General features: G+C 62.3%; 55 protein-coding genes and 3 pseudogenes (1 of these 58 only partly in view). 32 read left to right on the forward strand and 26 right to left on the reverse strand.

Annotated features, from left to right (window positions below):
• Positions 1–370, forward strand: a pseudogene (locus GIW02_RS08140) (hypothetical protein); the annotation flags it as partial.
• 7 nt (positions 371–377) lie between these two features.
• On the opposite strand, the gene GIW02_RS08145 reads toward GIW02_RS08140, so the two are convergent.
• Together GIW02_RS08145 and GIW02_RS08150 are read right to left on the reverse strand one after the other, a co-directional pair.
• Positions 378–965 (reverse strand): NUDIX domain-containing protein, encoded by a 588-nt coding sequence (locus GIW02_RS08145; protein ID WP_236419439.1) that lies wholly within the window; start codon positions 963–965, stop codon positions 378–380.
• Between the two features lie 32 nt (positions 966–997).
• Positions 998–1,843 (reverse strand): SDR family oxidoreductase, encoded by an 846-nt coding sequence (locus GIW02_RS08150; RefSeq protein ID WP_236419437.1) that lies wholly within the window; start codon positions 1,841–1,843, stop codon positions 998–1,000.
• A gap of 162 nt (positions 1,844–2,005) precedes the next feature.
• On the opposite strand from GIW02_RS08150, the gene GIW02_RS08155 reads away from it, so the two are divergent.
• Positions 2,006–2,932: an alpha/beta hydrolase gene (locus tag GIW02_RS08155; protein WP_236419435.1), complete on the forward strand. Its 927-nt coding sequence runs from the start codon at positions 2,006–2,008 to the stop codon at positions 2,930–2,932.
• 190 nt (positions 2,933–3,122) lie between these two features.
• On the opposite strand, the gene GIW02_RS08160 is transcribed toward GIW02_RS08155, so the two are convergent.
• Positions 3,123–4,283, reverse strand: a complete 1,161-nt coding sequence (locus GIW02_RS08160) for an alpha-hydroxy acid oxidase (protein ID WP_236419434.1) — start codon at positions 4,281–4,283, stop codon at positions 3,123–3,125.
• A 121-nt stretch (positions 4,284–4,404) separates the two neighbouring features.
• Between GIW02_RS08160 and GIW02_RS08165 the strand changes: the two genes are divergently transcribed.
• Positions 4,405–5,190: a DeoR/GlpR family DNA-binding transcription regulator gene (locus GIW02_RS08165; protein WP_236419432.1), complete on the forward strand. Its 786-nt coding sequence runs from the start codon at positions 4,405–4,407 to the stop codon at positions 5,188–5,190.
• Between the two features lie 194 nt (positions 5,191–5,384).
• Here GIW02_RS08165 and GIW02_RS08170 read toward each other — a convergent pair whose 3' ends face one another.
• Both GIW02_RS08170 and GIW02_RS08175 read right to left on the reverse strand, forming a co-directional pair.
• Positions 5,385–5,819: a DNA methylase gene (locus GIW02_RS08170; protein ID WP_236413297.1), complete on the reverse strand. Its 435-nt coding sequence runs from the start codon at positions 5,817–5,819 to the stop codon at positions 5,385–5,387.
• A gap of 2 nt (positions 5,820–5,821) precedes the next feature.
• Positions 5,822–6,046, reverse strand: coding sequence for a hypothetical protein (locus GIW02_RS08175; protein ID WP_236413295.1), 225 nt, complete (start codon positions 6,044–6,046; stop codon positions 5,822–5,824).
• Between the two features lie 214 nt (positions 6,047–6,260).
• Here GIW02_RS08175 and GIW02_RS08180 point away from each other — a divergent pair, with 214 nt between their 5' ends.
• On the forward strand, positions 6,261–6,821 hold the full coding sequence (locus GIW02_RS08180; RefSeq protein ID WP_236413293.1) for a type 1 glutamine amidotransferase domain-containing protein: 561 nt from the start codon (positions 6,261–6,263) through the stop codon (positions 6,819–6,821).
• A gap of 58 nt (positions 6,822–6,879) precedes the next feature.
• Here the strand turns inward: GIW02_RS08180 and GIW02_RS08185 are convergent, their stop codons facing one another.
• Entirely contained in the window at positions 6,880–7,086 is a 207-nt protein-coding gene (locus tag GIW02_RS08185; protein ID WP_236413291.1) for a PLD nuclease N-terminal domain-containing protein, read from the reverse strand.
• Positions 7,087–7,220: 134 nt separating this feature from the next.
• Between GIW02_RS08185 and GIW02_RS08190 the strand changes: the two genes are divergently transcribed.
• The 4 genes and pseudogenes from GIW02_RS08190 (at position 7,221) to GIW02_RS08205 (ending at position 9,079) form a co-directional block, all read left to right on the forward strand.
• Entirely contained in the window at positions 7,221–7,778 is a 558-nt protein-coding gene (locus GIW02_RS08190; protein WP_236413289.1) for an ATP-dependent Clp protease proteolytic subunit, read from the forward strand.
• Positions 7,779–7,967: 189 nt separating this feature from the next.
• Positions 7,968–8,444, forward strand: coding sequence for a hemerythrin domain-containing protein (locus GIW02_RS08195; protein WP_236413287.1), 477 nt, complete (start codon positions 7,968–7,970; stop codon positions 8,442–8,444).
• 171 nt (positions 8,445–8,615) lie between these two features.
• Positions 8,616–8,729, forward strand: a pseudogene (locus GIW02_RS08200) (KGG domain-containing protein); the annotation flags it as partial.
• Positions 8,730–8,794: 65 nt separating this feature from the next.
• Entirely contained in the window at positions 8,795–9,079 is a 285-nt protein-coding gene (locus tag GIW02_RS08205; protein ID WP_236413285.1) for a hypothetical protein, read from the forward strand.
• Between the two features lie 83 nt (positions 9,080–9,162).
• Here the strand turns inward: GIW02_RS08205 and GIW02_RS08210 are convergent, their stop codons facing one another.
• The 3 genes from GIW02_RS08210 to GIW02_RS08220 form a co-directional block, all read right to left on the reverse strand.
• Positions 9,163–10,782: a methyl-accepting chemotaxis protein gene (locus GIW02_RS08210; RefSeq protein WP_236413283.1), complete on the reverse strand. Its 1,620-nt coding sequence runs from the start codon at positions 10,780–10,782 to the stop codon at positions 9,163–9,165.
• A gap of 231 nt (positions 10,783–11,013) precedes the next feature.
• Entirely contained in the window at positions 11,014–11,559 is a 546-nt protein-coding gene (locus GIW02_RS08215) for a putative natural product biosynthesis protein (protein ID WP_236413281.1), read from the reverse strand.
• 62 nt (positions 11,560–11,621) lie between these two features.
• Positions 11,622–12,005, reverse strand: coding sequence for a DUF2946 domain-containing protein (locus GIW02_RS08220; RefSeq protein ID WP_236421823.1), 384 nt, complete (start codon positions 12,003–12,005; stop codon positions 11,622–11,624).
• A 194-nt stretch (positions 12,006–12,199) separates the two neighbouring features.
• Here GIW02_RS08220 and GIW02_RS08225 point away from each other — a divergent pair, with 194 nt between their 5' ends.
• Positions 12,200–12,805: an SCO family protein gene (locus tag GIW02_RS08225; protein WP_236413277.1), complete on the forward strand. Its 606-nt coding sequence runs from the start codon at positions 12,200–12,202 to the stop codon at positions 12,803–12,805.
• Positions 12,805–13,272 (forward strand): copper chaperone PCu(A)C, encoded by a 468-nt coding sequence (locus GIW02_RS08230; protein ID WP_236413275.1) that lies wholly within the window; start codon positions 12,805–12,807, stop codon positions 13,270–13,272. Before GIW02_RS08225 ends, GIW02_RS08230 begins: the two co-directional genes overlap by 1 nt.
• 302 nt (positions 13,273–13,574) lie before the next feature.
• On the opposite strand, the gene GIW02_RS08235 is transcribed toward GIW02_RS08230, so the two are convergent.
• Positions 13,575–13,904: a DHCW motif cupin fold protein gene (locus GIW02_RS08235; protein WP_236413273.1), complete on the reverse strand. Its 330-nt coding sequence runs from the start codon at positions 13,902–13,904 to the stop codon at positions 13,575–13,577.
• A gap of 227 nt (positions 13,905–14,131) precedes the next feature.
• Positions 14,132–16,051, reverse strand: a complete 1,920-nt coding sequence (locus tag GIW02_RS08240; RefSeq protein WP_236413271.1) for a sigma 54-interacting transcriptional regulator — start codon at positions 16,049–16,051, stop codon at positions 14,132–14,134.
• 183 nt (positions 16,052–16,234) lie between these two features.
• Here GIW02_RS08240 and GIW02_RS08245 point away from each other — a divergent pair, with 183 nt between their 5' ends.
• The 4 genes from GIW02_RS08245 (at position 16,235) to GIW02_RS08260 (ending at position 20,207) form a co-directional block, all read left to right on the forward strand.
• Positions 16,235–17,101: a DUF1932 domain-containing protein gene (locus tag GIW02_RS08245; RefSeq protein WP_236413261.1), complete on the forward strand. Its 867-nt coding sequence runs from the start codon at positions 16,235–16,237 to the stop codon at positions 17,099–17,101.
• Between the two features lie 8 nt (positions 17,102–17,109).
• Positions 17,110–17,814, forward strand: coding sequence for an RraA family protein (locus tag GIW02_RS08250; protein WP_236413259.1), 705 nt, complete (start codon positions 17,110–17,112; stop codon positions 17,812–17,814).
• A 79-nt stretch (positions 17,815–17,893) separates the two neighbouring features.
• Entirely contained in the window at positions 17,894–19,255 is a 1,362-nt protein-coding gene (locus tag GIW02_RS08255) for a citrate:proton symporter (RefSeq protein WP_236413257.1), read from the forward strand.
• A 127-nt stretch (positions 19,256–19,382) separates the two neighbouring features.
• On the forward strand, positions 19,383–20,207 hold the full coding sequence (locus GIW02_RS08260; protein ID WP_236413255.1) for a hypothetical protein: 825 nt from the start codon (positions 19,383–19,385) through the stop codon (positions 20,205–20,207).
• Here the strand turns inward: GIW02_RS08260 and GIW02_RS08265 are convergent.
• The 4 genes from GIW02_RS08265 to GIW02_RS08280 all read right to left on the reverse strand — a co-directional run bounded on the left by GIW02_RS08265 (position 20,164) and on the right by GIW02_RS08280 (position 22,388).
• Positions 20,164–20,640 carry a DUF488 domain-containing protein gene (locus GIW02_RS08265; RefSeq protein WP_236413253.1) on the reverse strand — a complete coding sequence of 159 codons (477 nt, stop codon included), beginning with the start codon at positions 20,638–20,640 and terminating at the stop codon, positions 20,164–20,166. The genes GIW02_RS08260 and GIW02_RS08265 overlap by 44 nt on opposite strands.
• A gap of 324 nt (positions 20,641–20,964) precedes the next feature.
• The gene (locus GIW02_RS08270; protein WP_236413251.1) at positions 20,965–21,432 is read right to left on the reverse strand and encodes a GNAT family N-acetyltransferase; all 468 of its coding nucleotides are present in this window, start codon (positions 21,430–21,432) and stop codon (positions 20,965–20,967) included.
• Positions 21,433–21,444: 12 nt separating this feature from the next.
• Entirely contained in the window at positions 21,445–21,879 is a 435-nt protein-coding gene (locus GIW02_RS08275) for a GNAT family N-acetyltransferase (RefSeq protein WP_236413249.1), read from the reverse strand.
• Positions 21,880–21,986: 107 nt separating this feature from the next.
• Complete coding sequence (locus GIW02_RS08280) at positions 21,987–22,388, reverse strand: winged helix-turn-helix transcriptional regulator (RefSeq protein WP_456361614.1); 402 nt, start codon at positions 22,386–22,388, stop codon at positions 21,987–21,989.
• A 93-nt stretch (positions 22,389–22,481) separates the two neighbouring features.
• Here GIW02_RS08280 and GIW02_RS08285 point away from each other — a divergent pair, with 93 nt between their 5' ends.
• From GIW02_RS08285 to GIW02_RS08295, 3 genes are all read left to right on the forward strand, one after another.
• Complete coding sequence (locus GIW02_RS08285; protein WP_236413246.1) at positions 22,482–23,336, forward strand: SDR family oxidoreductase; 855 nt, start codon at positions 22,482–22,484, stop codon at positions 23,334–23,336.
• Positions 23,337–23,569: 233 nt separating this feature from the next.
• Entirely contained in the window at positions 23,570–24,061 is a 492-nt protein-coding gene (locus GIW02_RS08290) for a GNAT family N-acetyltransferase (RefSeq protein WP_236413244.1), read from the forward strand.
• A gap of 122 nt (positions 24,062–24,183) precedes the next feature.
• Entirely contained in the window at positions 24,184–24,609 is a 426-nt protein-coding gene (locus GIW02_RS08295; RefSeq protein WP_236413242.1) for a GNAT family N-acetyltransferase, read from the forward strand.
• Here GIW02_RS08295 and GIW02_RS08300 read toward each other — a convergent pair.
• A complete protein-coding gene (locus tag GIW02_RS08300; RefSeq protein ID WP_236413239.1) occupies positions 24,596–25,129 on the reverse strand; it encodes a GNAT family N-acetyltransferase in 534 nt (177 codons plus the stop codon). The genes GIW02_RS08295 and GIW02_RS08300 overlap by 14 nt on opposite strands.
• A gap of 107 nt (positions 25,130–25,236) precedes the next feature.
• The gene (locus GIW02_RS08305) at positions 25,237–26,442 is read right to left on the reverse strand and encodes a TPM domain-containing protein (protein WP_236413230.1); all 1,206 of its coding nucleotides are present in this window, start codon (positions 26,440–26,442) and stop codon (positions 25,237–25,239) included.
• A gap of 128 nt (positions 26,443–26,570) precedes the next feature.
• On the opposite strand from GIW02_RS08305, the gene GIW02_RS08310 reads away from it, so the two are divergent.
• From GIW02_RS08310 to GIW02_RS08330, 5 genes are all read left to right on the forward strand, one after another.
• Complete coding sequence (locus GIW02_RS08310) at positions 26,571–27,386, forward strand: alpha/beta fold hydrolase (protein WP_236413228.1); 816 nt, start codon at positions 26,571–26,573, stop codon at positions 27,384–27,386.
• Positions 27,376–28,518: a PAS domain-containing sensor histidine kinase gene (locus GIW02_RS08315; RefSeq protein WP_236413226.1), complete on the forward strand. Its 1,143-nt coding sequence runs from the start codon at positions 27,376–27,378 to the stop codon at positions 28,516–28,518. The genes GIW02_RS08310 and GIW02_RS08315 overlap by 11 nt, the downstream gene beginning before the upstream one ends.
• Before the next feature lie 68 nt (positions 28,519–28,586).
• Positions 28,587–29,105 carry a sigma-70 family RNA polymerase sigma factor gene (locus GIW02_RS08320; RefSeq protein ID WP_456361613.1) on the forward strand — a complete coding sequence of 173 codons (519 nt, stop codon included), beginning with the start codon at positions 28,587–28,589 and terminating at the stop codon, positions 29,103–29,105.
• On the forward strand, positions 29,102–30,043 hold the full coding sequence (locus GIW02_RS08325; protein ID WP_236413224.1) for a FecR domain-containing protein: 942 nt from the start codon (positions 29,102–29,104) through the stop codon (positions 30,041–30,043). The genes GIW02_RS08320 and GIW02_RS08325 overlap by 4 nt, the downstream gene beginning before the upstream one ends.
• A 101-nt stretch (positions 30,044–30,144) precedes the next feature.
• A complete protein-coding gene (locus GIW02_RS08330) occupies positions 30,145–32,508 on the forward strand; it encodes a TonB-dependent siderophore receptor (RefSeq protein ID WP_236413222.1) in 2,364 nt (787 codons plus the stop codon).
• Between the two features lie 26 nt (positions 32,509–32,534).
• Here GIW02_RS08330 and dapF read toward each other — a convergent pair whose 3' ends face one another.
• A complete protein-coding gene (gene dapF / locus GIW02_RS08335) occupies positions 32,535–33,341 on the reverse strand; it encodes a diaminopimelate epimerase (protein ID WP_236413220.1) in 807 nt (268 codons plus the stop codon).
• Positions 33,342–33,414: 73 nt separating this feature from the next.
• Here dapF and GIW02_RS08340 point away from each other — a divergent pair, with 73 nt between their 5' ends.
• From GIW02_RS08340 to GIW02_RS08365, 6 genes and pseudogenes are all read left to right on the forward strand, one after another.
• Complete coding sequence (locus GIW02_RS08340; RefSeq protein WP_236413217.1) at positions 33,415–33,915, forward strand: AAA family ATPase; 501 nt, start codon at positions 33,415–33,417, stop codon at positions 33,913–33,915.
• 122 nt (positions 33,916–34,037) lie between these two features.
• Positions 34,038–34,541 carry a sigma-70 family RNA polymerase sigma factor gene (locus tag GIW02_RS08345; protein WP_236413207.1) on the forward strand — a complete coding sequence of 168 codons (504 nt, stop codon included), beginning with the start codon at positions 34,038–34,040 and terminating at the stop codon, positions 34,539–34,541.
• A 109-nt stretch (positions 34,542–34,650) separates the two neighbouring features.
• Positions 34,651–35,610, forward strand: coding sequence for a FecR domain-containing protein (locus GIW02_RS08350; protein ID WP_236421824.1), 960 nt, complete (start codon positions 34,651–34,653; stop codon positions 35,608–35,610).
• 138 nt (positions 35,611–35,748) lie between these two features.
• Entirely contained in the window at positions 35,749–38,571 is a 2,823-nt protein-coding gene (locus GIW02_RS08355) for a TonB-dependent receptor (protein WP_236411015.1), read from the forward strand.
• Between the two features lie 45 nt (positions 38,572–38,616).
• Entirely contained in the window at positions 38,617–41,373 is a 2,757-nt protein-coding gene (locus GIW02_RS08360) for a M16 family metallopeptidase (RefSeq protein ID WP_236421825.1), read from the forward strand.
• Positions 41,370–42,875 (forward strand): annotated as a pseudogene (locus tag GIW02_RS08365) (ABC transporter ATP-binding protein/permease); the annotation flags it as partial. The gene GIW02_RS08360 and the pseudogene GIW02_RS08365, both read left to right, overlap by 4 nt.
• Positions 42,876–43,014: 139 nt before the next feature.
• Here GIW02_RS08365 and GIW02_RS08370 read toward each other — a convergent pair.
• Positions 43,015–44,619, reverse strand: a complete 1,605-nt coding sequence (locus GIW02_RS08370) for a L,D-transpeptidase scaffold domain-containing protein (protein WP_236411013.1) — start codon at positions 44,617–44,619, stop codon at positions 43,015–43,017.
• Between the two features lie 39 nt (positions 44,620–44,658).
• On the opposite strand from GIW02_RS08370, the gene GIW02_RS08375 reads away from it, so the two are divergent.
• Both GIW02_RS08375 and GIW02_RS08380 read left to right on the forward strand, forming a co-directional pair.
• Positions 44,659–45,372: a murein L,D-transpeptidase catalytic domain family protein gene (locus GIW02_RS08375; protein WP_236411012.1), complete on the forward strand. Its 714-nt coding sequence runs from the start codon at positions 44,659–44,661 to the stop codon at positions 45,370–45,372.
• A gap of 30 nt (positions 45,373–45,402) precedes the next feature.
• Positions 45,403–46,149 carry a creatininase family protein gene (locus GIW02_RS08380; RefSeq protein WP_236411011.1) on the forward strand — a complete coding sequence of 249 codons (747 nt, stop codon included), beginning with the start codon at positions 45,403–45,405 and terminating at the stop codon, positions 46,147–46,149.
• A gap of 120 nt (positions 46,150–46,269) precedes the next feature.
• Here the strand turns inward: GIW02_RS08380 and GIW02_RS08385 are convergent, their stop codons facing one another.
• Positions 46,270–46,611, reverse strand: coding sequence for a hypothetical protein (locus GIW02_RS08385; RefSeq protein WP_236411010.1), 342 nt, complete (start codon positions 46,609–46,611; stop codon positions 46,270–46,272).
• Between the two features lie 34 nt (positions 46,612–46,645).
• Positions 46,646–47,290 carry an ATPase gene (locus GIW02_RS08390; protein ID WP_236411009.1) on the reverse strand — a complete coding sequence of 215 codons (645 nt, stop codon included), beginning with the start codon at positions 47,288–47,290 and terminating at the stop codon, positions 46,646–46,648.
• A 132-nt stretch (positions 47,291–47,422) separates the two neighbouring features.
• Between GIW02_RS08390 and GIW02_RS08395 the strand changes: the two genes are divergently transcribed.
• Positions 47,423–47,695: a hypothetical protein gene (locus GIW02_RS08395; RefSeq protein WP_236411008.1), complete on the forward strand. Its 273-nt coding sequence runs from the start codon at positions 47,423–47,425 to the stop codon at positions 47,693–47,695.
• Here the strand turns inward: GIW02_RS08395 and yfcF are convergent.
• The 4 genes from yfcF to GIW02_RS08415 all read right to left on the reverse strand — a co-directional run bounded on the left by yfcF (position 47,670) and on the right by GIW02_RS08415 (position 52,419).
• Positions 47,670–48,296, reverse strand: a complete 627-nt coding sequence (yfcF, locus tag GIW02_RS08400; protein WP_236411007.1) for a glutathione transferase — start codon at positions 48,294–48,296, stop codon at positions 47,670–47,672. The two genes, GIW02_RS08395 and yfcF, sit on opposite strands and share 26 nt — an antisense overlap.
• A 154-nt stretch (positions 48,297–48,450) precedes the next feature.
• Positions 48,451–50,880, reverse strand: coding sequence for a TonB-dependent receptor (locus GIW02_RS08405; protein WP_236411006.1), 2,430 nt, complete (start codon positions 50,878–50,880; stop codon positions 48,451–48,453).
• Between the two features lie 91 nt (positions 50,881–50,971).
• Positions 50,972–51,925 carry a FecR domain-containing protein gene (locus tag GIW02_RS08410; protein WP_236411005.1) on the reverse strand — a complete coding sequence of 318 codons (954 nt, stop codon included), beginning with the start codon at positions 51,923–51,925 and terminating at the stop codon, positions 50,972–50,974.
• The gene (locus GIW02_RS08415; protein WP_236411004.1) at positions 51,922–52,419 is read right to left on the reverse strand and encodes a sigma-70 family RNA polymerase sigma factor; all 498 of its coding nucleotides are present in this window, start codon (positions 52,417–52,419) and stop codon (positions 51,922–51,924) included. Before GIW02_RS08415 ends, GIW02_RS08410 begins: the two co-directional genes overlap by 4 nt.
• 135 nt (positions 52,420–52,554) lie before the next feature.
• Here GIW02_RS08415 and GIW02_RS08420 point away from each other — a divergent pair, with 135 nt between their 5' ends.
• Positions 52,555–53,709, forward strand: a complete 1,155-nt coding sequence (locus tag GIW02_RS08420) for a DUF1624 domain-containing protein (protein ID WP_236411003.1) — start codon at positions 52,555–52,557, stop codon at positions 53,707–53,709.
• Between the two features lie 118 nt (positions 53,710–53,827).
• On the opposite strand, the gene metE is transcribed toward GIW02_RS08420, so the two are convergent.
• Positions 53,828–55,680, reverse strand: partial view of a 5-methyltetrahydropteroyltriglutamate--homocysteine S-methyltransferase gene (gene metE, locus GIW02_RS08425; protein WP_236411002.1) — the 3' portion only. It continues 436 nt past the right edge of the window; only the last 1,853 of its 2,289 coding nucleotides appear in the window; the start codon falls outside the window, past its right edge; the stop codon is at positions 53,828–53,830.

Here is a 55,680-nt window from a genome sequence, read left to right on the forward strand (position 1 = left end):
CTTCAAGCGCTGCCTCAATAGCTACGAAACCTGGGCGGAGAGTTTTTTCAGCTTTTCGGCGCTGGATATCGAGCAGGTATTCAAGGTCGGTGACGAGGTTGAGCTTGTAGCGCCGATCAACCGCTCGCTGTTTCCCAGCAGCACCACCGCGCAGTGCAAAGCTGACGGAACGTTGACCCTGGTGCATATGTTCCAGAGTTCGCGGTTTGTGCCTATCGGCAATACGCCTGTGATGCTGCAATGCATCGACCCGAGCGGCGGCCCGCTGGGTGAGCCGATCCATAAAACCATCGGGCCCAGCGGCATTCTGGAAATCACCGAGTGTGATCGCAACCAGAAGTACCGGGTCAGCTTCTACCCCAATGCAAGCTGACGCTTCACCACCCCTCTTTCAACATCCGCAACTCCAAATGCTGCACCAGCATGATGGTCTTGCCATCCACAATTTCTCCGCTTTGCACCATCGCCACTACCTGCTCAAAGCCCAGTTCAAGCACCTCGATGTCCTCGCCCTCTGACTCCAGGCCGCCGCCGTTGCCCACGCGGTCCCCCGCTTGGTATTCGCCGATAAAGAAGTGGATCCGCTCAGTCACCGAGCCTGGGCTCATGAACGCCGCATAGATTTTCTCTACGTGCCCTACGCGATAGCCGGTTTCTTCCTCGGCCTCCAGGCGAATGCGCTCCTCGGGGCTGGCATTGTCCAGCAACCCGGCCGCTGCTTCGATCAGGTAGCCGGGGTAGTCGTTGACGAAGGTGGGCATGCGGAACTGGCGAATCAGCAACACCGTGCGCTGCTCACGGTTGTACAGCAGGATGGTCGCGCCGTTGCCGCGGTCGTACACCTCACGGGTCTGGGCTTGCCAACTGCCGTCGCGGCGGCGCAGGTCGAAGCTGTATTTTTTCAGCAGATACCAGTTGTCCGAGAGGGTTTGCTCGGCGGTGATGCGAACGGGGCTGTTGTCCATGGTCGGTCGTGTGCTCAAAGGAATGATCGGGTTCACGCTTGTTTGATGCGCGGCCACTGCGCTGCGACCTCTTGCGCGTTGCGTGCCTTGATTCGTGCCAGATTGCGCGGGTAATCCACACCGGGGTTTTCGGTGAAGCGCGTTGCGGTAAATTGGCCGTTGCTGGCGCGCAGGATGTAGCCCGTGTCCTCGCACTGCGAACTGGCGAGGAACATCACTCCCGGCGTCACCCACTCCGGCTTGAGTTCGTCCGGTTCGTCGGTCACGCCCCACATGCGCGTCTTGGCCACTGGCGAAATGGCATTGACCCGGACTCCGGCCTGCGCGCCCTCATGGCTCAGCGCGTTCATGATCCCCAGTTGCGCCATCTTGCCGGCGCTATAGGCCACCAGCCCGGTTTGCTCGTACTGCGCGTACAGGGCCCGGTCGGAGGTGGTGAGGATGATGCGCGGCGCGGCTGAGCGCAGCAGGTGCGGCCAGGCGTGCTTGCACAGCCACAGCGGCGCGTACAGGTTGATGTCCATGGCGCGCTGCAGGAACGCGGCATCAAGGTCTTCAATGTTCTGGTAGCCGACCCAACCGGCATTGTGAATCAGGATATCGAGCTGCCCGAACGCCTCGATGGCATACGCGATCAGTTGCCGGCAGCCTTCATCCGTGGACAGGTCACCGCTGTGCCCGAGCACTGCCAGTCCATCGGCCTGCAACGCCTTGGCCGCCGTCTCAACCACCGAGGCGTCATTGCCGGCCCCGGCGCTGTCGGCGCCGATATCGCTGATCACCACTCGGGCGCCCGCCACGGCCAGTGCCCGTGCATAGCTGAGCCCCAAGCCACGCGCACCACCGGTGACAATCGCGGTTTTACCTGTGAAATCCATGTGCTTGCTCTCCTGTCTGGCTGCCCACCCTAACAACCGGAGCACGGGTTGTTCAATGCTGTAACACTTTGCAAGCAATCGCCGTGGGTGGCCGTCGAATTAATTCCTGTCTGCGCGGGCCATCTGGTAAAACCCCTGCTTCACCTTTGACCTGGAACCTTCATGCCTTCACGTTTTCTGTCTCGCCTGAGCCTGCGCTGGTTTCCCATGTTGTGCATGGCGCTCCTGATCGTCGGCCTGCCGGTGGGTTGCGCCGTACTGCAGCACAAAGAGCGCGAGCTGGTGTTCCGTATCGAGCCCGGCACCGCCAGCTGGTACAGCGGCTTGCCCAAAGCCGTGCAGGAATTCGAACTCAAGCCGGCCAGTTTCAAATCGGGGCAGAACATTCATGGTTGGTGGTACCCGGCAGACAAAAAGGACGCGCCGGCGATTCTCTACCTGCATGGCGTGCGCTGGAACCTCACCGGGCAGCTGTTTCGCATCGAGCAATTGCACGCGCTGGGCTACTCGGTGCTGGCCATCGACTACCGTGGTTTCGGCCAAAGCCACGGCGATCTGCCGTCGGAAACCACCGTGTACGAAGACGCGCGTATTGCCTGGGAACGCTTTCAGATCCTGCAACCCGACCCGAGCAAGCGCCTGATCTATGGGCACTCGCTCGGTGGCGCGGTGGCCATTGACCTGGCGGCCGAGCTGGGCAAGCAGACACCGCTGCCGGTGCGCGGGCTGGTGATCGAGTCCACCTTCACGTCCCTGGCGGATGTGGCCACGGCGGTGGCCAATACTTCGTTGCCGGTGCGTTGGTTGCTGTCACAGAAATTCGATTCCATCGACAAGATTGCCGACGTGCATATGCCGTTACTGGTGGTTCACGGGCTTGCCGACCAGTACGTGCCACCGCGTTTCAGCCAGCAGCTGTTCGAAGCCGCACGGGAGCCCAAACGGTTACTGCTGGTGCCCGGCGCGACCCATAACAACAGCATGAGCCTGGCAGGTCGCAATTATGGCCAGGCGCTGGACAACCTGATGCGAGTACAGATGCCGGCACGGGTTGTGACGCACTCCACAGGCCGCAACGGCGACTCATAAATTGCTTTTCGGCACTGGGTTCGCGCTTGCCTGTCAAGCGCAAACCCTGCCCATGCTGGCCCTCGCCGCCGATTGATCAAATATTAACCTTGGCTCAAATCGCCATACCCGCCGGGGTCCTGCAAAGTTATCCACAGAGATACCCACGGTTTCCGTGGACAACTCTTTTTATTTTTTTACGATTTTTTTCTCAGTAAAGGTTTTCGGGAAATGTACCGGGCAACAAAATTTCGCGATTTACATCGCGTATATCGTTATAGCCACACAGCGCCATCGACACGTCCAACTCTCTGGCGATGATCTCGAGCGCCTTGGTCACTCCGGGTTCACCCATTGCACCCAGACCATACAAATGCGGCCGGCCGATCATGGTGCCTTTTGCCCCTAGTGCCATTGCCTTGAGCACGTCCTGGCCGGAACGAATGCCGCCGTCCAGCCACACTTCAATGCGTTCGCCCACCGCCTGCACAATCGCCGGCAACTGGCTAATGCTAGACGGTGCACCATCCAGCTGACGACCGCCGTGGTTACTCACCACCAATGCATCGGCACCGGCATTCGCCGCCAGGCGTGCGTCCTCCACATCGAGGATGCCCTTGATGATCAGCTTGCCGCCCCAGCACTTTTTGATCCACTCCACATCGTCCCAGCTCAGGCGCGGATCGAACTGCTGGGCGGTCCATGACGACAGCGAACTCATGTCTGCCACGCCCTTCACATGCCCGACGATGTTGCCGAAGCCATGGCGTTTGGTGCCGAGCATGCCCATCACCCAGCGCGGCTTGGTGGCCATGTTGAGAATATTCGGCAGGGTCAGCCGCGGCGGCGCTGACAGGCCGTTGATCAGGTCCTTGTGCCGCTGCCCAAGAATCTGCAGGTCCAGGGTCAACACCAGGGCATCCACGCCGGCAGCCTTGGCGCGCTCGATCAATTGCTCGATGAAGGTGCGGTCGCGCATCACATACAGCTGGAACCAGAACGGTTGGCCGACGTGTTCAGCGATGTCTTCCAGGGAGCAGATGCTCATGGTCGACAAGGTATAGCGCAGGCCGAATTTTGCTGCGGCACGCGCAGTGAGAATCTCGCCATCCGCATGCTGCATACCCGCCAGGCCGGTGGGAGCCAGGGCGACGGGCATGGCCATGTCTTGGCCGATCATGCTCGCGCGAATCGAGCGCTCGTCGATATTGCGCGCCACCCGCTGGCGGAATTTGATGTGCGCGAAATCGCTTTCGTTGGCGCGGTAAGTGCTCTCAGTCCAGGAGCCGGAATCGGCGTAATCGTAGAACATCCGTGGGACACGTTTTTGCGCCAGCTTGCGTAAATCTTCGATGGTTGTAATCAACGACATCTAGGTCACCTCTCCCTGAACTGAGCACAGAGAGTAACCGCCCATCGGCTGCGCAACCAGCCATTGCGTTTACATCAACGGAAGGCTAACCTCGCACAAACCCGCAAATAAACGCACAAACATGCATACCACTCATCACGCTATCGACCTGCCTTCGCTGCGCAAACAGAAGATTTTGCTGCTGCTGGAACGCGATGGCAAAGTCACTGCCGCAGAACTGGTGGAACACTTTGCGGTGTCCCAGGACACCATCCGCCGCGACCTCGGCGAACTTGCCGCAGCCGGACTTTTACAGCGCGTGCACGGCGGTGCCCTGCCCCGGCCCAAGGACACCGGCAAAGACTTTTTCACCCGCGTCGGCGAAACCAGTGACGCCAAGCGCCGCCTTGCGCAACTGGCGGCCGAGCGAGTGGAGGATGGCCAGATTGTGCTGTTCGATTCCGGCTCCACCACGCTGCAGATTGCCCAGTCACTGTCGCGCTCGATCCGCCTCACGGTGGTCACGCCCTCCCCAATGATTGCCATCGCCCTGGCCGATCACCCCGACGTCAAAGTGATCCTCGCCGGCGGCCAGCTCAACCCCGCGACACTCTCCACCAGCGGCCACGACGCCGTGCGCCTGATCCAGAGCATCAAGGCCGACCTGTTGTTCACCGGCGTGTGCGCATTGCATCCGCAGGTAGGCATGAGCTCGCTGCATTTTGATGAGGTGGCGGTCAAGCAAGCCTTGCTCGACAGCGCGTCCCACGTGGTAGCAGTAACCATGGCGGACAAGCTTGGCGCGGTGGAGCCGTTTGTGGTGGCGCCGTGCAACCGCATTCACACACTGATCACCGAGTGGCATGCACCCAGCGTCGAAGCCTATGAACGACTAGGGCTGGAAGTCCTACAGGTAGAGGTGGAGTAAGCGCAACTCGGGCCTTTGTGGCGAGGTGGCAAGGTGGCGAGCGGGCTTGCCCGCGTTGGGGTGCGTAGCGCCCCCCTCTGCCACCGCAGCACACCGAGCTAAACCGCGATGGCCAGTTTTGGGGCCGCTTCGCAGCCCAACGCGGGCAAGCCCGCTCGCCACATTTAAGGCAGATTGCCGATTCATGAAGGCGCCTATAGCGACAGCACCTTCGCCGCATCGCGCATGAAAATCTCAATGGTCTTGGGCCCTATGCCGTCGAATTCCGCCAGGCGTTTTTCGAACGCCTGACGGTCTTCGCTGGCACCGCGCATCTGAGTGATCTTGCCGCCGTACTCAGCGTTGAGCTTGGCGCTGAGGTCGAGCAGGCGTTGTGCAGTGGACTCGTCGTAGCGCACGTAATGCGCGCGCCCGAGCATCGAAACCAACTCGTGGGACGTGCAATGCTGCAGCTTGCGCGGCGTGTCACGGCCCTGCTCCTCGACGATCACCTTGTACGCCTGCGCCGCAATGGGCGCCTGGATGCGCTTGCCCATCAGGAAACTGGCGACCAGCCACTTGAACAAGCCAGCGTCATCCTCAGGCGTAAGGTCAATGCCCAATTCAGACGCTGAAATCGCCCTGGCCATGTTCAGTGGCCCAGCTTGCGCTCGGCCTTGGCGGCCTGTTCGTTGATGGCGTCGGTCTGGCGCTCGGTGTCCTTGATCGACGTGGGAGTGAGCACTTTGTCGACGGTTTCAGTGTTGGGATTCGGGCGCTCCAGAGTCTCACCCTTGGCGGCTTTGTCGGTGCCTTTTTGCGCCTGTTCGGAGCTGATGGGGTCTGGGGTTTTGTCGGCCGGTTTGTGGTCGGTCATGGTGCATTCTCCTGGCAGTTGAAGGCCTGCAAAAAATGCAGACGCCTGTTCAGCAGAGGCCGCCAACTATTGATAGTTCAAGGAAATTGCCACGCCGCACCGCTGGAGAAAAAAGCGCAAATTAATTTAAACCTTTGCCACCCCAACTCGCTCCACTCCTCATATCGATTTGCCCTATCAGTTCTTCAATCCACCCATCGGGAGACACTCAATCATGAGTTCGAAACTCAACGGCAAACGCATCCTGATCATCACTTCCAACACCGGCATCGAGCGCGATGAACTGGTCAAACCGCTGGAAGCGTTGCGTGCCCATGGCGCCCAGGTGACTCATGGCTCCAGCACAGGCGGCACGACGCAGACCTTTGTCGGCGACACTGAAAAGGACATAACCGTAGAATCCGACATTCAACTGTCGGACGTCGTGAGCAGCGATTTCGATGCCCTGGTCATCCCCGGCGGCACCGTCAACGCCGACACCCTGCGCCAGGACGCGGCGGCGCTGCGGCTGATTAATGACTTCGTCAAGGCCGGTAAAACCGTGGCTGCCATCTGCCACGGGCCTTGGGCGCTGATCGATGCGGGCGTGATCCAGGGCAAGACCCTGACCTCCTACAAAAGCGTGCGCATCGACCTGGAAAACGCCGGTGCCGCCGGCTGGGTCGATGCGCAAGTCAAGGAATGCAAGGCCAATGGCTGGACGCTGATCACCTCGCGTACACCAGACGATCTGCCGGCCTTCAATGACGCGATTGCCAACGCCGTTGCGGGTTGATGAAACGGCCTTAACGCAAGCAGGCGCCCATGGGCGCCTGCTTTTTTATGAATGCTTCTTAGGTTTTACGCTGGTCCGGCATCTCCCGTTTTGGCCCGAACATGGCCCACGCGATCAGCCCGAACAACGGCACGAAAATCAGGATCACCAGCCACAACCCCTTGGACTCCCAGCCACCGGTGCTGCGCAATACGGTATTGATCGCCCACAATTCCAACAGCAGCAGAATCACCGCCAATGCGATCCAGATATAGTTTATTTCCATGGTTCACCTCCTGAGGTCTATGCGTTAGGTCAAGCATCTGGCCCGAGGGTTCCATCCGATTTGCAGCACACTCTGCACCACGTTCTAAACTCAAGCGTTGTCACCCCTCTTGCATTGCCCAGTGGAGGTTCAGGATGACCGAGCACGTTATCCATTTTCATTGCCCGATCGACCAGGGCAGCACCGAGCGCTTTCGCGATTGCTGCCTGGATGCGATCGGCGAAGGCGCCAGTTCGTTGCTGCTGAACCTGTCGACCACCGGCGGCAGCACCAACCTGGGCTTTACCCTCTACACCTTCCTCAAGTCGCTGCCGGTGCCGTTGTGCGCGATCAACGCGGGCAATATCGAATCCATGGGCATCATCATGTTCCTCGCCGCCCACCGACGCATTACCACGCCGCATTCACGCTATCTGATCCACCCGATGAACTGGTATTTCAACCAAAGCTCGGTGGACCACCAGCGCCTGCGCGAATACCTGTCGAGCCTGGACAACGACCTGGCGCGCTACGTGAACATCTATGAACAGGAAACCCGGCAGGCGGACACTCAACTGGACATTTTCAAGTGCCTGTCGGCCGAAGAAAAGGTCATCGCCGCCCATGACTCCCTGGCCTACGGGATTGCCCATGAGGTCAGGCAGGTAGTGTTCGCCGAAGACATCAAGCATTGGAAGGTCAGCGGCGGCTAGGGGCGGCGTAATGCAACCCGCGAATCGCCCGACCATGCAAGCTGCACGACAGCCATAGCTGCGAATACCGTCCAACTCATTGATAAATAGAAAATTTATTCATTCGTTCAACTTGGTACAACTGATGCAATACCTACCGGACGAGGCGTGCATTTCGACCCGCCCGAGTGCTATCCGTGAGGTTTCACCATGAATGCCATCGACCTTCTCAAGGCTGACCACGAACGCGTCAAGGCGCTGCTGACCCAACTGAGCGAGTCCACCGAGCGCGGCGTCAAGAAACGCACTGAACTGCTGGCCAAACTCGAGATGGAAATCAGCCTGCACACCAAGCTCGAAGAAGAGATTCTTTACCCGGCCTTCCGCAAAGCCGGGGGCAAGGAGCAGGACATCATGTACCACGAAGCCAAGGAAGAGCACCGCACTGTCGACGCTCTGGTGCTGCCCGACCTCAAGCAGACCGAGCCTTCCACCACCGAGTTTTCCGGGCGCGTAAAAGTGGTCAAGGAACTCCTTGAACACCATATCGAAGAGGAAGAAACCGAGATGTTTCCTCAGGCCAGAAAGCTGTTGGGCAAGGCCGTTCTCGAAGAGCTGGGCGCTGAAATGGAAGCCATGAAAGCCGCGCATAAAAAATCCCTGAGCGCCAAGCCGCTCGCGGCGTAACGGCCACTCGTCGCATGCCGACGAAGTTTTTCAAACTTTGCTTTCGATTGTGGATTCCCAATTAGGCGACACCATTGATTCACTCACTCATTGATGAGGGTTTTGAAAATGGCTACCAGCGGAAAAACCACCCCAGGCGCAGGCGGTAAAGCCAAGCCTGACATGCAGAAGAAAAGCGGCGGTCAAGGCTCCGGCGGCAACGTTGCCAATGACCGTGCAAAGGCTTCCGAAGCCGGTAAAAAAGGCGGGGCGCACAGCTCCGGCGGCGGCGGCAAGAAGTCTTGATTGAAGCAACACTGGAGCCCGGATTTTCCGGGTTCCAGCTTTGTTCACTGCAAGGGGATTGCGTCATGAAGACCAGAATTTCCCACAGGATTGTACTTATCGTCGGCCTCTCGGCCCTGCTCTGCGGCCCCGCCCTGGCCGCGTTTGGCGACAACACAGCACCCACGGCGAATGCCTTGAGTGGCGACAACGCTGCCGGTTCCGCCCTGCCACCAGGCACCTACCCGACAAGCCCTGCCGACAGCGACAAAAAAACCCAGGACACCGACAAGCAGCCGCCTAAACCCGCCAAGCCTGTCGACAGCGACACCCACAAAGACAGCCAGTCAACACCCCGCTCAGGCAGTTGAGGATTAATCGCCAACCGATGGTGCGCACCGTTTCAGCCCATGGCCCAAACGGTCACGCCCCCAGGCGGTGCAGGCGACTTTGCTCAGACCTTGAAGCGTGCCACGGTCTGATGCAACGCCCCGGCCATTCCCGCCAAGTCATGCCCGGCCGTCTCGGTGTGGATCGCGCCCTGCAACACCTGCTGCGACAAGGTACGAATCCCCACCAGGTTGCGGTCAACTTCCCGCGCGACCAATGCCTGCTCTTCAGTGGCGCTGGCGATCATCAAATTGCGCTCGTTGATCTGCGAGATCGACCGGGTAATTTCCTCCAGCGCTTCACCGGAGCGCCGTGCCACGCTCAAGGTGGTCTGCACCCGCTCACTGCTGCTGTGCATGGCGGCCACCGCCTGCTCGGTGTCCTGGCGGATATTGCCGATCATTTGCTCGATCTCTTGGGTCGACACCTGGGTGCGATGGGCCAGCGCGCGCACCTCATCCGCAACCACGGCGAACCCGCGGCCGGCCTCCCCGGCGCGCGCGGCTTCGATAGCGGCGTTAAGGGCCAGCAGGTTGGTCTGGTCGGCGATGCTGCGGATCACTTCGAGCACCCCACTGATGTCGTGCACGCGACCGGCGAGCTGCTGGATACGCTCCGAGGTTTCCACCACGCCGTTGGCCAGGGTGTTGATCGAGGTCACGGTTTCCTGCACTTGGTCGCGCCCGCGCTGGGCGGTCTGCTCCGACAGGCGCGAGGCTTCGCTGGTGCTCACGGCATTGCGCGCCACTTCGTCCACGGCGGCGGTCATTTCATTCACCGCCGTGGCCGCCTGTTCGATCTCCTGGCCCTGCAGCTGCAAGCTGCTGCTGGTCTGGCTACTGACCGCGCTTAATTGCTCCGACGAGCTGGCCACGCCGTCCACCGACGCGGCGATTTGTCGGACCATCTGGTTAAGGCTTTGCTGCATCTGGTGCAGGTTGCGCATCACGCTGCCGTCGGCACTGTTGCCCAGCGGCACCTCGATGGACAGGTCACCCTGGGCGATATGGCTCAACACCCGCGCCACCTCGTCCGGCTCACCACCGAGCGGGCGCGTGACGCTGCGCGTAACGAGCACTGCGGCGGTCACTACCAGCGCCAGGCATAACCCGAACAAGCCGAGCATGGTGCGCCGGGCCTCGTCGTAAAGGGTTTGCGCCGCCTGCTGGCGTTCGGCGAATAGCCGCCCTTGCATGGCCATCAACGCATCCAGGCTCTTGAACACTTCAAGCTCGGCCGGCATCACCTGCTGTTTGAGTTGCGCCAGGCCTTGCTCGCGGGCGCCCTGCCTGATCAGCCCCTGCACTTGGGTGAAAGCTGCTACGTAGGCTTCGCGATGGGTTTTCAAGGTGGCATAGGCCGCCTTGCCTTCGGCGGTATCGAGCAACGGCTCGAGGGTGGCGAAAGCCTGGGTGATGCGCTCGCGCGTGGTGCCGATGGACGCCTGGGCCTGCTGGTTATCCTGGTCGATCAGCAGGTCGCGGGTGTTGCGGCCGTTATCGCGCACGCCCGTGGCGATCACCATGATCGGTGCAATTTTCGGCCAGTCCTGTTGCACGATCTGTTCGGATTGCTGCTTGAGGGTCGCCAGGTCATGCAGGGCGTAAAACACCAGGCCGACCAGCGCCAACGGCGCGATGGCAAAGCCGATGACAATGCGTTGTGCGGTGGTCAGTTGCTTCATTCTGAAATTCCTTGATGAATACCTGCCCACCATGGGCAGCATCGATAAAAACCAACACAGGCAATTGGCTGCAGGCGGGGGCTTCACGCTCACCCTGCACAGGTGCGGAACAGGCGCCTGCACGCAGCTCGCTTCTTCTGGTAGCAAGGCGTGTGCCGAAACGGCAAGCAGGGGGTGGGATGCTGGCGAGGGTGATCAGGCGCGGCTCGTCCTTGAGCCGCTGTGGTGTTTTCAGGGCACCGGCAACCAGCCGCCAAATTCCCCCTGGGCACTCAACGCACACCAGGCGAAGTCCCCTTGAGGCGCCGGCAAGGCCGGATGCTCGGCGGCGCTCAATGCAGGCCCTTTCCAGTCGAACACGGTCGCGCCTTGCCAGGCCAGGACCACGCCCTGGGCCGGGCTGTCATCCGTGTTGACCCAACGCGCAGCGGCTGCCGCCATGAAGGCGTCAATCGGCTCGTCGTCGATCTGCGTGGCGTAGACCGAGCCAAGCAGCCAGCGGCAAATGTTCAGGTGGTAGGTCCAGTCCTGCGGTGGCCGGTTGCGATAGGCCCAGGTCATGAAACTGCGAAACAGGTTCAGGCCCTCGGGCGGGTCGAGCTTGAGCAGCGCCGGGCAGATATCGAACACGCTGTGCCAATACGGCAACAGCCGTGCATCCAGGCGCACAAAACAGCGCGCATTACTTGGGTAGTCAGGCCGCGCAGGTTCTGCGCGCAGGCGACGGGACGCCTTGCTCACCAGGCGGCTCGCGCCTGCAGGCAATGGGTGGTTCATCAAACGCACTCTCAGTCGTGACGATAGAACGCCCCCTGGTCACAGGAGGCCCAAGGCACACGTCAGAAAGCGGGCGAAGCGCGGGGGTTGGCCGAGGGCCAGGAATAACGCGGCGGCGCCTTGTTGCGCCGCTCATGGGCCGGGCGTGGCGTTTGCCCAAGGCTCAGCAGCCAGGCAAGACCGATCAGGAACACCAAAGCGACGGTGACGGCGCTGCACACTGGGCAGGCAAAGTAGTTCGAGATGTTGCTGGAAGACGAGCTGCCCAACCCTTTGTCGGAAACTGGCGCCTGCTGGCCGTCCACCGAACAGAACGCACCGCCGATGCCGTTGAGCTGCTGGCCCATCATCTGACCATGGCCCAAACCGCACACGAACAGGTTCATCAGCACGCAGAAGTACAGGGTCCAGACGATCAGCGAACGGTCGGAGGGGCTCGATTTCATGGCGGCGACTCTACCACCAGAGCTGCACCAGGATGAAGCGCGACGCGCACCTGTGGCAGAACGTCGCAGATTACGCACACTCCCCAGGGTTGGTAGACTTGGCGCCCTGCTCGTTTCTTCTTTTCAATGCCTGCTTTTCACAGCCTGACGTGTAGACCCACAGCAATGCAGGCGTTTCACAGGATGCACAGTTGATGAGTACGTTATTCACCCGCCGCAAGGTCCTGACCGGCATGAGCCTGTTGGGTCTGGGCCTGCTGGCCGGTTGTGACAACAGCCCGAAATTGAACTTCAAGTACGGCAAGGACTTGAGCGACAAGATCATGGGCCGCACCTTCAAGCTCAAGAACACCGAGGGCGAGACCGTCACCCTCAGTTCCTACCGTGGCCTGATGCCGGTGGTGTTCTTCGGCTTCACCCAGTGCCCGGCCGTGTGCCCGACCACCCTGGCGCGCGCCGCCCAGGCCAAGAAGCTGATGGGCCGCGACGGCGAGATCATGCAGGTGATATTCATCACCCTCGACCCGGAACGCGACACGCCCGAGATTCTCGACAAGTACGTCAAGGCCTTCGACCCCAGCTTCGAAGCGCTGTACGGCACCCCGGAAGAAATCGCCGTGGCCGCCAAGGAATTCGGGATCTTTTATGAAAAGATCCCCGCCGGCGACACCTACACCCTGTCCCACACCGCCACCAGTTTTGTCTTCGACACCCGTGGCAACCTGCGCCTGGGTTTGCAGGCATCCCTTAACGCTAAAGAGTGCGCAGAAGACCTGCTCACCGTCATGGAGGTCTGCTGATGACTGCCGTTCAACACCTCAAACGCACCCTAATCGGCCTCGGCCTGCTGGGCCTTGCTGCCCACGCCAGTGCCCAGGTGCAAGTGACCGACGCATGGGTACGTGCCTCGGTGCCGGGCCAGCCGTCCAGCGGCGCCTTCATGACCCTCACCGCCGACAGCGACAGCAAACTGCTGAGCGTGGCCTCGCCGGTCGCCAAGGACGTGCAGATCCATGAAATGAGCATGAAAGACGACGTGATGCGCATGGGCCCGGTGGACTCGGTGGCCCTGCCCGCCGGCAAAGCCGTCAAGCTCGACCCGAACGGCTATCACGTGATGCTCATGGGCCTGACCGGCCAGATCAAGGAAGGCGACCAGGTGCCGCTGACGCTGACCGTAGAAAACGCCAAGGGCGAGAAACAAGCGATTGAAGTCAAGGCCGCCGCGCGTGGCCTGGATGGCGTAGACCACAGCCACATGCACTAACCGGCGGCCTTACCTGGCTGGCGCTCAGGTGTCAGGCAAGCTTCTTGTGGCCAGCAAGTTTCTGTGGCAAGCGGGCTTGTGTGGCCAAGCGGGCTTGTATGGCCGAACGGGCTTGTGTGGCGAGCGGGCTTGCCCGCGTTGGGCTGCGAAGCAGCCCCAAACCGCATTAGCCCGCGAACTGCAAAAGGCCGACCACAACCAATAGCCCCTAACGTACTTCACAATCAACGCTATCGGCTCTTGATGCAGCGCCATCTACCAATACAGGCGACAAACTCAAGCTGGGCAGCGACTGAAACGACTCAGTCCACAATAAACAGCTTTGCGCCGCCACGCGTCGAAGACCGATGCCCTTCCATGTCATCTCCCACCTGGTAACTCATCCCGGCCGTCAGGGTGAAGTGGCGGCCGTCCTCCAGCTCAGTGTGCAACTCGCCTTCCAGACACAGCAGCACATGCCCACGCCAGCACCAATGATCGGCCAGGTAGCCCGGGGTGTATTCAACCATGCGCACCCGGGTGGTGCCGAAGTGGCAGGTACGCCATAGGGCGCTGCCGGTAATGCCGGGGTACACCACCGGCTCGAGGGTGGACCAGTCGGTGGTAACAAAGGGGACAGCGGTGAGATCCATGGGCGGCTCGTAGGTGAAGGATTCCCCCGACATTAACCACCACATCCCGCCTTGCGATAGATACAGATCTCCCGCTTTTGCGAGATACAGACTCAACAGTAAACAGCCGTGGGCGCTGTCGAGCTTTAGCGAGGCTGCGAAAGCGGCGGGTCAGGCAATGAAAATGCCAGCTGTGCCGGCCCCATCGCAGCCTCGCTCCAGCTCGACAGCTCCCACAGGGGTTTAACTTAGGCCCGGGGATAGCGTGCGCTGTCAAAACAACCGGGGTCTTGGTCCATGTACTTTTTCATCCGCCGCCACAACGTCGTGGTGCTGATCTGCAAACGCCGGGCCGCCTCTTCGCGGTTGCCGCGCACGCTGGCGAGCGCGTCATGCAGCAGCGCCAGTTCACTCTGCAGCGGCGCGCCCTCTGCAACCGGCGCCGGGCTGCAAAGATCTTCCAGCACATCCTCCAGCCACGGCTCGTCAAAGCCCCGGTCCTGGCTCATCACCGCCAGGCGTTCGACGATATTGCCCAACTGCCGGATATTGCCCGGCCAGGCATACCCACTCAGGCGCAGCAGCAGCGCCTCACCCGGCTCGGGCGTAGCCATGGGCAGGCTGCGCAGCAGGTGGCGCACCAGTTCGGGGATGTCGGCACGGCGTTCGCGCAGGGCCGGCAGGTGCAGTTTGAGCACACAGATACGGTAGTAGAAGTCTTCACGAAACCGCCCCTGGGCCACCTGGTGTTCGAGGTTTTTGTTGCTGGCGGTGATGATGCGAATATCAATAGGCGTGACCTTGTCATCGCCGATGCGCACCACCTTGCGCTCCTGCAGGGTGCGCAGCAGCTTGACCTGGATATCGGTGGAGGTTTCGTTGATTTCGTCGAGGAAGATCGTGCCGGTGTGCGCGAGTTCGAACACCCCGGCCTTGCCCTCGTTGAGCGCGCCGGTGAAGGCGCCTTTGACGTAGCCGAACAGCTCGCTCTCCAGCACACCCGGCGCAAAGGCCGCGCAGTTGATCGCCACAAACGGGCCGTGCTTGCGGCGCGAGGCGTTGTGGATGCTCTGGGCGAACAGCTCCTTGCCGGTGCCGGTTTCACCTTCGATCATCACCGTGCTGTCCACCGCTGCGTAGGTCAGGGCCAGACGCTTGGCCTTGGCCAGCGCCGGGCTGCTGCCGATGATGTGCTCGAAGGTTTTTTCCGCCAGGTGCTGACGCGCCAGCTGGCGGCGCATCTTGCGCTCGATGGCGGTGATTTCGGTCTGGTTTTGCAGGGTAGCCACAGCGCCGATCACCTGGTCGTCCAGGGTGATCGGCGCGATGCTCAACGTCAGCGACAGGCGCCCCAGGGTGATCAGCGCACCGCGCACCGGGCGGCCGCTGCCGAGCACCTGGCTGAAATAGTCCTGGGCCAGCAGGCCGTCAATGCTATCGCCGATGTGCACGCTACCCAGGTACGCCGTCGCCACGCTGTTCATATTGGTGACAGTGCGCTGGCTGTCGACACTGAAAATGCCCTCAGACACGCAATTGAGGATCGACTGGATCATCTCGTAGCGGGTCTGCAATTCAACGCGCTTGAGCCGACGTTCCTCCTCGATTTGCAACAAGTGCAGCGCCTCATCGACGGCCTCATCGGCCGCATCCGGGTCCGCCTCGGACATGATGTAGCGCATGCCCCGCGCGATTACCGCGTCGCGCAGCGACAGGCCGCCGATTGCCACCTCGATGCCCTCGGCCTGCAAGCGATCCAACTGCACTTGGGTAGCCTGGTTGCTGCCCAGCGGGTCGATCAGGCAGATCGATACCTGCGGCATGAACGGCCGGGCTTTCTCAAGGATGGTCGCGTAGCCCTCGGAGGTGGCGAGGAAGGCCACGTTGGCCGATACCTGCTGCGCCTTGTGATAGGCATTGATGCAGTCGAAAAACGTGTGCTTGACCTCAACGATGGGCACGCGCAACTGCTCGCGCAATACGCTGGCGGTGCGGCCACGGCTGATGATCACGCTGACGCCGCTGTCGATCAGTTGCTGCGCCTTGAGCGTGGCGTCGTGCTGCGCCGCTTCGATGACCACCAGGGCCAACCCGCGCTGTTTGAGGATGCCGTGCATCACAGCAGTCAGGGTGCTGGAGGGGGAAATAACGGCAATGGTGCCTTGCATGGCGAGCTCTCGAAAGCACGAACAGGGATTTCAGACTATTTCAAGCTGAAATTTTTTGAAAGGACGCGGTATTCACCATCAGTCCGTTATCAAACCTATCCATTTGTTTTAAATGACTATTTTTATCTGGCACAGGCCTTGCTCTTCCTTCATCAATAACAAAGACAATGAAGGAAACACTGGATGGATATCGTCTTCATCGGGTTTGGCGAAGCCGCCTACCACCTCAGCCAGGGCTTGCGCACCAGCGGCGACCTGCGGATCGGCGCCTTCGACGCCAACGTCAGCCCGGTGGTCCGCCAACGCGCCGAGCAACTGCACGTCACCCTCTTCGACTCCCTGAAAAACGCCTGCCTCAACGCCCGCTTTGTGGTATGCCTGACCAGTGCCAGCAGCGCCTTGGGCATTGCGCAACAGGCCCTGCCGTGGCTGGTATCGGGGCAAACCTACGTCGACATGAACTCCGCCGCGCCCAGCGTCAAACAGGCCATCGACCAACTGCCCCGTGCGGCCGGCGTAGGCTTTTGCGACGCTGCGGTGATGGGCACCGTGCCTGGCAATAACCACCGCGTACCGATGCTGCTGGCCGGCAGTGGTGCCGCGGTATTTGCCCACGCGTTCGTGCCGTTGGGCATGCAACTGAGCGTGCTCGACGCCGAGGCTGGCGCCGCCTCCGCGATCAAGATGCTCAAGAGCGTAGTGATGAAAGGCCTGCCGCAATTGCTGCTGGAAGCCTTCCAGGCCGGGGAAAAATTCGGCGTGCTGGACACCTTGGTGGCGTCTCTGGGCGACTCGCTGAACGGCAAGACCGTCGAGCAACTGGCCAACACCTTCACCGCGCGCACGCTGATCCACGCCAAGCGCCGCAGCGCCGAAATGGACGACGCCGTGGCCACCCTCGAAGCCGCCGGCGTTGACGCCAGCATGTCCCGCGCCACCCAGGGCCAGCTCGACAAACTCGCCGCCACCGACTGGGCCAGCCTGCTCGGCCCCGGCGGCAGCGACCTGGACTACCGCAGCGCCATCGCCCACCTGACTGCCCACAAGTGAGACCCGCCATGAACACTGAACACTACTTCCCCCTGCCCGACCTGATCCCCGACGACCTGCTGGCGCGTTTTCGCAAACTCAGCCCGGCGCAACTGTGCGACGGCATGCAAAGCCTGGGCATCCCGCGCAACGGCTGCATGGACGCCGACCTGATGCCGCTGGACGAAAGCAAGGTAATGCTCGGCACCGCCTACACCGTCGACACCGAGGACGGCGACAACTTCCCGATCCACGTCGCCGTGTACCAGGGCCAGCCCGGCTACGTGCTGGTAGTGGCCGGCAAGGCCTACCCCGGCCGCGCCTATATCGGCGACTTGATGGCAGGCGCCGCCCAGGCCGTGGGTTTGAGCGGCATGGTCATCGACGGCTGCGTGCGCGACAAAGTGCCGTTGGCGCAACTGGACATCCCGATCTACGCCAAGGGTTTCATGCAACGCAGCCCCGGCAAGCAAGGCCCCGGCAAAATCAACGCCAGCGTGACCTGCGCCGGTGTCGAGGTGGCGCCGGGTGACCTGGTGTTCGGCGACTACGACGGCGTCACCGTGGTGCCGCGCGCGCGCCTGCTGGAAGTGCTGGAAGCCTCGGAGAAAAAAAGCGCCTACGAAAACCAGCGCCGCGAGGTGATCGACGCTTACACTCGCGCCCGAGACAGCGGCCAGCCGTTGCCGGCACTGGCCCCGGCGTGGGTCACCGAACTGCTGGAAGGCCAGTAACGTTCACGGCTGTACCCGGGGCGCACGGCGCCCCAACCTGCTGCGCTCACTATAAAAATAAAATTGTGGAGACGTTCAGATGCTGACAGTTCTGGGCTATGTGTTGATCACGTCATTTCTGTTGCTGGTCATCAAGCAAAAACTTTCCCCGTTCACCGGGCTGATCGTGGTGTCGCTGGCCGTGGGGGTGCTGGTGTGCCTACTCAATGGCGTGCCGATGGGCACCATCATGACCTGGGTGCGCGAGGGTCTGTTCTACTCGCAGAACGAGGCCGGCAAGGTCTCCCTCGGCACGGTCAACCCCACGGTGATGATCCTGTTCGCCGTGCTGTATTTCAGCCTGATGATGAACGTCGGGCTGTTCGATCCGCTGTGCACCTACTTGATCCGCAAGGCCAACGGCGACCCGCTGAAAATCATCCTGGTCACCGCCTTCACCTCTGCCGTGGTGACCCTGGACGGCGACGGCACCACCACCATCCTGATCATCACCACCGCCTTCCTGCCGCTGTACAAACAGATGGGCATGAAGCTCTCCAACCTCGCCATGCTGATCATCCTGCCGTGCGGTCTGGGCAACTGCCTGCCCTGGGGCGGGCCACTGGCGCGGGCGGCGGCGGTGTTGAACCTGGAGGTCAATACGCTGTTTGTGGCGATCTTGCCGATTCTCGGCGTGTCGTTCCTGTACGTGTTTTTCATGGCCTACTTGATGGGCATTAAAGAGCGCAAACGCCTGGGCTTTGTGAAGGGTGCAAACGGCATCGTCACGCCCGCGCAGATCCTGCAGATGGTCAATGTGATCAAAGACCATGACAAGGAACTCAAGCGCCCGCGCCTGTTCCTGTTCAACCTGGCCCTGACCCTGGGCATGCTGGTGATCCTCATCGCCGGCTGGGCCAGCGGCGCGGTGGTGTTCATGCTCGGCACCGCGATTGCGTTGACGGTCAACTACAGCGCCGTGGAACAACGCGAACGCATCACCGCCAACGGTGGTGATGCCGTAGCCGTGGCCTCAATCATCCTCGCCGCCGGTTGCTTCCTGGGCATCTTCAACGGCAGCGGCATGGCCGGCGCCGTGGCCGAACACATGGCCAGCCTGATCCCGGATTCCATGGGCAGCCACACCGCGCTGATCTTCGCCTTCCTCGGCGCCCTCGCCTGCTACGCCCTGCCGGTGGACGCCTACTACTTCGGCATCCTGCCCGTGGTGGCGCCGATCGCCTACAAGTTCGGCATCAGCCCAACCGAGATCGGCGTAGCGTCGTTCATGGGCCAAGCGCTGCGCTACGCCAGCCCGACGGTGGCGTGGTTGTTCCTGCTGATGAACCGCACGGAGATGACGTTTGGGGAATATCAGAAGGAGTTTTTCAAGTGGTCGATCCCGATGTTTTTCATCTTTTTGATTACCGCGATTGTGACGGGGGAGTTGCCGGTGGGTTGATCAAACCGCCCTGTTTATCTTGATAACTCAGGGTTCGAAGGTGTTTTTGCACGTGCCGTTACAAGTCTGTCTGGCAGCTTTCCGATGTCTGGATACAGTTCAGAAAAGACCTTTGGATATGGCACTTATGAAACGCAAGGCTCGAATCCTGATTCTATGCAAGACCTACCCTTCCCCGAGTGCCAAACATGCTGAAACCTCCTGCGTCGCAGGCATGGATGAATGGGGCAATCTCATACGGCTTTACCCCGTTCCGTTTCGCCTGGTCACCGAGGCTCAACAATTTTCCAAGTGGCAATGGATCGAGGCCACCATTGAGAAAAACTCAGCTGATCACCGGCCAGAGAGCCACAAGATCGGCGTAGATAGCATCTTGCCAGGAAGGAAAGTGCCGGCTCGGGATAATTGGCACGAGCGACGAGGCTGGCTGGATAAGCTGACTGTTTATGAGAGCTTTGAAGCGCTTGATAAAGCCAGGATCGACAGCAACGTGACGCTAGGCTTGATCAAGCCGCTACGAATAACCGCGTTACGCATCCAGAAATCCGCCTCAGAAAAATGGACACCTGAAGAGATCGAGAAACTCGAATCCATGCAACGCCAGCCAAGCCTTTTTGCAGATCAGGAACGTGCAAGTATCAAACGCCTGGAAAAGGTGCCCTTCGACTTTCACTACCTCTATGAGTGCCTGGTGGACGGCGAAGTTAAGTCCCACATCCACAAGATCGTGGATTGGGAAGCCTGCCAACTGTATAGGAATGTGCACCACAAGCACGGCACGCCGGGATGGGAGGCGCCATTTCGCCACAAGCTGGAAAGCGAGTTACCAGAGAGGGACTTAATGCTATTGATGGGCAACATTCATCGTTTTCCAGGGCAGTGGCTGATTGTCAGTCTGATCTACCCACCTAAGCGACAGACTGAAGACCACCAACAAATCGCGCTGTTTTGAGCGGCAAGTGCTGGGTCTCCAGCGAACGGTCGACTTCCTCGGCAGCTTCAGCGATCAAACTGCGATGGCAAAAACTGGCATCTGCTTCGTAACAAACCATGCAGACTCGCTGCTCTACCGCGCTGGACACCAGCTCACTCAAGACACTGGCTTGAGTACGAATATAAACGCGGAACTCACGGGCGTACGCCGCCCAGTTGCCATCTTCCTTGTACTGCTTGCGTATCGGCTTAGGGCAACCCAGCGGACGGCTATGCTCATAGGCAATCCCTTCAGCGGCCAGACATTGGGCAAAAGCATTTTTGGAGAAACCCTTTTTACGCGACAGAGGGTATTCACGCACATCGAGCACCTTATCGATTCCGGCCTGCTTGAGCCGTGCGATAAATGCGTCGATAGACAACCCTTCGTAGCCTGCGGTGTAGAGGTTCATGCGGAGTCTCCTGGTGCCTCCCGGCGCGATCAAAACTTAAAAAAAGCGCCGGGACTATAACATCGGCGGTTATTCACCTGGCTTCGTGGGTGACGGGCGGAGCGGATAGATGGGTTTCGTCATTGGAATACACGCCAACTCCAACACCGACGGTGAACTCAGGCAGCACAAACTAAGCGGACTAACGCCCGAGGAAACACTGAGATCGAACTCGGTCAGAATGTGGGAGGGGGCTTGTCCCCGATAGCGGTGTGCCAGCGAACAAAGATGTTGAATGTGCCAACGTATCGGGAGCAAGCCCCCTCCCACACTCTGCCTCAGTGCCTATTCAATTTGTTTCGTCATCGCAATACACGCCAACGCCAACCCCGACGGTGAATGGTAAACCGCCTGCTCATCCCCCACGTAGCCACACTCCCGATAAAACCCCGCCGCATTCAACGTCGCATCCAGCACCACCGCTTCAATCGCCAATTCCCGCGCAACACTCTCAAGATGATCCAACATCGCCTTGCCATACCCCCGTCCGATGAATTCGGGCCGCACGAACAGCGCACCCACTTCATTGTTATCAAGGTCGAGCATCCCGGTGGCCACCGGCTCACCGTTGACCCAGCCTAGGTAAAACGGTTTGTCCATCAGCGCACTGTAGCCGTCCTCGGCGTTGCCGCGTGTCCACAACTGCATCTGTTCGGCGGTGTAGGCGCCGATGCATTGGCCGCGAATGGCTTCGCGGCGAATCGCAAAAGCGGCGTGGGCGTCATCGGGTGTGGCGCGTTTTATCTCTAGCATAGGGTCCATCCTTCAGGCGTTTTCATTGCCCTCGCGGGTGAATGAATAACGGTCGATATCCGTACGTAACTGCCAGCCCTGGCCTTGCCAATAAAGGGCGGCATGGGTGTTGGTCTTGAACACATCCAGATGGCATTTGTGGATGCCCAACTGCTCCAGCGCGCCAAGGCAACGCTCGACCAAAGCCTGCGCGATGCCCTGACGGCGATACTCCGGCAACACCAACAGATGTTGCAAATAGCCGCGCCGCCCATCATGGCCGCACATCACACACGCGATCAACCGGCCCTCGACTTCAGCCACAAAACTCATCCCCGGGTTGCGCGCCAGGTAGCGCTCGGTAGCCTCGCGCGAGTCGGCGTCGCGCAGGGAAATGCCGGGGGTGGTTTGCATGAGGTGGAGGATGGCGTCGTAGTCCAGGATTGTCATAACGCGGATCGTCGGCATGGCAGATAACCTTATGTGAGTGGGCTTGCCCGCGATGGCGGCGGGCAAGCTAGCCTCAGGTGGCTCGAGCATGGTCAGTACGGAATGTTCTGACAGCGATACACAGGTCAGCTCTTCTCCGCGTCCGAGTGTTCCTTCTTGAACTGCATAATCTCGGCAAGGTTATCTTCAATCCAGTCGACCATTGCCTCTACCTTGACAGCGGCTTCCTTTCCCAGTGGCGTCAACGTGTATTCCACATAGGGTGGAACAACCGGTCGAGAGAGCCGATTGACGAGCCCGTCGCCTTCCAACCCCTGGAGGGTCTGGGAAAGCATTTTCTCGCTCACGCCACCGATTTTCCGACGCAGTTCGCTGAAGCGATGTGTACCGCCCAACAGAACCACCAGCACCAGCACACCCCAGCGGCTGGTCATGTGTTTGAGGACTTCTCTCGAAGGACAGTCAGCTTCCAGGAGTTCGCCGCGACGTACTTTTTCGGAAAAAGGGTGAGGGATGTAATCTTGGATACTCATTACACTTACCTTTTTGTACGTACTTACCATTAGTTAGTCCCTGCCCTAGGATGATCACTCCTCTCTCTGGAATAAAGGTGCTTGATTATGATTGCCGTCACAGGTGCTACCGGCCAATTGGGCCGTCTCGTCATTGATACACTGCTAAAAACCGTCAACCCGCAGGAAATCGTAGCGTTGGTGCGCGATCCACTCAAGGCGCAGGATCTTGGCGCGAAAGGCGTTGACGTGCGCCAAGCCGATTACAACCAGCCCGAAACCCTTCGTAGCGCGTTGGTCGGTGTTCAGCGTCTGCTGCTGATTTCTTCAAGCGAAGTCGGCCAGCGTACGACACAACATCGTGCCGTCATTGAGGCGGCCACAGCTTCGGGCGTCCAACTGCTGGCGTACACCAGCATGCTGCACGCAGACAAATCGACACTGGGCCTGGCAGTCGAGCACCGGGATACCGAACGGGCGTTGGCAGAGTCTGGGTTGAATTACGTACTGCTGCGTAATGGTTGGTACAGCGAGAACTACACCGCCAGCGTGCCGCCCGCGGTCGAGCACGGCGCTATTCTGGGCAGTGCGCAAGCGGGTCGAATCTCCTCCGCAGCGCGAAAAGATTATGCCGACGCGGCAGCCGCTGTACTGACCCGTGAAGGTCAGGCAGGCAAGGTCTACGAGCTGGCAGGTGATGAGAGTTACACGTTGGCCGAACTGGCCACGGAAGTCGCCAAACAATCCGGGAAGAACGTTGTTTACAACGATCTTCCACAAGAGCAATACCAGGCAGTACTCATTGGATTGGGCCTGCCGGCAGCCTTAGCCGGGTTGCTCGCTGATTCTGATGCCGCAGCCGCTGGAGGCGATCTGTTTGATGACTCTCGCCAACTGAGTCGACTATTGGGCCGTCCAACGACGCCGATTGCGCAATCCGTCAGCGCGGCGCTTGAGCACTAAGATCGTTTTAGCCACTTGATGGGATAAGATTTGTGAGGAAACCCGCTTTGGCGGGTTTTCTGGTTTTGGGGCGGTCGGGATTGGGGCGCGGATTTGGGGCGCCTTCGCAGCCTCGCTGGGGCTCGACAGCTCCCACATTTGGATGTGTGCTCGACTCGGCCAAAGCCGTGATGGCGAGGGTATTGGCACACCGTTATGATGTGGACTTTCGCTCAACGCCCCAGGAAATACCCATGCCCGCCCTCACCTTCCGCAACGCCCTGCCCGCCGACGCCGCGCGCTGCTATGAAATCGAAATCAGCGCCTATGAAGGCGATGAAGCCGCGACCCTGGAAAAGATCGCCACGCGTATCGCGCAGTACCCAGAGGGTTTCTTGATTCTGCAGGCGGATGACGCGGTGGTGGGCTTTATCAACTGCGGCTGCGCCCACCAGGTGGTGATGTCGGACGAGGCGTTCAAGGAGTTGGTGGGGCATGCGGCCGAGGCGCCGAATGTGGTCATCATGTCTGTCGTGGTCGACCCGACGCAGCAGGGCAAGGGCTACTCCAAACTGTTGATGACCGAGTTTGTGCAGCGCATGCGCGCGCTGGGCAAGCAGACGATTCATTTGATGTGCAAGGAGCAGCATGTGCCCTTGTACACGCGCATGGGCTACACCTATGTGCAGCCTTCGCCGTCGGATCACGGCGGCATGGCGTGGCATGAGATGGTGATGGACCTCTGATTTTCCCTTGGTAAAGGATTACTGATGCAGTTCAGCGAGCCTTACCGCGAGGCGATAGATTTTGAGATCAAGGCCGATGACATGGGAAGATCGCAGCGCGCCTGAAACCACCGGGAACCAAGATGACCCACCCCCACATTGAAATCAGCAACCAAGCCAACCCCGACGCCGAGCGCATCCTCGGCAGCGGCCTTGCTGCATTCAACGAAGGCATCACCGGCTACAACGACCGTCTGCCGCTCAACGTGTTGATCAAAGACCCACACACCCAGCAAATCCTCGGCGGCATCACCGGTAAAACCACCTTGGGCATGGCCTTTCTTGACCTGTTCCACGTACCCGATTCGATGCGTGGAACGGGCCTTGGCAGTCGGTTGCTGCAGGCTTTCGAGGACGAAGCCCGACGCCGGGGATGTGCCAGCGCGGTGCTGTACACCCTCAGTTTCCAAGCGCCGGGGTTTTATGAGAAGCATGGGTGGGTGCGGTTTGGCGAGGTGCCGTGTGAGCCTGCAGGCAGCAGCCGCGTGTTTTTGTCTAAGGCGTTGTGACGCTCAACGCTTTACCAAACAACCGATTCCCATGGGTTTCGCCTTGGAAGGTATGGATCGGCGAGCCCAACAGCTCATACCCGCTCCGAGGGTAAAACCCCAGCGCGCGCTCATTGCCCACCCACACCGTGGCCCACAACAACGCAGCGCCGCCGAGTACCGCGCGGTGTTCGGCCGCTTGCAGCAGCTGATAACCGATGCCCAGGCCAGTGAAGCGTTCCTGGACATACAGGCGTTGCAACTCGGCGACGTTTGAGGCTTCGATCATCGGGTGGCGGGCGTTGAGTTTGACCTGGGCGAAGCCGACCAGGTGATGGCTGGATTCGGCGACCATCAGCGAGGTGCCTGGCTCAGCCAGCAACGCAGCGATGGTATCCGGGGCAAAGGCTTGCAGCACCTCGTCGGCAATCGAGCGGCGAATACCTTGGGTAGCGTAGGTGTCGAGGAATACCTGCATGCCCAGCACGCCGATGCACAGCGCGTCTTGGGCTGTAGCGGTACGAATAATGATTGCAGACATTGAGTCTCCGTACTCAAGAAGAATAGCGTTGGCTAACTCCCCAACTATTTTGGGGCCGCTTCGCAGCCCAACGCGAGCAAGCTCGCTCGCCTCAAAAAAAGGGGCTGTTACCAACTCCCGGAAGCCCCGCCGCCGCCACTGGAACCGCCGCCGCCCGACGAACTGCTGCTGGAGCTGGAACGGCTGGAGCTGGAACTGGAGCGGGAACCGCCACCCGACCCAGAGCCGGACGTGGAAACACTCTGCACAAAGATGATAAACGCCGCAAAGGACGCTACCGGGATCGCTACGACCCAGCCCTGATAGCCGTGCCCCACCAACAGGCCCGCCGCCACGTATATCCCCAGCACCGCCAGTGCACGCACCAGGAAGAAGCGCGGTTTGGTCTTCCACGATTCCTTGATCAGGTAAAACAGCCCCACATAGAGCGCCAGCACCAGCGCCCCGCCAAACGGCCACGCCAGCCAATGGACGAAGCTGACCTCGACAAAATGGTTCACCACCAGCACGCCGACGATGTAGGCCAGCAACGCCATCACGCAGTAAAACGCGACGCGAGCCAACCACAATGCGCCGAAGGTGGCGCCGCCGATCAGCAGGGTCAGCGGCAGCAACCCCAGGTAGATCGGCCAGTCCGGGCCGCCGCCGTAAATCGCCAGCAGCACGGTGGCGGCCACCGCAGCCAGCAACGCCCGGCGCCACGGCAGTTTGCCGGCGGCCATCAGCACACCGCCGATACCACCGAGGATAAACGCCAGCAGCACGGCAATCGCCTGGGGGTTGACGCCGCGGCCGGCCACTGCGGGCAAGTCGCCGCCGTCCACCAGCGTCACCAGGTCGTTTACGCCTTGGGCCACGCCGCCCGCATAGTCGCCTTGGCGAAACGCCGGGGTGATGTGCTCTTCGATGATGCGGTGCGCCAGCAGGTCGGTGACCGTGCCTTCCAGACCGTAGCCCACCTCGATGCGCACCTTGCGGTCGTCCTTGACCACCACCAGCAGGATGCCGTCGTTGACGTCCTTGCGCCCAAGCTTCCAGGCGCGGAACAGTTGGTTGGCATAGTCTTCGATGCTGATGCCGCCAGTACTGGGCACCAGCAGCACGGCCACCTGCGAGCCTTTGCGTTGCTCCAGGGCAGCCAGTTGCTCTTTCAGACGAGTGGTGGTGTCGGCATCGAGGGTGTTGGTGAGGTCGATCACCCGCTGGTCCAGCGCGACGCCGATGGGCGAGGTATCAGCCTGGGCGGTGCTGAACAGGCTGGCGAACAGCATCACCCACAGGCCCAGGACCGATTGCCGCAAAATCACCATCATGCTTTGTTACCTGAAGTTTCTTCCTGAAGGCGCCGACTTTACCTTATCTGCTCTATATCGCGTGACCACGCGCGATTGACTATCTAAACTGCCCCCACATAGCAATACGCCATAACTTCGAGACCCGCATGGACCTACGTCACCGCAACAACGTCACTGTGATGGGCAATGGGACCTCGACCCTGGTGTTTTCCCACGGGTTCGGCTGTAACCAGGCCATGTGGAACGCGCTGGCGCCGCTGTTCGCCGAGCGCTTTCGCGTGGTGTTGTACGACCTGGTGGGCGCCGGCCTTTCGGACCTCAGTGCTTTCGACAAAGCCAAGTACAACGCGCTGGATGGCTATGCCCACGACCTCAACGAGATCATCGACGCGTATGCCGAGGGCCCGGTGATTCTGGTGGGCCACTCGGTCAGCGCGATGATCGGCGTGCTCACCGACCGCCAGGCCCCGGGGCGTATCGCCGCCCACGTGATGATCGGCCCGTCGCCGCGCTATATCGACACCGACGGCTACGTGGGCGGGTTCCAACGCAGCGACATCGACGACCTGCTCGACACCCTCGACAGCAACTACCTCGGTTGGTCCAGCGCCATGGCGCCGGTGATCATGGGCGCGCCGGGGCAACCGGCGCTGAGCCAAACCCTCAGCGACAGTTTCTGCCGCACCGAGCCGGACATCGCCAAGCAGTTTGCGCGGGTGACCTTTCTGGCAGACAACCGCGACGACGTCATCGGCCTGATCACCCCGGTGCTGATCCTGCAATCGAGCGACGACCTGATCGCCCCCGTGGCCGTAGGTGAATACCTGCACAGCGTGTTGCCCAACAGCACCTATTGCCTGGTCGACAACGTCGGCCATTGCCCGCATATGAGTGCGCCGCAGGCCTGCGCGGCGGCGATGCAGAGCTTCCTGGCGCCCTGGGCGGCCCCACGTGCCTGCTGAACTGTTCGACAGCGCCGCCTGCGCGCTGGCCGTCACCGCCCAGGACGGCACGATCCTGCAGGCCAACGCGCGCTTCAGCGAGTGGCTGGGGTTGAGCCTTGAAGAGCTGCACGGCCGGCGCTTCCAGGACCTGCTGACCATGGGCGGGCGGATCTTCCACCAGACCCACCTGGCCCCCATGCTGCGCATGCAGGGCAGCGTCAGCGAAGTCAAACTGGACATGCTGCACCGCGACGGGCACACGCTGACCGTGCTGCTCAACGGCCACCGGCGCGAGCAAGCCGACGACACGGTGTACGACCTGGCGCTGTTTGGCACCACCGACCGCGACAAGTACGAGCGCGAGCTGCTCAATGCACGCAACCTGGCCGAAGCCCTGCTGCAGGAAAAAACCGCCACCGAACAGGCGCTGAAACAGGCCCAGGCCGAACTCAACGAGGCCTATGCCATCGCCCAACGCCGCGCGCTGTTCGCCGAGCAGATGGTGGCGATTGTCAGCCATGACCTGAAAAACCCGCTTACCGCGATCCGCATGGCGACCGATTTTCTCGCGCGCGGCGAGCGCACGGCCAAAGAACGCCAACTGCTGGGCCATATCGGCCAATCGTCCGAGCGCGCCCAACGCATGATCGCCGACCTGCTGGACTTCACCCAGGCCCGGGTCGGCCAGGGCATTTCCATCAAGGCGGCGCCGCTGGTGTTGCATGAGGTGATTCAGCGCGCGGTGGAGGAACTGCGCGTGGCCTTCCCCAAGGCAAGCCTCGTGCATCACACCCAAGGCCAGGGCGATGCCTGCCTGGATGCCGACCGGGTGCAGCAGATCATCGGCAACCTGGTGGCCAACAGCGTGGCCTATGGCGACCTGGAACGGCCAATCACCATTACCTCACGCCTGGGCGACGGCCATTGCGAGGTGGCGGTGCACAACCACGGCGCGGCAATTCCCGAGGCGTTGCTGGCCGGGCTGTTCGAACCCATGACCCGCGGCACCGACCAGGGCAGCGACGTGCGCAGCGTGGGGCTTGGCCTGTATATCGTGCGGGAGCTGGCCAGGGTGCATGGCGGGGATGTAGCGGTGCAGTCCACCGCGCAAGACGGCACCACGTTCAGCGTGCGCTTCTTGCCGGCGTAAGATCTTGCAATAAATTCTCAATAACGCCACCATTGAGAATAGTTGTCATTCACAAGGTGGCGTCAACCGTGTTGTTCAGTCCTTCTTCCCTTCCGCCCTCGCGCAATGACGCCTTGCACCGCCTGTTTGGTGACCATCACCCGTGGTTGGTGGAGCGGCTGCGGTTGCGCCTGGGGTGCCGTGAAGACGCCGCCGACCTGGCAGCGGAAACCTTCGCTCAGGTCGTGGCCATGCCTGACCCGCAGGCCATTCGGGAACCCCGCGCGTTGCTCAGCACCATCGGCAAACGGTTGATCTTCGCGCGCTGGCGGCGCAACGACATCGAGCGCGCCTATCTGGAGGTACTGGCACACATGCCCGAGGCCGTGGCGCCATCGCCACAGGAGCACTGGCTGGTGATCGAAGCGTTGATGGAAATCGACCGCCTGCTCGACCGACTCTCTTCCAAAGCCCGGGCGGCATTCCTGTATAGCCAGCTCGATGGCAGGACCTACGCCTGCATCGCCCGCGAACTGGGCGTGTCGGTCACCCGCGTGCACCAATACGTGGTGCAGGGCCTGACCGCTTGCTACCTGGCCCAGCCGTGAGCGGCCTGCCGACGGCGGTGGCGCAGGCCATCGAGTGGTATGCGCGCCAAGGCTCGGGGACGTTTGACGGCCCCTCCCAAGCGCAGTTCGAGCAATGGCTGAAGGCAGATCCGAGCCATCAGGACGCCTGGCAGACCCTCACCCGTCAACTGGGCCGCACCCTCACGCCGCTTGTGCGGCAGCAGGGTTCGCGCCAGGCGCTCAATGCCGTCAACCATAGCCGCCGGCGCCTGTTGCGCGGCGCCCTGGCCGTGGGGGCCGTCGCCGTGGGCACGCCCTTGCTGACCCTGCGAGGCGGCCCCTTGCATGGGCGCTGGGGGGCTGACCTGCACACGGCTACGGCCGAACGCAGGCGCTTCACGTTGGAAGACGGCTCGTCTTTGTTGCTCAATGCCCAGAGTGCGGTGGACCTGGATTTCAACCCGCACCAACGCACCGTTCAGCTACTGCGCGGGGCGGCGCTGGCCCAGGTGCACAACGACCCGACGCGCCCGTTCGTGCTGCAATGCCCTTGGGGCGAAGCCTGGCTCGATGGCGGCCGTTGCATGCTCAGCGTGCAAGCCGGCAAGGCCCAATTGTGGGCCTTGGAAGGTGAGTTGGAAGTGCGCGCGCCGGGCACCCGGCAGCGGGTATCCGCCGGTCAGGGGTTGAGCTTCGATGGCCACGCCTGGCAGCCGATCGCCCGGGGCTATATCGATGAACGCGCCTGGGCCCACGGGCTGCTGGAGGTTCACGACCAGCCGCTGGGCCAGGTGATCGAGCACCTCAGGCCTTACCACCCGGGCCTGCTGCAGATTTCGACGCGTGCCGCCGCGCTGCGCATCTCCGGGGTCTTCAGCCTGGATGACAGCCGTCAGGCCCTGGCTGCGCTCAAGGATGTGCTGCCGCTACAGGTGGTCTCGTACCTGGGGATCTGGACGCGCATCGACCAGGTTTGAAAATATTTTCACGCCCCCCTGAAAAATCCACCCGCTCAGGTTACAGACCTAGCAGAAACGCGCAAAACGCGCCCCCTCTAGCGTCCTTACGAGCCCATGCCATGCACCCCAACACACTCTTCCCGCTGCTGATCGGCGGCTGCCTGATCAGTTGCGCCGCCCTGGCTGCCGAGCCTGCGCAGGACTTCGACCTGCCCACCGGCTCACTGGCCACAACGCTGATCAAGATCGGCCAGGCCAGCGGACGCCAGGTGCTGTTTATTCCCGCGGATGTCGAGGGTCGCCAGGCCCATGCCGTAGTCGGCCATTTGAGCGCCGCCGACGCCGTCAACCAGGCATTGCAAAACACCGGGTTGCGCGCACGCGTCACTGCCAGCGGCGCACTCAGCGTGCAACCGGCCAGCGGCGACAGCGTGACCCTGGACGCGATCAACATTGATGGCCGTTCAAGCACCCTCGCCGATGACGACAACCAGCGCTACATTGCCCAGCGTTCCAGTGCCGGCACCAAGACGCGCACGGAGCTGGTAAAAATCCCCCAGTCGATTTCCGTCGTTACCCGTGCCGAACTGGATGAGCGCAAGAGCGATAACTTGTCGGACTCGCTTAAATACACCCCTGGGTTCAGCAGCCAGCCCAACAGCTTCAGCCGCACGGCAGACGACTACACACTGCGCGGCTTCAACGTGGGTGCTGGCACCGGGGGCATTTTGCGCGATGGCATGAAACTGCAATCCAACCCCTACGACGGCAGCGTCGAAGCGTATGGCCTGGAGCGTGTCGAAGTGCTCAAGGGGGCATCCTCGGTGCTGTACGGGCAACTGTCGCCGGGCGGCATGATCAACACCGTGAGCAAACGCCCCACGGCCACGCCACTGCACGAAGTGGGCGTGGAAGTGGGCAACTACGACCGCCGCCAATACACCCTCGACCTCGGTGGCCCACTGGATGACCAGGGCCAGTTCAGCTATCGGCTGACCGGCCTGTGGCGCGACAGCGACACCCAGGTCGACCACGTTGACGACGACCGCCGCTACATCGCCCCGGCCATTACCTGGAAACCCGATGACGACACCTCGCTGACCGTGCTGGCCAGCCACCAGGAAACCTACACCGGCTTTTCGCCGCCCATGAGCTACCGCATGAGCACCTATAGCGCTACGCCGGGCTACAAGATCGGCCGCGACCAGTTTGTCGGCGAGCCGGGCTATGACCATTTCAACAATCGCATGGACACCCTCGGGTATCTGTTCGAGCACCAGTTCAGCGATCAGTTGAAAGTCAACCACAGCCTGCGCTACTTCCAGGCCAATACCGATTGGAGCTACCTGATCCCGGTGGCCATTTCCGGCACGCAGTTGAGCCGCCGCTACAGCGACCGCCAGGAACGCTCCACGGGCTGGACCAGCGACAACAACCTCAGCTACACCTTCGACAGCGGCGCCTGGCGCCATGAGTTGCTGGTGGGCGTGGACTATTACCACAAGACCTACGACTCCCACCGCCATATCAGCGCAACTGCCGCGCAATTGGCGCCGCCCTTGAACCTGGCCGACCCGCAGTACACCGGCGTCGGCGTCAATACGGCGCCCGAGAGTGGTTCGGACCTGCACAGCGCCCAGGCAGGTGTCTACCTGCAAGACCAGATCACCTTCGACGAAAAATGGGTGCTGCTGCTCGGTGGCCGCCAGGACTGGGCCGACAGCGTCACCACCACCTTCGCCACTGACGCGCGTGCCACCCGTAGCGACAAAAAAGCCACCGGCCGCATCGGCCTGGTGTACCTGGCCGACAACGGCCTGGCACCGTACGTGAGTTACAGCCAGTCGTTCCAACCGGCCAGCGTCAGCAACCCGGCGTTCGGCAATGCCTTTGCGCCGCTGGAAGGTGAACAGTACGAAGTCGGCCTGCGCTACCAGCCGCCGGGCAGCGAGACCTTGCTCAGCGCCGCCGTCTTCCGACTGGACCAGGACAACTCGTTGAGCCTGGACAGCCTCACCAATACCTACGTGCAATACGGCAAGACCCGCACCAAAGGCCTGGAGCTGGAGGCCAAGAGCAGCCTCACCGACAACCTGCAACTGAACGTCGGTTACGCCTACACCGACACCCATGTGCTGGAAGACCAGACCGTGAGCAATATCGGCAAACGCATCGAGGGCATTCCGTATCACAGCGCCAGTGTGTGGGCCAGCTACCGCCTGGCCAGCCTGGGCCTGGAGAAACTGCGCATCGGCGCTGGCGCGCGGTATACCGGCACCACCCGCACAACGCCGAGCGTGTACGAAGGCAAAGTGCCCGCGTACACCCTGGTCGATGCCCTGGTCAGCTACGACGTGGATACGCATTGGCAGCTACAGGCCAAGGCACAAAACCTGTTCGACAGACGGTACCTGTACTGCAACACCACCTGCCGTTACGGCGATGAACGCAGCGTGTTGGGCTCGGTCACCTATCGCTGGTAAACCCGCGCCGGGCGGCGGCAGCCGACTCAATCGAGGCGGCCAACGCTGCCCTGCATCACCGGCGTGACGCTCCCGGTCAGCACCACGCCGCCCTCACCCGCCCAGTGCACGCTGACCGTGCCACCGTCGCACTGCACCTGCACCGTGGCATCCAGCAACCCACGCCGGATGCCATTGACCACCGCCGCGCAGCAGCACGACCCCGACCCCAGCGGCACACCGCCGCCGCGCTCCCAGATGCGCAGGCGGATATGCCCGCGGTCCAGCACCTGCACAAAGTGCACATTGGTACTGGCCGGGAACAGCGGGTGATGTTCCAGCGCAGCTCCCCTGGCGGCGACATTGATGGCGTCGATGTCGTGCACAAAAAACGTGCAATGCGGGTTGCCCATGCTGCACGCCGCCGGGCTGCCGTCGATGGGCAGTGTGCACGTGTCCATGGCGTGGGCCAGCGGCACCTGCGCCCAGTCCAGTGACGGCTCGCCCATGTTCACCGACACCCGCCGCCCCGCCTCACGCACGCAGGTCAACACGCCGCGATCGGTGCGCAGCAGGATCGAGTCAACGCCGGTTTCATGCATCAGCCGGTCGGCCACGCCACGGGTAGCGCTGCCGCAGGTCTGCAGCGGTGTGCCATTGGGGTTCCAGAACTTGATGCGCGCGGCGGCGTCTTCACAGTCGAGGATCACCGCCAATTGGTTGAAGCCGATACCGGTCCGGCGGTTGCCCAGGCGCTGCGCGATGGCCGGGGTGATCGGGTCGTCCAGGCCACGGCGGTCAATGATGACGAAGTCGTCGCCATGGGCGTGCATTTTTACAAACTGCAAGGTCATGGGGTGTCCTTGGGTCGACCTGTAGGGAGGTGGAGGATACCCTGAACCCACTCAATCTTAACGAGCGCCCCCCATGCTAATCGTCTTCAGCGGATTGCCCGGCACCGGCAAGACCACCCTTGCCCGTGAAGTGGCACGCCAGGCAGGCGCGGTCTACCTGCGTATCGACGTGATCGAACAAGCCATTCGCGCTGCCGGGGTGTTGGCCGCTGATGTCGGCGCCAGCGGCTACGCGGTGGCGAATGCCCTGGCACTGAGCAATCTGCGCCAGGGCCTCAGGGTCGTCGCCGACTGCGTGAACCCGGTGCAGGAGAGCCGCGCGGCCTGGCAAGCAACGGCCGCCACGGCGGGGGTGGCGCTGCTGAATGTCGAAGTGGTGTGCTCTGATTTATCGGAACACCAACGCCGTGTCGACAGCCGCTGCGGCGATATTCCCGGGCTGACGCCACCGACCTGGCAAGCGGTACAGCGCCATGAATACGAGCCCTGGGACGACACACCCGTGAGCGTCGATACCGCACGGCTCTCGGTCGCCGAGGCGGTGGCAACGTTGCTGCAACACGTCCTCCGCTGAGCGGTTGGGCAGAAACTCAACGCCTTTGTTGATAACCATTATCAACTACAGCTAAACTCCGCGCCCTCCCACTCTCCCAGTCTGTGCCAGGTGGCACAGTCGCGCGCAGGCAGCTGACTCTCTTGGCGGATGAAAAACTCCAGCTTTACCTGACTCACCGGGCCGCGCTGCTGGACTATGCCGCGCCCATCGTCGGCTGTCGCGCCCGCGCCGAGGACGTGGTGCAGGACGCCTGGCTGCGTTTCAGCGGCCAGTCCGAGCACACCGATATCCGCCACCCGGCGAGCTACCTGTACCGTATCGTGCGCAACCTTGCCCTCGACCTCACCCGCCGCACCGCCACCGAACGCGTGCAGCCGGGCGGTGATGAACTGCTCAACGAGTTGCCGTCGAGCAGTGCCTCCCCCGAGCGTGAAGTCAGCAGCCAGAACGAGCTGCAAGCCATCTCGCGCGCCATGGCGCAATTGCCCGAGCGCACACAGCGTGCGTTTGAACTGCATCGCCTGGGCGGTTTCACCTTGCAACAGGTGGCCGCCGAGCTGGGGGTGTCGACGGCACTGGTGCATCAGCTGGTGCATGATGCGCTGCGCCATTGCATGGATTGCCTGGAGCCGGATGATGACTGATCAAGCTGGCTCTTTTCTGAAAAAACCCAACGCCAGTGCGTCTTTTGCAGAGAAGGGCGAATCCATGGGATCCTGCCCGCCGTTTTTTGCCTGCGGAGATGCTCCCGTCATGCCCACCGAGGATTGCGCCAACACCCGCCGCGATCAGGCCCTGGACTGGCTGATGCGTGTGCAACAGGCGCCGCTGGACGCGGACCTGCGTGCGCAGTTGGCCCACTGGTGTGGCGCCGACGAGGCCAACGCCAAGGCCTACCGCAAGGCCGAACGCGTGTGGCAACTGACCGGGCAAATGACGCCAGCCACCGCCGCACACTGGCCGCAACCGGCCGCACCGATGCCGCGCCCTGCCGCCCGCCCTCGTCGCACCCGGCGTTGGCTCGCCGCCGCTGTTGCGGCGTGCCTGGTGGTGGCCCTGGCGCCCAGCCTGCTGCTGCGCTGGCAAGCCGATTACCGCACCGGCGCCGGTGAAACCCTCGACATCACCCTCAGTGACGGCAGTGTGGTGCAACTCGACAGCCACTCGGCCATTGCCGTGGACATCGCCGGCAACCACCGCGACGTGCGGCTGCTGAGCGGCCAGGCGTTTTTCAAGGTGATACCGGACAAGAGCAAGCCCTTTCACGTGGTGACCAAGGCATTGCGCGTGACCGTCACCGGCACGGCTTTCAACGTGGATGCCACACCCAATCACCCAAGCGTCGCCGTGCAACAGGGTTCGGTGAATGTCGATGCGCTGCCCAGCCATCGCGCCCTCGCCAGCCTGGTGCCGGGGCAACGCCTCAGCTATCTGGGCGGCCGTGCCGAACTCAGCCGCTTTACCCCCAGCCAGGCCGCCCCATGGCGCCAGGGCCAGTTGATTGCCGATGACCTGCCGATCAGCGAAGTACTGGAGCAGCTGCGCCGCTACACCCCGGGCCTGATCGTATTGCGCGATGCACAGCTCGGCGCGCAGCGGGTCACCGGTGTGTACGACCTGCGCAAACCCCAGGCAGCGCTGCACGCCGTATTGCAACCGTATGGGGCCAAAGTCCGCGCCTACGGCCCGTGGCTGCTGGTGCTGACCCGGTAAATTGGCAGCCGTTTGAAAATAGTTGATGTTTTTTCTGAAAATCCCCCGCGCTGTCCCGTCTTCTGTCCCGCGCGCAGCAATTGAGATGTATTCGTATTCATTGACTGGCCGGTGTTAAGCCGGCGCGGGGACCTTTGCATGAAACACACCCTTCACCGCTTGCCTGGGCAGCGCGGCCCGTGGACGCTGCGCCTGAAAAACAGCGCCGGGGCCGGCTTACTGGGCCTTTGCTGCGCGTTCGGCGCAGTGCCCCAGGCCCTCGCGCAGGCACAGACTGCCGACAGCGCGGCCCACGGTTTCAGCATCCCGGCCCAGCCACTGGCGGGCGCGTTGATCGCCTTTGGCCAACAAAGCGGCCAGCAGGTGACAGTCGACCCGCAACTGCTCAAAGGCGTGAATTCACCCGGTGTGATCGGCGCCATGAGCAACGACGCCGCCCTCGCCTACCTGCTGCAAGGCACCGGCATCGGCTGGGCGTATCAGGAGGGCGCACTGGTATTCCATCGCTTGCCCAGCGCCGACGCCGGCCCGCTGACGCTCGACAACACCATCGTGTTGGGTTTCACCGAAGAGAACTCGTTCCAGGGCGCCACCGTGATCGATCAACGCGCGATCCAGGCCTTCCCCGGCGCCAACGGCGACATCACCACCCTGCTGCAGATGCACCCCGCCGTGCAGTTCAGCAGCGCGCAGAAAAGCTCAAATACTCCCGGCGAAATCGACCCGGCCGACATCAGCATCAACGGCGCCAAGTTCTACCAGAACAACTTCATGATCGACGGCATGTCGATCAACAACGACATCGACCCCGGCGCCCACGGCTACAGCGAAACCCGCCAGTTCGACGCAGCGCCGAGCCGCTCCCACGGCATCGCCCTGGACGCCGACCTGCTGCAGGAAGTGAAGGTCTACGACAGTAACGTGCCTGCCGAATACGGTGGCTTCAACGGCGGCGTGGTCGATGCGATCACCCGTCGCCCGAGCCAGGACCTGCATGGCAAGTTCTCCTATTCCATGACCCGTTCGGCGTGGACCAAATACCACATCACCGCCGAAGACCAGGAGGCATTCGACAACGCGTCCAACGAGCAGTACCAGCCCGACTTCAAGAAAACCACGATGCGCGGCATGCTCGAAGGCCACCTCACCGACGACTTTGGCGCCATTCTGAGCTTCTCGCAAAAGCGCTCGGTGATCCCGTTGAACCGCTACGCCAACGGCTACACCAGCGCCACGGGCGACAACGAAAAAGACCAGACGCGCCAGCTCGACAACTACATGCTCAAGACCTACTGGAACGTCAACGACCGCCTGAGCCTGGACGCCTCGTTCATCAAGGCCCCGCAGGAAAACACCTATTTTCGCGAGAACTACGTGAACTCCGGCTTCACCAATATCAACGGTGGCTGGCAGGGTTCGCTCAAGGCGGTGTGGGAAGGCGATTCGGCGCGCTGGACCCACACCGTGGCGTTGACCGATCTCAACAGCTCGCGCAAGTCGGAGTCCACCGACATGATCGGCTGGTACTACTCCAGCGTAAAAAACTGGGGCATCCCGCTCTCCAACACCTCGCGCAGTGGCGAAGGCGCCTATGGCGACCTGGACCAGACCCAACGCGGCATCGACTACAAGCTCAAGGCCGATTGGCAGGCGTTCAACTGGGGCGGTGCCGAGCATCAATTCACTGGCGGCATGGAACTGACCCGCAACGAAGCCACCTGGGAACGCAACAGCGCGGCCACCAGCGCGCTCGTCGGTCGGCGCGACAACGGCGCCACCTGCATCAACAACGATAACCTCTGCTCCATCGGCCTGCTGCTCAACGGCAACACGCGCCAATGGGCCAACACCATCAACGTGTACGGCGCCGGCAAGCTGGACCTGACCGAAACCAAGTACGCATTCCACCTGCAAGACGCCATTCAGATCGGCAAGCTCGGCCTGCGCCCCGGCCTGCGCTTTGAAGGCGACGATTACATGGAAGACAAAAACCTCGCGCCACGCTTTGCTGGCGACTACGACTTCTTCGGCGACCGCAGCACCGTGCTGGTCTTCGGCGCCAACCGTTACTACGGGCGCAACCTGTTCAAGTATCGCCTCGCCGACGGGCGCCAGGCCTTCAACACCCGCTACACCCGCACCACCCAGGGCGGTGCCTGGACCTCCATTCAGGGCAAGAACCTGAACAAATTTTCCGACCTCAACGTGCCCTACGATGACGAATGGACCCTGGGCCTTGACCAGGTCTGGCTCGACACCGACTTTCGCCTCAAGTACGTGCACCGCGAAGGCAAGGACCAGATCGTGCGCGCCTCCAACCGCGTGCTGGGCACCGGCGCCGCCGCCGGTTACGACACCATCTATTACACCTACACCAACGCGGCCTCCAGCGAGAGCGACAACATCAGCCTGACCATCACGCCCAAGCACGAATTCAAGTGGCAAGGCACGCGCACCAGCGTCCAGGCGGCGTTTGACTGGTCACAGACCAAAGACGCCTACGGCACCTACGATTCAGGCGTCGACGCCGGTGAATTCGCCGACGACGACGTGATCTACGACGGCAAGCGCATGGCCTACAGCGAACTGCCCGCCGGCGACTTCAACCGCCCATGGACAGCGCGCCTGACCACGATTACCGAGATTCCGCAGTGGAACCTCACCGTGAGCAACTTTTTGCGTTATCGCGGCGCCTACGAACAGATCATCAAGACCGACGCCACCACCGTCATCGGTGACGAGACCCTGGAGGTGTATGACGCCGCCCAGGTCAAGGCCGCGCCTACCTGGGACATGCGCGTCAGTTGGGAGATCCCCACCGGTAAGGACCAGGCGCTGTTCGCCGCCGTGGATATCACCAACGTGACCGACCACGTCAACGAAATCGTCGGCAAAAACAGCTCGGTCGTCAGCTACGAAGTCGGCCGCCAATACTGGCTGGAAGTCGGTTACCGCTTCTAGGCCCGAGACCTGAACCGCCTTTTTCCTGATTAGCCTGGAACCCCTATGAACAAGATACTTGCAGGCCTGCTCGGCCCGCTGCTGCTGTGCGCCTGCGCGGCCCCCGTCACCGAGGCGCCGCTGCCGTGGGCGCCGCAGGTGGTGCGCGGCAAACTGGCCAATGGTCTGGAATACCGTCTGGTGCGTGACAGCAGCCAGGCCGGCCGCCTGGACCTGCGCCTGACCGTGCGCGCCGGCTCCGTCGATGAAGACGACGACCAGGTCGGCGTAGCACACATGCTCGAACACCTGACCTTCCGCAGCCGTGCCGGGCAAGCCACCGATCTGCGCGCGCAAATGAGTGCATTGGGGTGGGTGCAGGGGCGCAATTTCAATGCGGTCACCAGCTACGATCGCACCCAATACCTGCTCAGCCCGCTGGCCGGCAGCACGCAAACGCCGGTCGCGCTTTCGATGCTGGCGCAGCTGGTGTTCGCCGGCGACTACAACGCCACCGACCTTGAGCGCGAGCGCCCGATTGTGATCGAAGAATGGCGCGGCGGCCTCGGCGTGGCGCAGCGCATGAATGACCAACGCGCGGCCTCGCAGCGCGTCGGCTCGCGCTACCCGCAGCACCGCACCATCGGCAACGAGGCGGCGATCCGCACGGCGTCGCTGGGCGCCCTGCAGCGCTTTCAACAGCGCTGGTACGTGCCCAACAACATGCTGCTGTCGGTAACCGGCGATTTTGACCCGCAGCAGTTGGCGCAACAGATTCAGCAGGCGTTTGGCACCCCCGCCGCACGTACGCTGCCCGCGCGTGAGCATCGCGAATTGCCGTTGGACAACCAGCTGAAAATCTTCCGCCTGCAAGACCCGCAAACCGGCAGCAACCAAGTGTCGCTGCTGTTTCGCATGCACGAGCCGGACAGCCGTGGCTTCACCGCCAGTGCCACCCGCGAACGCCTGATCGACCGCATGACGCTGTCGGCCATGCTCGCCCAACTGCGCCGCCAACCCCTGCAACCCGGGGTGCGCAGCCTGACCGCACAAAAGACCCAGATCGGCGACTACTCCAGCGTGCTGGGCGTCGCCGCCGGCGTGGAAGGCGCTCACCATGACGCCGCCTTGAAGCAACTGTTGACCGAGCTTGAACGCTTGCGCCAGCACGGCCTCAGCGCACAGGACCTGAAGGTTGAACAGGCGAAGATCCGCCAACTGGCGAACAACATGCTGGCCAAGGATGAGTCGCGTACCTTCGAGCAATGGGTAACCACGCTCAACGACGCCGCCGTGCAGAACCGTATCGTCGTGGCGCCGCATCAGATCGCCCGACTGACCCTGCAAGCCCTCGACACCGTCGACCTCAGCGTCGTCAACGCGCGACTGCGCGCCTGGCTGGACAGCCCCGACCAGGTACTCCAACTGACCGCACCGGGCAGCAGCGTCGTGCGCCTGCCCACGGTGGACGAGGTGCAAGAACTGCGCGCGAGCATCGCCCAGATCTCATTGAGCGCGCCCCAGGTTGCCGTGCCGGTGGCGCCGCCGAGCGTGACCTTCACACCACCGCCCAGCGGGCAACCGGGCACGCTGACCGGCAAACGCACGTTCACGGCGGAGCACGTTGAACACTGGCAATTGGGCAACGGCGACCGCCTGGTCTGGCTGCGCCGCAACGGCGAAAAAGGCCAATGGCGCCTGCAGGCGGAATCCGCCGCCGGGTTCAATCGCAGTGACGTGCCCGCCTGGCGCCTGCAAATGGCCGCGCAACTGGGCAGCGCCAGTGGCCCCGACGGGTTGGAGGCTTGGCGCAAGCAGCACAAGGCGACCCTGAGCCTTGAGCACAGCGCCACGCGCTTGCAGTTGAGCGCGAGCAGCCAGCCGTCGCTCAACGCCTTGACGTCGTTGTTGCAAAGCTACCGCCAGAGCCAGGTCGGTGCAGTGATCGATGAAGCGCTGTTCAACGCCGCCCGCGACGATTTGCTCACGCGCGTCAGCACTCGCCCCGACGCAATCGCCATCGCCCGCCGTGAGCTGCGCTACGGCGCCGACACCTGGCAAAGTCCCGATCAAGACGCCCTGGAGCAGTTGCAATCGACCACGCTGAGCGAGGACTGGCAGCAGTTGGTACAGGCGCCGGTCACTTACTACCTGATGGCCGACGTCGATCCCGCGCAACTGGAAAACCTCGTGCGCGAGCAGTTGGCAAATATTCCGCGCGGCACCGCGCACGCCACCCGCCCTGCCCTGCAAGTGCCCGGTCAACGCCGCACCGACCTGGCCGTCGCCCTGGAACCGCGCGTGGTGCTGGAAGCCAGCAGCTTCAGCGAACACCCCTGGTCGCCCGAGGCTGCCGCGCGCGTCGCCGCGCTGCGTGAGTTGGCCAACCAACAGCTCAAGCAACGCCTGCGCGGCGAAGCCTCCGGCATCTATCGCCTGCGCTTCGACAGCACGCTGAACCCCGACACCCAGCGTATCGAAAGCCAGCTGAGCTTTACCTGCGACCCGCAGCGAGCCGAGGAGCTGTGGGCCCTGGCCGAGCAAACCCTGGCGCAGTTGGGCGGCTCGGTGGATGTGCCCTGGGTCGCCAGCGAGCGCGCCGAACTGCGTCGCCAGGAGCGAAAGCGCCTGCTCGACCCCGAGACCCAGTGGCGCCGCCTGCTGCTCAGCGAGCGTCAATGGCACGACCCGCGCTACCTGAGCCGGCAGGCCACGTTGCCGGCCGGCCTGCGCCTTGAAGCGCTCAAGCCCTTGGCGAGCCAGCTGTTCCCGCCCGCCAACCAAGTGCTGCTGCGCGTATTGCCCAAGGTGGACGCACCGTGAACAGCCTGCGCACGTTCTACCGCCTCGCGGCGCCGTTCTGGCGCCAGCGTTCCCAGTGGCTGGGCTGGCTGATGCTCGTCGGCATCATCGGCATGGGCCTGCTGTTGGTGCAGATCAACGTGTTGATCAATGCCTGGAGCAAGTCCTTCTACGACACCCTGAGCGCGTTCGACACCCCAGCCTTGTACGCGCTGATGGGCCGCTACGTGATCTACCTGAGTGCCTACGTGGTAATCGTGGTGGCGCTGGACTGGGTACGCAAAGCCCTGGTGCTGCGTTGGCGCCAGGCCATGACCGAGCATTTCACCCACGCCTGGCTGGCTGACCAGGCCTTCTACCGCCTGGGGTTGAACGGCGAACCGGACAACCCCGATCAGCGCATCAGCGAAGACGTGGACATCGTCGCCACCTTGAGCGTAGAGCTGGTGGCGTCGTTCATTGTCAACATGGCCCAGGTCGGCGCGTTCATGAGCATCCTGTGGCAACTGTCCGGGGTGCAGACCTTTAACCTCGGCGACTACAGCATCACCGTGTCGGGTTACCTGGTGTGGATTGTGCTGCTGTATACCCTGGCCGGCAGCCTGATCACCCATTGGGTTGGCCGCCCGTTGCACCGGTTGAACGTGGACAGCCAGCACTACGAGGCGGACTTTCGCGCCAGCCTGTTGCGCAAGCGCGAGCACGCCGAGCAGATCGCCCTGTACCGTGGCGAAGCGGTGGAGCGCCAGCACCTGGCCGAACGCTTCGGGGCGATTGCGCGCAATTGGCGCCAGTTGATGGGGCGCGAGCGCAACCTCAGCCTGTTTGTTGTCAGTTATGAGCGGTTAAGCCTGATTATTCCGGTGTTTGCCGCCCTCCCCGCGTTTCTGGCCAAAACCATCACCCTGGGCGGGCTGATGCAGATCCGCAGCGCGTTCAGCGCGGTGCAAGGTTCCCTCAGTTGGTTTATCAAGCTGTACCCCAAGTTGATGCGCTGGAGTTCGGCGGTGGAGCGGCTGGGGCAATTTGAGCAGGCGATTGCGGCGAGCCGCTGCCAGGCCAAGGCCCCGGTGGTCGGCGATTGCCTGTGCGTCAGTGGTCTGGATGTACTGCGCCCCGACGCCGGCGTGTTGCTGGCGGATGTGTCGCTGCAGGTGGCCAAGGGCGAATGGCTGTTGGTGGCCGGGCGCAGCGGCATTGGCAAATCGACCCTGCTGCGCACCTTGCAAGGTATCTGGCCGTATTGCCGGGGCGGCTGGCAATTACCGCCGGGGCGCAGCCTGTTACTGCCGCAGAAACCGTATCTGCCGAGCATGCCATTGCGCAACCTGCTGGCGTATCCGGACGTTGAGGTCCCCAGCGCGGTGCGCTTGAAAGCCGTGTTGCAGCAGGTCGGTCTTCCCGGCCTGGCGCCACGCCTGGATGAGCAAACCGAATGGGCGCGTGAATTGTCCGGCGGCGAACAACAGCGTATCGGCCTGGCGCGGGCGCTGCTGTTTGCGCCCGACACCTTGTATCTGGATGAAGCGACCAACCAGCTCGACGAGGCCAGCGCACAGGCGCTACTGGTACTGCTGCGCGAGCAACTGCCGCACTGCACGGTGATCGGCATCAGCCATCAGGCGACCCTGGCAGGGTTGTTTGACCGCACCTGGTCGCCTGTTACAGAGCCTGGGAGCCCATCGCCTTCATCAACACCAGGTCCCGTGCATAAATATCCGGCGCATACACCAAGCCTCCCTGGCGATCCACTTCCACTGTCCAGTAGCCCAATAGCACCGGCACCGGGGTGGCCAGCCTGAATTCATGGGTCACGCCGGTGGCCAGCAGTTCATCGGTACGCGCGCGCTCGGCGGGGGTTACCAGCAGGTCGCGCAGCAGCAACGGCTGCTCGACCCGCACACAGCCGGAGCTGAACGCGCGCGGGCCTTTGGTGAACAGCGGCTGGCTGGGGGTGTCGTGCAGGTACACCGAATAGGGGTTGGGAAAGCGCATCACGATTTTGCCCAACGGGTTGCGCGGGCCGGCCTCCTGGCGCAGCAGGATATTGCCGGGGCGTACCCAGTCTATCTGCTCGGGCGCCAGCGGGTGGCCTTCGGCGTCAAGCACCTGGAGGTTCTGCTGGCGCAGGTATTCGGGGTTGAGGCGGATGGCCGGCAGTTTGTCCTCACGCATGATGGTCGGCGGGATGGTCCAGGTCGGGTTGAGGGTCAGCCGCGTGATGCGTGACTTGAGCAACGGCGTCTGGCGCTCGGCGCGGCCGACTTGCAGGCGGGTTTGCCACACCGGGATGCCACTCTGATAGACGCTCAGCTGCGCGGCGGCGACGTTCACCACGACCCCTTCGGGCTCCAGGTCCTGGGCCAGCCAGCGAAAGCGTTCGAGGTTGATGCGCAGTTGCTCGCGGCGAATCGCCGGGCTGATATTCAGTTCGGTCACCGTGCCAGCGCCAATCACCCCGTCCGACTGCAACGAGTGGCTGAGCTGGAAGGCCTTGACCGCCGTGACCAGCTCGGCGCGGTATTGCTGGCCGTCGCCCTTGGGCGCGTTGGCCAGGTAGCCACCGCTGTGCAGGCGTCGCGCCAGTTCCGGCACGCGTGGGTCGTCCATGCCGGGGCGCAACAGGGGGCCGCCGGCAATCGGGTCCCAGTGTGGCAACGGTTGCTGGCGCACGCTGGCATAGGCGTTGCGCAGGCTGCGGTAAAGGTCGGCGCTGGGCCGCGCCTGGTCGAACGCCTGCGCCATGTCTTGCAGGCCGGTAGCAGCAAAGGCCAGCACCTCGGTGTCGGGGTCGTGGGCCGGTGGCTGGGAATGCCACAACGGCTCGAAGCGCGACTGTTGCAGGCGCCCATAATGCAGATCCTGCAGCGCTTGCAGGTATTGCCGGCTGCTGTCGATGTCGCTGCACAGCACGTTGGCCGTGGCGTCTGGCGCAGGCAGGCTATAGTGGGTGGGGTCCAGGCCATCGTCGGCAAGCAGCAGCAACTGCGTGTGCAAGGCCTGCCGACGCTCATCGCCCGACCACAGCGGCACGTCACCCTGCTGTTGGTAGAACGCTTGCAGGCGCGCCTGCGCCGCGGCGTCAATCTGCGGCGCCAGGCTGGGGCAGACGCTGAGCAACTGCGCGAGGGCCTGTTGCACCGGGGCGGTGTTCACCAGCGTTGGCGGCGCCACGGGTAATGCGTCATCCGGCAGCGCTTGGGCTGTCGCGACCAATGGTGCAACGAGCAGGCAAATGCTCAAGTAACATGCGTGTTTTTTGAACAATAGCTTTGCTCCAATCCACAGTGGGGGGATGTACTGTAGATGCTGAATTTTATGTGCCGGCTCGGGATGCTCACACTCAGCCTGAGCGCGTTGAGCAATGTTGCGCTCGCCGCCAATGGCAACCCTCCTACCTTGTATAGCAGCCTGGCGCGCTCGGCTCCAGAACTCAATCCGACTGTTCTGAAAAGCGCCCTCAACGCGGTGCAATGCGCGGTCAATAACGGCGAGGAACGCTCCGAGCGCCTGGCCGTGATTGACTATTCACAGCCTTCGACCGCCCGTCGGCTGTGGATTTTCGACCTGCGCAAAAAGACCCTGGTGCTGCGTGACCTGGTGGCCCACGGGGCCAAGTCCGGGGAAAACTTCGCCACCCAGTTCTCCAACCTGGAGGGCAGCCACCAATCCAGCCTGGGTCTGTTCCGTACCCAGGAAAGCTACCTCGGCACCCACGGCTATTCACTGCGCATGGACGGCCTGGAGCCAGGTTTCAACGATCAGGCCCGCGACCGCGCCATCGTGATTCACGCCGCCGATTACGTGAGCCCCTTGTGGAGCAAGCGCGAAGGCCGTATCGGCCGCAGCCAGGGTTGCCCGGCCGTACGCCCGCAGGTCGCGCGCCAGGTGGTGGATAAGCTCAAGGATGGGCAGTTCATGTTTTCGTGGTACCCCGACCAGCGCTGGTTGAAGTCCTCGACGCTGCTCAATTGCAAGCCCCAACAGGTGGCCAGTAGTCGTACAATCCGGGGTGGATAGCCTGTCCCTGAAACGATAAGAGAGCGTCGAATGCTTCTACACACGTCTACCTGGATCGAGATCGGCCAGTTTCTGGAGCGCAGCCGCACAGTGGTGATTCCCATCGGCTCCAACGAACAGCACGGCCCCACCGGCCTGCTGGGCACCGACTGGATGTGCCCGGAAATCATCGCCCATGCGGCGCAGAAAAACGCCGATATCCTCATCGGCCCCACCTTCAATATCGGCATGGCCCAGCATCACCTGGGCTTTCCCGGCACCATTTCGTTGCGCCCTTCCACCTTTATTGCCGCGATTGGCGATTGGGTGCGCTCGCTGGCCGGGCATGGTTTCGAGAAGATCCTGTTCCTCAACGGCCACGGCGGCAATATCGCCACCATTGAAGCAGCGTTTTCCGAGCTGTACGCCGAAGCCAGCTTCGCCCGCCGCCCAGCCGGGTTTGCGCTGAAACTGGTGAACTGGTGGGACCTCGAAGGCGTCACCGACCTGGCCCATCGCCAATTCCCGGTGGGCCATGGCAGCCACGCCACGCCGTCGGAAATTGCGGTGACGCAATGGGCGTACCCCGAGTCGATCAAATCTGCCGACTACGCGCCGCAAATCGCCAATACCGGGCCGATCCGCGAAGCCCTGGACTTCCGCGCACGCTTCCCCGACGGGCGCATGGGCTCGGACCCGGCCCTGGCGACCGTGGAAAAAGGCGGTGAGTTGGTAGCGTTGGCGGCTCAAGGGCTGGTCAAAGTGGTCGACAGTTTCAGCAACGAAGCCAGACCTTAACCCTGTATAAAACAGAAATGTGGGAGCGGGCTTGCTCGCGAAAGCGGTGGTTCAGTCACTAGTATCAGTGACTGACACGCCTCATTCGCGAGCAAGCCCGCTCCCACATTGGGTTATGCGTTAACGGCACTCTTGCGCCGCCAGCTCCAGCCGCGACGGTGTGAGGGTCGATGCCAGCGGCTTGCGCTCATACAGAAAAACCTTGGTGCCCTCCTGGGACTTGTAGGCCTCCAGCACGTCATCGGCGGCAATCTTGCTGGTTAACAGCACCTTGGCGTGGCGCGAGTTCTGCGTCACGGTCGAGGTAATGCCGTGCTTTTCCAGCTTGGGCAACACGCATTGCACGTAGCCTTCAGGGGTCTTCGCGGTTTGCAGGGTCAAGCTCGGCGCATTCGGGGCGGTGACACAACCGGCCAGCAACAGGGAAGCAAAGGCCGTGGCCGGGACGAAAAAAGAGCGCATGAAAAAATCCTGATTATAAAAATAAAAGATCCAATTAACCCGCACGGACTAGCGCCCTGAGCGACACATCAAACTGTTTCAAGGCATCCAGCTGCACATCCCGCTGCTGCTCGATCTGCGCGGCAATTTCCGGCGCGGCCTTGTCACGTACCCACACCGAAGGCACCTGCTTGCGCACCGAGCCTTGGGCCTTGGCGATGTATTGCAGGTTGGCGTCATAAAACCGCGCAACAAACCGCGCCTCGACCTGATCGTTACGCTGGGTCAGCAGTTGATTATGGGTATCGAGCATCACCACTACATCGGGGTGCGCCTGCACCAGGGCATCCAGGCTGTCGTAGACGGTCACCGACAGGAAGGTGCCTTGCAGCGAACTCATCAACCAATCAATGGCCAGCTCCGGGTCGGAGCTGTTGACGAACGCCTCGCGGATGCGCCCGTCGAGGGCATCCTTGGCGCCATTCAAGGCCATGTCGTGGTAGCGTTCAAGGTAGCTTAGGTTGTCGCGGGTGTTGTCGCTCAGCAACACACCCACCGACTGCGTGCGTTGCAGGGAGTCTACGCTACCGGCGATTGGTAGCAAATGGCCTGTAGGCAAGTCAGCGGCGATTGCCGCATTGTTCACCACAGCGGTGCCCAGCATCAAAGCCATCAAAGCCAGTTGAATAAACGTCCTCATCGCGCATTTCCTTGAACAGCGTCTCGATGGCGGCGATTTTGCGCTTTCCCTGCAAAAACAGAACTTGCAATGCTTGATGGTGACTATTATCTGAACCGATAGTGCACCCATAAAATCTATAAGGACCACGCCATGAAGCCCCACCAGAAAACCTTCGACCGCATTCGCGAAGCCGTCCTACCGGAGTTTCGTGAACGGGTCGCCGATTACCTGGCCGACTATGAAAACGTGCTGCAAGACACGGCAGCAGACGCGGACCACGCCAACGCCAGTGCCCAGCAGTTGCGCGGTTACCTGCGCGGCTTGAATACCACGCGGGTACTGGGCATGGCGGATTGGGAAGACCTGGACCGGCGTGTGGCGCAAATGACGGCCGACGCTACGGCGCCGGACGTGGCTGATTGACCCACGCCTGCACCGAGGGCCGCTGCCACTGGCGTTGTGCGTAGGCCACCAGCTCGGCCGGCACGTTGTCGCCGTTGAGGATCAAGCGGTTGAGCATGACGGCCAGGTCTACGTCGGCAATCGACCACTGGCCAAACAGGTGGTCCGGGTTACCCGCCAGCAACGCCTGCGCCGCGCTGATCAACTTGCGCGCAGCCGCTTGGGCCACCGGCGACAACGGCGGCATCTGCTCCCCGTAGAACACCACCCGCGTCGAACGCTCCTCGCGAATCGGCAGCAAATCGCTGCGCAGCCACGCCTGCACCTGGCGCGCCCTCGCCCGCTGTTTTGGATCAGCCGGGTACACCGCTGTTTCGGGGTAGACCTGCTCCAGGTACTCGGTGATTGCCGACGACTCCGACAACGCAAAGTCGCCCTCCACCAACGTCGGCACACGCTGGGTCACGGACAGCCGAGCGAAGTCAGCCGTGTGGTTCTGCGCGGCGTCCAGGTCCAGGGTGATCAGCTCGAAGGGCAGGCCTTTTTCCTGCAGGGCAACGAACACCGACAGGGCGTAAGGGCTGGTGAACAACGAATCAACGTAAAGACGTAACGGGTTCATGGACGCTCTCCTTGGGTGAACCCGTACGCTACGAGATGTACGCGGATAAAGACAATGCAGGGTTTTTATGGGGGCATTCCTGACGGGAATAGCTACCCGGCAAACCCGCCACTGCCCAGGAATGCACGCGCCTACAGTGCACCCTGCTCGGCCCTTAGAAGTCCACGGTCGCCGACAGCTTGACTGTGCGCGGCTCGCCCTGGGTCAAGTAGTTGTTGGCGGTTGAGGCCGAGGCCCAATAGGCCTTGTTGGCCACGTTCTCGACGTTGGCACGCAGGGTGATGTAGTTGTCATCGGCCTTGAAGCCGTAGCGCGCCCCGAGGTCTACGCGGGTCCAGGCCGGGATGCTCAGGCTGTTGCCCGCATCAACGAATTCGCCCCCGGTGCGCAGCAGCCGTGCATTGACCGCCGCACCCTGAATGCCCGGGATATCCCAGTCGGCACCGAGGTTGTACTGGAAGCGCGGCACGCCGGCGGCGCGATTGCCGTCGGTGAGGCCGTTGGAGGTGCTCTGCAACTCGGTGTGCATCCAGGTGGCGCCGGCCAGCAGGCGCAGGCCATCGACGGGCTCGCCGAAAACGTTGAGTTCCACGCCCTTGTTGATCTGCTTGCCGTCGACGCTGAAGGTGCTGGTGCCATCCGCGTTGCGGTTGGTGGCGTTGTTGGGCTGTTCGATGCGATACACACCCAGCGTGGCGCCAACGCTATCCCAATCGAGCTTGACCCCGGCTTCGGTCTGTTTGCTGCGGTTGGGCGCAAACGTCACATTCGGGTTGGTGACCCCGGTCGACGGTGACGTCGGCCCCTGGGCCAGGCCTTCGATGCGGTTGGCATACAACGACACGTGTTCCCACGGCTTGACCACCAGGCCATAGACCGGCGTGGTGATCGATTCGTCATAGTTGGCATTGCGCACGCCGGTGGTGGTGTTCCAGGCATCCACTTCGATGGTCTGGCGCCGTACGCCCACGGTCAGCAATACGCGATCGTCGATAAAGCCGAGGGTATCGGACACCGCCACGCTCTTGATGCGGTTCTTGCCGACGATGCGCGGGTCATGAATATCGCTGCCAAAGTAGGTCACGTTCGGGCGCGGTATCTGGATCGGGTTGTACAGGTCGCCCGGCTGACGGTTGGCCCGCAGGATCGCCTCAAACGCCGAACGCTGCTGGCCCCAGATCCCCGATACCCCCAGGTTCATCTGGTGGGTCACCGGCCCGGTGTCGAAGTGCCCGTTCAGGCCGCCCATGACGCTCTTGTTGTCTTCGTCGTGGGGCGAATACAAGAAGCCGATCTGCCCGGCGCCGTTGTTGCCCACGTACAGCGACGAGTACTGCCCGTTCTCCCGCGTATGTTTGGCGCCGCCGCCCACATAAGCCGTCCAGTGTTCATTCAGGTCGTATTCGGCGTTGAACATGCCGTAGGTGTCTTCCAGCTCGGACCAGCTCCAGTCCTGGGCGTAGTTGTGCTTGGCCGACGGCGCCTTGGGCACTTGGGTGCCGTTGGGGTAGACCACCGAGCGACCGTTGTTGATGCGCTGTTTCTGGTAGCCGAAATCGGTGGACAGGCGCAGGCGCTCGCCACGGTAATCCAGGGCCACGGCGATCAGTTGCGAGCTTTTGAATTCATCCTCTACGGCTGTATCGCCACCATGCCTGGCCAGGTTGACGCGTGCGCCAAAGCGGTTGTCTTCGCCAAAGCGCTGGCCCAGGTCGAGGTGCCCGCCGGCCTGCCCATCGGTGGTGGTGTCGAGAGTGACGCTGCGGGTAGCAATGTCTTCGGCGCGCTTGGGCACCAGGTTGACGCTGCCACCAATGCCGCTGCCAGCGGGCGACACGCCATTGACGAAAGCGTTGGGGCCTTTGAACAGCTCGACGCGCTCCAGCGCCTCGGTGGTGATGATCTGCCGGGGCAGCACGCCGTACAGGCCATTGAAAGCGATGTCATCGGTGCTCAGCGGCAAGCCACGAATGGTGAACACCTGGGAAAAGTTGCCGAACCCCGAGGACTGACGCACCGACGCATCGTTGAGCAGCACATCACCGACGGTGCGCGCTTGCTGGTCGGCGATGGTCTTGGCGGTGTAGCTGACCACGCTGAACGGCACGTCATTGATCGAGCGATTGCCCAGCACCCCCAGGCGCGCCGAACGCGCCACCTGACCACCGCTGTAGGTGTCGGCCTGTGCCCCGCTCGCTTCGCCGCTGATCATCGTCGCGCTCAGTTGCACGGCGTCGCCAGTGGCTTGGGGCACTACGGTGTAGCCATTCGCGCCGGTGCTCTGCAGGGTATAGCCGCTGCCTTGCAACAACTGCAGGAAGCCCGACTGCGCGGTATAGCTGCCCTGCAGGCCCGCGCTCTGCTGGTCGTTGAGCAGTGTGGAATCGAACGACAACGGCACGCCCGACAGCGCAGCGAACTGCGCCAGCACATTGCCCAACGGCCCCGGCGCGATGGTGTAACTGCGCGCGGTACTGGTCGCGACCTCAGCGGCCACAGCGCTGTGCAGCGGGGCGATGGCCGCCAGCGCGACAGCCAGGCTCAAGGCCTTCAAAGGACGGTTGGGGTGCGAGATGAAGGTCATGGGCATTCCTGTCGGCGCAGTGCAAAGGTTGAGGGTTCTCCCCTACACCGGGCGACAACAAAAAAGGTATCAGCAAATCTCGACAATAATCTCAGCGCGGCTCAACGGTGACCCAGTAGCCGCTCAAGCTGCTGACGGTGACCGGCAGGGTTTCCTGCAACAAGCGCAGGCTGGCGTCGCTGTCGCGCAGCGGGAACGCCCCGGACACGCTAAGCCCCGCCACACTCGCGTGGCAGCGCAACACGCCACGGCGGTAACGCCCCAGTTCGTCGAGCAAATCCGCCAGGCGCATCTGTTGCGCCAGCAGCATGCCGTGTTCCCAGGTCAGCGCCGCGCGCTCTAACGGCGCCACGGCCGCCACGCTGTCGCTGCCGAACGCACTCTGCTCGCCGGCCTTGAGGATCACGCCTTGGGCAGCGTGCACCGGCAGCATCTCCACGGCGCCTTCGATCACCGCCACGCGGCTGCTGTGCTCGCCCACCCGTACGCTGAAATGCGTGCCCAGCGCACGGGCGCTGCCGTGGCGGGTCTGCACGCTAAACGGGCGATGGCTCGGCGCAGGGTCTTTGGCGGTGGTGATCATCACTTCGCCTTGCAGCAGTTCGACGCGCCGCACCTGGTCATTGAAGACGATATTCAACGCGCTGGCAGTGTTGATCAGCAGCCGCGTGCCATCAGGCAGGGTGAGGTGGCGCTGTTCGCCGACGGCGGTGTGCTGGTCGGCGGTCCAGGCCTGCCAGGGCTTTTGCTGCCAGGCCAACCACGTCGCTGGCCCCGCCAGCAGTAACAGGCCGAGGGCCTGGCGGCGGCCGAGGGATGGTTTGCGGCCGATGCGCTTGAGGGCGTCGCCGGCAATCGCGGCGGGCACGCTGTTGAAGTCGCCGAGAATCGCTTGCGCGCGCTGCCAGGCCTGGGCGTGCTGGGCGCTGCGGGTTTGCCACTGGGCGATGGCGCGGCGGTCTTCTTCGGTGGCGCTGCCCGATTGCAACTGCACCATCCAGTCGGCGGCTTCGCCGAGGATCAGCGGGTCGATCGACGGGTTCATGCCACGCTCAGGCAGGCGAGGAATGCATCGCGCATATAACGCTTGACCGACACCAGCGACACCTTGAGCTCATCGGCGATCTGCTGATACGTGAGGCCGTCGATCTGCGACAAGAGGAACGCCCGGCGGGTTTTCTCGGGCAGGTCGCGCAGCATCGCTTCAATGCGGTACAGCGCCTCGAGGATCAGCCATCGGGTTTCCGGCGACGGCACTTCCTGCTCGGGCAGGTGCGCGATGGTTTCCAGGTAAGCGCGTTCGACTTCCTGGCGGCGCCAGCTGTCGATCATCAGGCCTTTGGCGATATGGGTGAGCAAGGCGCGCGGTTCACTGCCGAAACCGGCGCTGTTCTGGCGCGTCAGCAGGCGCATGAAGGTGTCGTGGGCCAGGTCGGCGGCATCGCTGGCATTGCCCAGCTTGCGGTCGAGCCAGCGGTACAACCATCCGTGGTGTTCGCAGTACAGCGCCTGAATTGGCAGATTGAGGGAGGACGACATGCGAGTCACCGGCGCCAGGGCCAAGGAGTAATTAAGAATTGATCGCATTCTAATCTGCGCAACGAATCGCGGCAACGCGTTAATTAATGTTATAGGATAACGCCCCCTTTCCGCCCTGCCCCGGGACCCTTGCCCATGACCGACGCTGTTCCCCCGCGCCAACGCCTGCTTTCCATCGACGCCCTGCGCGGCCTTGTGATCCTGTTTATGTTGCTCGACCACGTGCGCGAAACCTTCCTGCTGCACCGGCAGGTCAGCGACCCGATGAGCATCGACAGCACCGAACCCGCGCTGTTTATCAGCCGCACCCTGGCCCACCTGTGTGCGCCAGTGTTTGTGTTACTGACCGGCTTGTCGGCGTTTTTGTACGGCCAGAAATACCAGGGCCGAAGCGACGTGTCGACGTTCCTGTTCAAGCGCGGGTTGTTTCTGGTGGTGCTGGAATTCACCCTGGTCAACTTCGCCTGGACCTTCCAACTGCCCCCCAGCGTGATCTACCTGCAAGTGATCTGGGCGATTGGCGTGAGCATGCTCGCCCTCGCCGCCCTGGTGTGGCTGCCGCGTCCGCTGCTGATCGGGCTGGCGCTGCTGATCATCGGCGGGCACAACCTGTTGGATGGTGTGCACTTTGCGCCGGGTTCGGCAGCGCAGAACCTGTGGGCGATTGTGCATGAGCGCAGCTGGATCGACGTGAGTGACACCCTGCGCCTGCGCACCACCTACCCGGTGCTGCCGTGGATCGGCGTAATCGCCCTGGGCTACGGCCTCGGCCCGTGGTTTGCCAGCGCCACGCCGCCGGCGCTGCGCCAGCGCTATCTGTGGCTGGCAGGTGCCGGTGCATTGGTGGGGTTCGGGGTGTTGCGGCTGGTCAATGGCTATGGCGAGAAGCCGTGGCAGCTGCATGACAGCGCCGTGCAAACGCTGATGAGCGTCTTCAACATCACCAAGTACCCGCCTTCGCTGCTGTTTCTGGCATTGACCCTGGGCATTGGCCTGCTGTTGTTGCTGGCGTTTGAACGCGCCGGGCATAAACGCTGGATCGGCGTGCTGGCGGTGTTTGGCGCCGCGCCGATGTTCTTTTATCTGCTGCACCTGTATGTGCTGAAAGTGCTGTACGTGGCGTGTGTGGCGCTGTTTGGCCTCAACCACGGCGCCTACTTCGGCTTCGACAGCATCGGCGCGGTGTGGCTGGTTGCGCTGGTGTTGCCCCTGGCCCTGTACCCGCCGGTGCGCTGGTTCGCCGGGCTCAAGGCGCGGCGTCGCGACCTGGCCTGGCTTAAATACCTTTAACCCAACACAGGCCAAATGTGGGAGCGGGCTTGCTCGCGAAGACTGAGTGTCAGCCGACGTATCTGCAGCTGATAAACCGCATTCGCGAGCAAGCCCGCTCCCACATTTTTTACCGCGTTTAAGCCAACTCGCTGCGCAGTTGGCGGGCGGCCGTCACCATGTGGATCAGCGCCGCTTCCGTCTCCGGCCAGCCACGGGTTTTCAACCCGCAATCCGGGTTCACCCACAGGCGCTCGGCGGGAATCCGCTTGGCCGCCTTGCGCAGCAGGTTGGCCATCTCCGAAGCCTCCGGTACGCGTGGCGAGTGGATATCGTAGACGCCCGGGCCGATGTCGTTCGGGTAAGCGAAGGCTTCGAATGCATCCAACAACTCCATGTCCGAACGTGACGTCTCGATAGTGATCACGTCGGCATCCATTGCCGCGATGGACTCGATCACATCATTGAACTCGCTGTAGCACATGTGGGTGTGGATCTGGGTTTCGTCGCGCACACCCGAAGCACACAGGCGGAACACTTCAGTGGCCCACTCCAGGTAGTGCTGCCACTGCGCCTGGCGCAACGGCAGGCCTTCGCGGAAGGCAGCTTCGTCGATCTGTACGATCTTGATGCCGGCGGCTTCGAGGTCGACCACTTCGTCGCGAATCGCCAGGGCCAGCTGGCGGGCCTGCACTTCGCGGCTCACGTCTTCGCGGGGGAAGGACCACATCAGCATGGTCACCGGGCCGGTCAACATGCCCTTCATCACCTTGTGGGTGAGGCCTTGGGCGTAGCGTATCCACTCCACGGTCATCGCGTTGGGGCGGCTCAGGTCGCCGAAAATCACCGCCGGTTTCACGCAGCGCGAACCGTAGCTCTGGACCCAGCCAAACCGGGTAAATACATAGCCATCCAGTTGCTCGGCGAAGTATTCGACCATGTCGTTACGTTCGGCTTCACCGTGCACCAGCACGTCCAGGCCGAGGTTTTCCTGCACTTCGACGGCGTGCTTGATCTCGCTGTGCATCGCTTCGACGTATTCGGCCTCGCTCAACTTGCCGGCCTTGTATGACTGGCGCGCCAGGCGGATCGACGCCGTTTGCGGGAACGAACCAATGGTGGTAGTCGGGAACAGCGGCAGGTTGAGCCCGGCACGCTGCTTCTCGATACGTTGGGCGAACCGCGAGTGACGCTGGCTGTCCTTGGCCGTGATGGCTGCCACGCGCGCCTGCACCGCCGGCTTGTGGATACGCGGCGAAGCAGCACGGGCGGCCTGCACCGCGCGGCTTTCAGCCAGGGCAGCGAGCACGTTGGGGGCTTGCGGCGCGTTGACGGCCTCGGCCAACAGCGCGACTTCCGAGCATTTCTGTACGGCAAACGCCAGCCAGCTTTTCAACTGCGCATCCAGCGTGTCTTCGCGACCAAGGTCCACCGGGCTGTGCAGCAGCGAGCAGGACGGCGCCACCCACAGGCGATCACCGAGTTTTTCGTGGGCGTGCTGCAAGGTACCCAGGGCTTTTTCCAGGTCGCACCGCCAGACGTTACGCCCATTGACCACACCCAGGGACAGCACCTTGTACGCCGGCAGGCGATCAAGGATGGTCGGGTACTGGTCCGGTGCACGCACCAGGTCGATGTGCAAACCATCGACCGGCAGGTTCGCCGCCAGGCCCAGGTTCTCTTCCAGGCCACCAAAGTAGGTCGCCACGAGTTTTTTCAGCGGGTCACGCTGGATCAGGTTGTAGGCGCGCTCAAAGGCGTTTTTCCATGCCTGCGGCAGGTCGAGCACCAGGATCGGCTCGTCGATCTGCACCCACTCCACCCCCAGGTCAGCCAGGCGCTGGAAGATCTGGCCGTACAGCGGCAGCAGGCGTTCAAGCAGCTCGAGCTTGTCGAAGTCGCCGCCCTTGGCCTTGCCCACCCACAGGTAGGTCAGCGGGCCGATCACCACCGGCTTGACGTTGTGGCCGAGGTCGCGGGCTTCCTGGACTT

The organism is Pseudomonas syringae, assembly GCF_021606685.1.
Classification (GTDB): Bacteria; Pseudomonadota; Gammaproteobacteria; order Pseudomonadales; family Pseudomonadaceae; genus Aquipseudomonas; species Aquipseudomonas syringae_R.

Coding starts and splice junctions, on each gene's coding strand:
- GIW02_RS08145 (WP_236419439.1), bottom strand. CDS start 965: ATGGACAACAGCCCCGTTCGCATCACCGCCGAGCAAACCCTCTCGGAC.
- GIW02_RS08150 (WP_236419437.1), bottom strand. CDS start 1,843: ATGGATTTCACAGGTAAAACCGCGATTGTCACCGGTGGTGCGCGTGGC.
- GIW02_RS08155 (WP_236419435.1), top strand. CDS start 2,006: ATGCCTTCACGTTTTCTGTCTCGCCTGAGCCTGCGCTGGTTTCCCATG.
- GIW02_RS08160 (WP_236419434.1), bottom strand. CDS start 4,283: ATGTCGTTGATTACAACCATCGAAGATTTACGCAAGCTGGCGCAAAAA.
- GIW02_RS08165 (WP_236419432.1), top strand. CDS start 4,405: ATGCATACCACTCATCACGCTATCGACCTGCCTTCGCTGCGCAAACAG.
- GIW02_RS08170 (WP_236413297.1), bottom strand. CDS start 5,819: ATGGCCAGGGCGATTTCAGCGTCTGAATTGGGCATTGACCTTACGCCT.
- GIW02_RS08175 (WP_236413295.1), bottom strand. CDS start 6,046: ATGACCGACCACAAACCGGCCGACAAAACCCCAGACCCCATCAGCTCC.
- GIW02_RS08180 (WP_236413293.1), top strand. CDS start 6,261: ATGAGTTCGAAACTCAACGGCAAACGCATCCTGATCATCACTTCCAAC.
- GIW02_RS08185 (WP_236413291.1), bottom strand. CDS start 7,086: ATGGAAATAAACTATATCTGGATCGCATTGGCGGTGATTCTGCTGCTG.
- GIW02_RS08190 (WP_236413289.1), top strand. CDS start 7,221: ATGACCGAGCACGTTATCCATTTTCATTGCCCGATCGACCAGGGCAGC.
- GIW02_RS08195 (WP_236413287.1), top strand. CDS start 7,968: ATGAATGCCATCGACCTTCTCAAGGCTGACCACGAACGCGTCAAGGCG.
- GIW02_RS08205 (WP_236413285.1), top strand. CDS start 8,795: ATGAAGACCAGAATTTCCCACAGGATTGTACTTATCGTCGGCCTCTCG.
- GIW02_RS08210 (WP_236413283.1), bottom strand. CDS start 10,782: ATGAAGCAACTGACCACCGCACAACGCATTGTCATCGGCTTTGCCATC.
- GIW02_RS08215 (WP_236413281.1), bottom strand. CDS start 11,559: ATGAACCACCCATTGCCTGCAGGCGCGAGCCGCCTGGTGAGCAAGGCG.
- GIW02_RS08220 (WP_236421823.1), bottom strand. CDS start 12,005: ATGAAATCGAGCCCCTCCGACCGTTCGCTGATCGTCTGGACCCTGTAC.
- GIW02_RS08225 (WP_236413277.1), top strand. CDS start 12,200: ATGAGTACGTTATTCACCCGCCGCAAGGTCCTGACCGGCATGAGCCTG.
- GIW02_RS08230 (WP_236413275.1), top strand. CDS start 12,805: ATGACTGCCGTTCAACACCTCAAACGCACCCTAATCGGCCTCGGCCTG.
- GIW02_RS08235 (WP_236413273.1), bottom strand. CDS start 13,904: ATGGATCTCACCGCTGTCCCCTTTGTTACCACCGACTGGTCCACCCTC.
- GIW02_RS08240 (WP_236413271.1), bottom strand. CDS start 16,051: ATGCAAGGCACCATTGCCGTTATTTCCCCCTCCAGCACCCTGACTGCT.
- GIW02_RS08245 (WP_236413261.1), top strand. CDS start 16,235: ATGGATATCGTCTTCATCGGGTTTGGCGAAGCCGCCTACCACCTCAGC.
- GIW02_RS08250 (WP_236413259.1), top strand. CDS start 17,110: ATGAACACTGAACACTACTTCCCCCTGCCCGACCTGATCCCCGACGAC.
- GIW02_RS08255 (WP_236413257.1), top strand. CDS start 17,894: ATGCTGACAGTTCTGGGCTATGTGTTGATCACGTCATTTCTGTTGCTG.
- GIW02_RS08260 (WP_236413255.1), top strand. CDS start 19,383: ATGAAACGCAAGGCTCGAATCCTGATTCTATGCAAGACCTACCCTTCC.
- GIW02_RS08265 (WP_236413253.1), bottom strand. CDS start 20,640: ATGAACCTCTACACCGCAGGCTACGAAGGGTTGTCTATCGACGCATTT.
- GIW02_RS08270 (WP_236413251.1), bottom strand. CDS start 21,432: ATGCTAGAGATAAAACGCGCCACACCCGATGACGCCCACGCCGCTTTT.
- GIW02_RS08275 (WP_236413249.1), bottom strand. CDS start 21,879: ATGCCGACGATCCGCGTTATGACAATCCTGGACTACGACGCCATCCTC.
- GIW02_RS08285 (WP_236413246.1), top strand. CDS start 22,482: ATGATTGCCGTCACAGGTGCTACCGGCCAATTGGGCCGTCTCGTCATT.
- GIW02_RS08290 (WP_236413244.1), top strand. CDS start 23,570: ATGCCCGCCCTCACCTTCCGCAACGCCCTGCCCGCCGACGCCGCGCGC.
- GIW02_RS08295 (WP_236413242.1), top strand. CDS start 24,184: ATGACCCACCCCCACATTGAAATCAGCAACCAAGCCAACCCCGACGCC.
- GIW02_RS08300 (WP_236413239.1), bottom strand. CDS start 25,129: ATGTCTGCAATCATTATTCGTACCGCTACAGCCCAAGACGCGCTGTGC.
- GIW02_RS08305 (WP_236413230.1), bottom strand. CDS start 26,442: ATGATGGTGATTTTGCGGCAATCGGTCCTGGGCCTGTGGGTGATGCTG.
- GIW02_RS08310 (WP_236413228.1), top strand. CDS start 26,571: ATGGACCTACGTCACCGCAACAACGTCACTGTGATGGGCAATGGGACC.
- GIW02_RS08330 (WP_236413222.1), top strand. CDS start 30,145: ATGCACCCCAACACACTCTTCCCGCTGCTGATCGGCGGCTGCCTGATC.
- dapF (WP_236413220.1), bottom strand. CDS start 33,341: ATGACCTTGCAGTTTGTAAAAATGCACGCCCATGGCGACGACTTCGTC.
- GIW02_RS08340 (WP_236413217.1), top strand. CDS start 33,415: ATGCTAATCGTCTTCAGCGGATTGCCCGGCACCGGCAAGACCACCCTT.
- GIW02_RS08350 (WP_236421824.1), top strand. CDS start 34,651: ATGCCCACCGAGGATTGCGCCAACACCCGCCGCGATCAGGCCCTGGAC.
- GIW02_RS08355 (WP_236411015.1), top strand. CDS start 35,749: ATGAAACACACCCTTCACCGCTTGCCTGGGCAGCGCGGCCCGTGGACG.
- GIW02_RS08360 (WP_236421825.1), top strand. CDS start 38,617: ATGAACAAGATACTTGCAGGCCTGCTCGGCCCGCTGCTGCTGTGCGCC.
- GIW02_RS08375 (WP_236411012.1), top strand. CDS start 44,659: ATGCTGAATTTTATGTGCCGGCTCGGGATGCTCACACTCAGCCTGAGC.
- GIW02_RS08380 (WP_236411011.1), top strand. CDS start 45,403: ATGCTTCTACACACGTCTACCTGGATCGAGATCGGCCAGTTTCTGGAG.
- GIW02_RS08385 (WP_236411010.1), bottom strand. CDS start 46,611: ATGCGCTCTTTTTTCGTCCCGGCCACGGCCTTTGCTTCCCTGTTGCTG.
- GIW02_RS08390 (WP_236411009.1), bottom strand. CDS start 47,290: ATGAGGACGTTTATTCAACTGGCTTTGATGGCTTTGATGCTGGGCACC.
- GIW02_RS08395 (WP_236411008.1), top strand. CDS start 47,423: ATGAAGCCCCACCAGAAAACCTTCGACCGCATTCGCGAAGCCGTCCTA.
- yfcF (WP_236411007.1), bottom strand. CDS start 48,296: ATGAACCCGTTACGTCTTTACGTTGATTCGTTGTTCACCAGCCCTTAC.
- GIW02_RS08405 (WP_236411006.1), bottom strand. CDS start 50,880: ATGACCTTCATCTCGCACCCCAACCGTCCTTTGAAGGCCTTGAGCCTG.
- GIW02_RS08410 (WP_236411005.1), bottom strand. CDS start 51,925: ATGAACCCGTCGATCGACCCGCTGATCCTCGGCGAAGCCGCCGACTGG.
- GIW02_RS08415 (WP_236411004.1), bottom strand. CDS start 52,419: ATGTCGTCCTCCCTCAATCTGCCAATTCAGGCGCTGTACTGCGAACAC.
- GIW02_RS08420 (WP_236411003.1), top strand. CDS start 52,555: ATGACCGACGCTGTTCCCCCGCGCCAACGCCTGCTTTCCATCGACGCC.